The sequence below is a fragment of the Bacillus sp. G402 genome (assembly GCF_051172515.1).
In the GTDB taxonomy this organism is placed as follows: Bacteria; Bacillota; Bacilli; order Bacillales; family Bacillaceae; genus Bacillus; species Bacillus altitudinis.
This window is the reverse complement of record NZ_JBPIZC010000001.1, coordinates 858,068-915,738: the sequence shown is the minus strand read 5'-3', so window position 1 is coordinate 915,738 and position 57,671 is coordinate 858,068. Positions and strand designations below refer to the sequence as shown.

At 41.8% G+C, this 57,671-nt stretch carries 56 protein-coding genes (3 of these 56 only partly in view); all 56 read left to right on the top strand.

From position 1 onward, the window contains the following. Positions 1-4: the 3' portion of a flagellar motor switch protein FliM gene (gene fliM / locus ACSBQP_RS04820; protein ID WP_008354483.1), read on the top strand. It extends 995 nt beyond the left edge of the window; the window shows 4 of its 999 coding nt (coding positions 996-999); its start codon lies beyond the left edge, outside the window; its stop codon occupies positions 2-4. Continuing rightward, on the top strand, positions 1-1,115 hold the 3' portion of the coding sequence (gene fliY / locus ACSBQP_RS04815; RefSeq protein WP_035700748.1) for a flagellar motor switch phosphatase FliY. The gene continues 7 nt to the left of window position 1, outside the view; the window shows 1,115 of its 1,122 coding nt (coding positions 8-1,122); its start codon lies off the left edge, out of view; the stop codon is at positions 1,113-1,115. The genes fliM and fliY overlap by 11 nt, the downstream gene beginning before the upstream one ends. Positions 1,116-1,142: 27 nt before the next feature. Further along, complete coding sequence (locus tag ACSBQP_RS04810) at positions 1,143-1,505, top strand: response regulator (RefSeq protein WP_007499584.1); 363 nt, start codon at positions 1,143-1,145, stop codon at positions 1,503-1,505. An 18-nt stretch (positions 1,506-1,523) separates the two neighbouring features. After that, entirely contained in the window at positions 1,524-2,183 is a 660-nt protein-coding gene (gene fliZ / locus ACSBQP_RS04805) for a flagella biosynthesis regulatory protein FliZ (RefSeq protein ID WP_065460341.1), read from the top strand. Next, complete coding sequence (fliP, locus tag ACSBQP_RS04800; protein ID WP_007499580.1) at positions 2,176-2,841, top strand: flagellar type III secretion system pore protein FliP; 666 nt, start codon at positions 2,176-2,178, stop codon at positions 2,839-2,841. The genes fliZ and fliP overlap by 8 nt, the downstream gene beginning before the upstream one ends. A 16-nt stretch (positions 2,842-2,857) precedes the next feature. Continuing rightward, positions 2,858-3,127, top strand: coding sequence for a flagellar biosynthesis protein FliQ (gene fliQ / locus ACSBQP_RS04795; protein WP_003211206.1), 270 nt, complete (start codon positions 2,858-2,860; stop codon positions 3,125-3,127). 6 nt (positions 3,128-3,133) lie between these two features. Beyond that, on the top strand, positions 3,134-3,913 hold the full coding sequence (gene fliR, locus ACSBQP_RS04790; RefSeq protein WP_007499578.1) for a flagellar biosynthetic protein FliR: 780 nt from the start codon (positions 3,134-3,136) through the stop codon (positions 3,911-3,913). Next, entirely contained in the window at positions 3,910-4,998 is a 1,089-nt protein-coding gene (flhB, locus tag ACSBQP_RS04785) for a flagellar biosynthesis protein FlhB (protein ID WP_007499576.1), read from the top strand. The genes fliR and flhB overlap by 4 nt, the downstream gene beginning before the upstream one ends. Before the next feature lie 29 nt (positions 4,999-5,027). Beyond that, entirely contained in the window at positions 5,028-7,061 is a 2,034-nt protein-coding gene (flhA, locus tag ACSBQP_RS04780; RefSeq protein ID WP_007499573.1) for a flagellar biosynthesis protein FlhA, read from the top strand. Then, a complete protein-coding gene (flhF, locus tag ACSBQP_RS04775) occupies positions 7,061-8,179 on the top strand; it encodes a flagellar biosynthesis protein FlhF (protein WP_017359083.1) in 1,119 nt (372 codons plus the stop codon). Before flhA ends, flhF begins: the two co-directional genes overlap by 1 nt. After that, on the top strand, positions 8,176-9,081 hold the full coding sequence (locus ACSBQP_RS04770; protein WP_017359082.1) for a MinD/ParA family protein: 906 nt from the start codon (positions 8,176-8,178) through the stop codon (positions 9,079-9,081). Before flhF ends, ACSBQP_RS04770 begins: the two co-directional genes overlap by 4 nt. After that, positions 9,078-10,160 (top strand): protein-glutamate methylesterase/protein-glutamine glutaminase, encoded by a 1,083-nt coding sequence (locus ACSBQP_RS04765; RefSeq protein WP_017359081.1) that lies wholly within the window; start codon positions 9,078-9,080, stop codon positions 10,158-10,160. Before ACSBQP_RS04770 ends, ACSBQP_RS04765 begins: the two co-directional genes overlap by 4 nt. A 5-nt stretch (positions 10,161-10,165) precedes the next feature. Further along, positions 10,166-12,193: a chemotaxis protein CheA gene (locus ACSBQP_RS04760; RefSeq protein WP_017359080.1), complete on the top strand. Its 2,028-nt coding sequence runs from the start codon at positions 10,166-10,168 to the stop codon at positions 12,191-12,193. Positions 12,194-12,217: 24 nt separating this feature from the next. Further along, positions 12,218-12,679, top strand: a complete 462-nt coding sequence (locus ACSBQP_RS04755; protein WP_008344771.1) for a chemotaxis protein CheW — start codon at positions 12,218-12,220, stop codon at positions 12,677-12,679. Between the two features lie 12 nt (positions 12,680-12,691). Next, a complete protein-coding gene (locus ACSBQP_RS04750) occupies positions 12,692-13,318 on the top strand; it encodes a chemotaxis protein CheC (protein ID WP_017367253.1) in 627 nt (208 codons plus the stop codon). Further along, complete coding sequence (locus ACSBQP_RS04745) at positions 13,318-13,818, top strand: chemotaxis protein CheD (protein WP_236810450.1); 501 nt, start codon at positions 13,318-13,320, stop codon at positions 13,816-13,818. The genes ACSBQP_RS04750 and ACSBQP_RS04745 overlap by 1 nt, the downstream gene beginning before the upstream one ends. 24 nt (positions 13,819-13,842) lie before the next feature. Beyond that, on the top strand, positions 13,843-14,610 hold the full coding sequence (locus tag ACSBQP_RS04740) for a FliA/WhiG family RNA polymerase sigma factor (RefSeq protein WP_007499565.1): 768 nt from the start codon (positions 13,843-13,845) through the stop codon (positions 14,608-14,610). A 21-nt stretch (positions 14,611-14,631) separates the two neighbouring features. Then, positions 14,632-15,171 (top strand): hypothetical protein, encoded by a 540-nt coding sequence (locus ACSBQP_RS04735; protein WP_048001563.1) that lies wholly within the window; start codon positions 14,632-14,634, stop codon positions 15,169-15,171. A 155-nt stretch (positions 15,172-15,326) separates the two neighbouring features. After that, a complete protein-coding gene (gene rpsB / locus ACSBQP_RS04730) occupies positions 15,327-16,061 on the top strand; it encodes a 30S ribosomal protein S2 (protein WP_025207335.1) in 735 nt (244 codons plus the stop codon). 91 nt (positions 16,062-16,152) lie between these two features. Then, positions 16,153-17,034, top strand: a complete 882-nt coding sequence (gene tsf / locus ACSBQP_RS04725) for a translation elongation factor Ts (protein WP_007499558.1) — start codon at positions 16,153-16,155, stop codon at positions 17,032-17,034. A gap of 134 nt (positions 17,035-17,168) precedes the next feature. Beyond that, positions 17,169-17,891, top strand: a complete 723-nt coding sequence (pyrH, locus tag ACSBQP_RS04720) for a UMP kinase (RefSeq protein WP_003210919.1) — start codon at positions 17,169-17,171, stop codon at positions 17,889-17,891. Between the two features lies 1 nt (position 17,892). Continuing rightward, positions 17,893-18,450, top strand: a complete 558-nt coding sequence (gene frr, locus ACSBQP_RS04715) for a ribosome recycling factor (protein WP_008344764.1) — start codon at positions 17,893-17,895, stop codon at positions 18,448-18,450. 129 nt (positions 18,451-18,579) lie between these two features. Continuing rightward, positions 18,580-19,362, top strand: a complete 783-nt coding sequence (locus ACSBQP_RS04710) for an isoprenyl transferase (protein ID WP_007499552.1) — start codon at positions 18,580-18,582, stop codon at positions 19,360-19,362. Between the two features lie 12 nt (positions 19,363-19,374). Beyond that, positions 19,375-20,169 carry a phosphatidate cytidylyltransferase gene (locus tag ACSBQP_RS04705; RefSeq protein ID WP_007499550.1) on the top strand — a complete coding sequence of 265 codons (795 nt, stop codon included), beginning with the start codon at positions 19,375-19,377 and terminating at the stop codon, positions 20,167-20,169. A gap of 39 nt (positions 20,170-20,208) precedes the next feature. Continuing rightward, positions 20,209-21,360 (top strand): 1-deoxy-D-xylulose-5-phosphate reductoisomerase, encoded by a 1,152-nt coding sequence (gene dxr / locus ACSBQP_RS04700; RefSeq protein WP_435028228.1) that lies wholly within the window; start codon positions 20,209-20,211, stop codon positions 21,358-21,360. 6 nt (positions 21,361-21,366) lie between these two features. Then, on the top strand, positions 21,367-22,632 hold the full coding sequence (gene rseP / locus ACSBQP_RS04695; RefSeq protein WP_435028227.1) for an RIP metalloprotease RseP: 1,266 nt from the start codon (positions 21,367-21,369) through the stop codon (positions 22,630-22,632). An 80-nt stretch (positions 22,633-22,712) separates the two neighbouring features. Beyond that, on the top strand, positions 22,713-24,410 hold the full coding sequence (locus ACSBQP_RS04690; RefSeq protein WP_056704729.1) for a proline--tRNA ligase: 1,698 nt from the start codon (positions 22,713-22,715) through the stop codon (positions 24,408-24,410). Positions 24,411-24,485: 75 nt separating this feature from the next. Then, a complete protein-coding gene (locus tag ACSBQP_RS04685) occupies positions 24,486-28,799 on the top strand; it encodes a PolC-type DNA polymerase III (protein ID WP_191218849.1) in 4,314 nt (1,437 codons plus the stop codon). 420 nt (positions 28,800-29,219) lie between these two features. Then, on the top strand, positions 29,220-31,070 hold the full coding sequence (locus ACSBQP_RS04680; protein ID WP_048001562.1) for a glycoside hydrolase family 9 protein: 1,851 nt from the start codon (positions 29,220-29,222) through the stop codon (positions 31,068-31,070). A gap of 17 nt (positions 31,071-31,087) precedes the next feature. Continuing rightward, entirely contained in the window at positions 31,088-33,196 is a 2,109-nt protein-coding gene (locus ACSBQP_RS04675) for a glycoside hydrolase family 48 protein (RefSeq protein ID WP_052320339.1), read from the top strand. 79 nt (positions 33,197-33,275) lie between these two features. After that, positions 33,276-34,502: an endo-1,4-beta-xylanase gene (locus ACSBQP_RS04670; RefSeq protein WP_435028226.1), complete on the top strand. Its 1,227-nt coding sequence runs from the start codon at positions 33,276-33,278 to the stop codon at positions 34,500-34,502. Positions 34,503-34,522: 20 nt separating this feature from the next. Next, a complete protein-coding gene (locus tag ACSBQP_RS04665; RefSeq protein ID WP_048002819.1) occupies positions 34,523-35,653 on the top strand; it encodes a glycoside hydrolase 5 family protein in 1,131 nt (376 codons plus the stop codon). A gap of 241 nt (positions 35,654-35,894) precedes the next feature. Beyond that, on the top strand, positions 35,895-36,368 hold the full coding sequence (gene rimP, locus ACSBQP_RS04660; RefSeq protein ID WP_008344744.1) for a ribosome maturation factor RimP: 474 nt from the start codon (positions 35,895-35,897) through the stop codon (positions 36,366-36,368). A gap of 32 nt (positions 36,369-36,400) precedes the next feature. Then, the gene (nusA, locus tag ACSBQP_RS04655; protein WP_048002818.1) at positions 36,401-37,516 is read left to right on the top strand and encodes a transcription termination factor NusA; all 1,116 of its coding nucleotides are present in this window, start codon (positions 36,401-36,403) and stop codon (positions 37,514-37,516) included. Positions 37,517-37,531: 15 nt separating this feature from the next. Next, positions 37,532-37,816: an RNase P modulator RnpM gene (rnpM, locus tag ACSBQP_RS04650; protein WP_008344742.1), complete on the top strand. Its 285-nt coding sequence runs from the start codon at positions 37,532-37,534 to the stop codon at positions 37,814-37,816. Beyond that, positions 37,809-38,111, top strand: coding sequence for a YlxQ family RNA-binding protein (locus tag ACSBQP_RS04645; RefSeq protein WP_007499528.1), 303 nt, complete (start codon positions 37,809-37,811; stop codon positions 38,109-38,111). Before rnpM ends, ACSBQP_RS04645 begins: the two co-directional genes overlap by 8 nt. Positions 38,112-38,130: 19 nt before the next feature. After that, the gene (infB, locus tag ACSBQP_RS04640) at positions 38,131-40,251 is read left to right on the top strand and encodes a translation initiation factor IF-2 (protein WP_007499526.1); all 2,121 of its coding nucleotides are present in this window, start codon (positions 38,131-38,133) and stop codon (positions 40,249-40,251) included. After that, positions 40,248-40,526 carry a DUF503 domain-containing protein gene (locus tag ACSBQP_RS04635; protein WP_017359071.1) on the top strand — a complete coding sequence of 93 codons (279 nt, stop codon included), beginning with the start codon at positions 40,248-40,250 and terminating at the stop codon, positions 40,524-40,526. The genes infB and ACSBQP_RS04635 overlap by 4 nt, the downstream gene beginning before the upstream one ends. Positions 40,527-40,543: 17 nt before the next feature. Further along, positions 40,544-40,894: a 30S ribosome-binding factor RbfA gene (gene rbfA, locus ACSBQP_RS04630; RefSeq protein WP_007499525.1), complete on the top strand. Its 351-nt coding sequence runs from the start codon at positions 40,544-40,546 to the stop codon at positions 40,892-40,894. 68 nt (positions 40,895-40,962) lie between these two features. After that, on the top strand, positions 40,963-41,892 hold the full coding sequence (gene truB, locus ACSBQP_RS04625; protein ID WP_017367262.1) for a tRNA pseudouridine(55) synthase TruB: 930 nt from the start codon (positions 40,963-40,965) through the stop codon (positions 41,890-41,892). Between the two features lie 18 nt (positions 41,893-41,910). Next, a complete protein-coding gene (gene ribF, locus ACSBQP_RS04620) occupies positions 41,911-42,861 on the top strand; it encodes a bifunctional riboflavin kinase/FAD synthetase (RefSeq protein ID WP_048001557.1) in 951 nt (316 codons plus the stop codon). A 155-nt stretch (positions 42,862-43,016) separates the two neighbouring features. Then, complete coding sequence (gene rpsO / locus ACSBQP_RS04615; protein ID WP_008354438.1) at positions 43,017-43,286, top strand: 30S ribosomal protein S15; 270 nt, start codon at positions 43,017-43,019, stop codon at positions 43,284-43,286. A gap of 183 nt (positions 43,287-43,469) precedes the next feature. After that, a complete protein-coding gene (gene pnp / locus ACSBQP_RS04610) occupies positions 43,470-45,587 on the top strand; it encodes a polyribonucleotide nucleotidyltransferase (protein ID WP_007499522.1) in 2,118 nt (705 codons plus the stop codon). 125 nt (positions 45,588-45,712) lie between these two features. After that, positions 45,713-46,666 carry a polysaccharide deacetylase family protein gene (locus tag ACSBQP_RS04605; protein ID WP_017359068.1) on the top strand — a complete coding sequence of 318 codons (954 nt, stop codon included), beginning with the start codon at positions 45,713-45,715 and terminating at the stop codon, positions 46,664-46,666. 33 nt (positions 46,667-46,699) lie between these two features. Next, positions 46,700-47,929 (top strand): M16 family metallopeptidase, encoded by a 1,230-nt coding sequence (locus ACSBQP_RS04600; RefSeq protein ID WP_435028225.1) that lies wholly within the window; start codon positions 46,700-46,702, stop codon positions 47,927-47,929. A 73-nt stretch (positions 47,930-48,002) separates the two neighbouring features. Further along, the gene (locus ACSBQP_RS04595) at positions 48,003-48,926 is read left to right on the top strand and encodes an aminoglycoside phosphotransferase family protein (RefSeq protein ID WP_435028224.1); all 924 of its coding nucleotides are present in this window, start codon (positions 48,003-48,005) and stop codon (positions 48,924-48,926) included. A 69-nt stretch (positions 48,927-48,995) separates the two neighbouring features. Beyond that, positions 48,996-49,268 carry a YlmC/YmxH family sporulation protein gene (locus ACSBQP_RS04590; protein WP_008344726.1) on the top strand — a complete coding sequence of 91 codons (273 nt, stop codon included), beginning with the start codon at positions 48,996-48,998 and terminating at the stop codon, positions 49,266-49,268. 123 nt (positions 49,269-49,391) lie between these two features. Next, a complete protein-coding gene (gene dpaA / locus ACSBQP_RS04585; protein ID WP_217815763.1) occupies positions 49,392-50,294 on the top strand; it encodes a dipicolinic acid synthetase subunit A in 903 nt (300 codons plus the stop codon). Beyond that, positions 50,291-50,884 (top strand): dipicolinate synthase subunit B, encoded by a 594-nt coding sequence (gene dpaB, locus ACSBQP_RS04580; RefSeq protein ID WP_217815764.1) that lies wholly within the window; start codon positions 50,291-50,293, stop codon positions 50,882-50,884. The genes dpaA and dpaB overlap by 4 nt, the downstream gene beginning before the upstream one ends. A gap of 139 nt (positions 50,885-51,023) precedes the next feature. Next, positions 51,024-52,043, top strand: coding sequence for an aspartate-semialdehyde dehydrogenase (gene asd, locus ACSBQP_RS04575; protein WP_017359063.1), 1,020 nt, complete (start codon positions 51,024-51,026; stop codon positions 52,041-52,043). 92 nt (positions 52,044-52,135) lie between these two features. After that, positions 52,136-53,350 (top strand): aspartate kinase, encoded by a 1,215-nt coding sequence (gene dapG, locus ACSBQP_RS04570; RefSeq protein ID WP_019744173.1) that lies wholly within the window; start codon positions 52,136-52,138, stop codon positions 53,348-53,350. A 30-nt stretch (positions 53,351-53,380) separates the two neighbouring features. Beyond that, entirely contained in the window at positions 53,381-54,247 is an 867-nt protein-coding gene (dapA, locus tag ACSBQP_RS04565) for a 4-hydroxy-tetrahydrodipicolinate synthase (RefSeq protein WP_008344717.1), read from the top strand. 171 nt (positions 54,248-54,418) lie between these two features. Continuing rightward, positions 54,419-56,086 carry a ribonuclease J2 gene (gene rnjB, locus ACSBQP_RS04560; RefSeq protein ID WP_008344715.1) on the top strand — a complete coding sequence of 556 codons (1,668 nt, stop codon included), beginning with the start codon at positions 54,419-54,421 and terminating at the stop codon, positions 56,084-56,086. A 121-nt stretch (positions 56,087-56,207) separates the two neighbouring features. After that, positions 56,208-56,936 carry a ClpP family protease gene (locus ACSBQP_RS04555; protein ID WP_008344713.1) on the top strand — a complete coding sequence of 243 codons (729 nt, stop codon included), beginning with the start codon at positions 56,208-56,210 and terminating at the stop codon, positions 56,934-56,936. Next, on the top strand, positions 56,933-57,169 hold the full coding sequence (locus ACSBQP_RS04550; RefSeq protein WP_008344712.1) for a YlzJ-like family protein: 237 nt from the start codon (positions 56,933-56,935) through the stop codon (positions 57,167-57,169). Before ACSBQP_RS04555 ends, ACSBQP_RS04550 begins: the two co-directional genes overlap by 4 nt. Before the next feature lie 110 nt (positions 57,170-57,279). Next, positions 57,280-57,671: the start of an FtsK/SpoIIIE family DNA translocase gene (locus tag ACSBQP_RS04545; RefSeq protein ID WP_017359059.1), read on the top strand. Its footprint extends 1,984 nt past the window's final position; the window shows 392 of its 2,376 coding nt (coding positions 1-392); the start codon lies at positions 57,280-57,282; its stop codon lies off the right edge, out of view.

The following is a 57,671-nucleotide window of genomic DNA, read 5'->3' as shown; positions in this document are numbered from 1 at the left end:
ATAACGGAAGTAAATTATCACAAGATGAAATCGATGCGCTCCTTAAAGGAGGCAGCAATGACGATATAGAGCCTGATACACTCCTTTCTGCAATGGAACAAGATGCCATTGGGGAAATCGGAAATATATCATTTGGAAGCTCTGCAACAGCACTTTCAACCCTATTAAGTCAAAAAGTGGAGATTACAACTCCAACTGTCACAGTGATTCAAAAAAGCAAGCTGAATGAGGAATTTCCTCATCCGTATGTCGCGATTGAAGTGAATTATACGGAAGGCTTCAGCGCTAGTAACCTGCTTGTCATCCAACAAACCGATGCGGCAGTCATTGCGGATTTAATGATGGGCGGAGATGGAACAAATGCTGACCCGTCGTTAAGTGAAATTCACTTAAGTGCAGTACAAGAAGCGATGAACCAAATGATGGGTTCAGCCGCGACGTCCATGTCAACAGTCTTTAATAAAAAGATTGATATTTCTCCGCCTCGCGTTGAGCTGCTTGATGTGAAAGAAGGAGAAGGCACAGACCGCATTCCAGCTGAAGAGATGCTTGTTAAAGTGTCCTTTAGATTAACGATAGGTGAACTCATAGATTCAAATATTATGCAGCTTTACCCTATTACGTTTGCGAAAGATTTGATTGCAGAATTAACAGACCCAGCGGAAGAAGAGCCGGTTCAAGAAGCACCTCAGAGTGCACTTGAACCACAGCAGGCTGCTCCGCAAGCACAATCTGCTCCTATGCAGCAATCGGCACCGCCGAAAAGACAGGCGAAGCCAAAGCCGGCAGAACCTGTCAATGTGGCGCCAGTTGAATTTGAGGCATTCAGTGAGCCTCAGCATACAACAAGTCAGCTCGGTAATCTTGATATGCTGATGGATATTCCACTTTCCATTACAGTGGAGCTTGGAAGAACGCAGCGCAGTGTGAAAGAAGTACTTGAACTTTCCGCTGGAAGTATCATTGAACTGGACAAACTTGCAGGTGAGCCAGTCGACATTCTGGTCAACAAACGAATCGTCGCCAAAGGAGAAGTTGTTGTCATTGATGAGAACTTTGGTGTACGTGTGACTGACATTTTAAGTCAGTCTGAAAGACTTTCTAATTTAAAATAAACAAACATATAGGGAGAGAATAAGTAAATGGCTACTAAGGTATTAATCGTAGATGATGCAGCATTCATGAGAATGATGATTAAGGATATTCTTGTAAAAAATGGATTTGATGTAGTAGGAGAAGCAGAAAACGGCGCACAAGCTGTTGAAAAATATAAAGAAACATCTCCTGATCTAGTCACAATGGATATCACAATGCCAGAAATGGACGGGATCACAGCATTAAAAGAAATTAAACAAATCGATGCTTCGGCAAAAATCATTATGTGCTCAGCGATGGGACAACAATCAATGGTTATTGATGCCATTCAAGCAGGTGCAAAAGACTTTATCGTGAAGCCATTCCAGGCAGACCGTGTACTTGAAGCAATTAATAAAACGTTAGGCTAAAAAAGGGTGTAAGACTTGTTGAAAAAACGTTTGATATGTATAGCAATGATCAGTTTTATGCTTTTCTTGACAGCGCAGCCCGCCTCACTGTTTGCTGAAACAAAAGATCCTGAAAATGGCACAGTGAATGACTGGCTCAAAGATGAGAAAGAAAGCAAAAAGGATACAGAAAAGAAAACCACTGACAATCAAACGAATCCGGCAGAAGAAGTTCCCTCTTCTTCTGTCTCCATTATGGATTTTGTCAAAATGATTGGTGCCTTACTTTTTGTCATCCTGCTCATTTACGGATTGGTGAGATTTGTTGGAAAGCAAAACCGCTTACTCAAGCCATTTCGCTATGTTGAAAATATTGGCGGAACGACGGTTGGTCAAAATCGTTCAGTTCAGCTGATCAAAGTGGGCAAACGAGTGTTAGTTGTTGGTGTAGCAGACTCAATCCATCTGCTAAAAGAAATCGATGATGAACAAGAATGCGAAGCGATTGTGAAACAATACGAAGAAGCGATGGAAAGTAAGACTGACTTACCGAAAATGATGCAAAAATTGACATCGCAAGTGAAGAAACACGATCAGCCGACCACTTCTTCTTTTTCAGCCAATTTAAAGGCGCAGCTAGCCGAATTGAAAAAGACCCAATCAGAAGTCAGAAAGAAAGGCCCGAAACAAAATGAATGAGTTTATCGATTTATTTAATTCCAGTGGCGCAGGGAATATTAGCACATCTGTCCGTCTTCTTTTATTGTTAACTGTATTTTCAGTTGCACCAGGCATTCTGATTTTAATGACCTGTTTTACACGGATTGTGATTGTTCTTTCGTTCGTTAGAACATCACTTGCAACCAACTCAATGCCGCCAAACCAAGTGCTTGTAGGACTTGCTTTGTTTCTCACATTTTTTATTATGGCACCCACGTTCTCAGAGATTAATAAAGAGGCACTCACGCCGCTGTTAAATGATGATATTACGTTAAATCAGGCCTATGAAAAAGCCGAAGTGCCAATTAAAGAGTTTATGAGTAAACATACGAGACAGAAAGATTTGGCTTTATTTCTTAGTTACGCAAAAATGGATACCCCTGAATCGATTAAAGATATTCCCTTAACGGCGATGGTACCAGCATTTGCAATTTCAGAATTAAAGACGGCATTTCAAATTGGTTTTATGATTTTTATTCCATTTTTAATTATTGACATGGTGGTCGCAAGTGTCCTGATGTCGATGGGGATGATGATGCTTCCGCCAGTTATGATATCGCTCCCTTTCAAAATATTGTTATTTGTATTAGTTGATGGATGGTATTTGATTGTTAAATCTTTGCTGCAAAGCTTTTAGAGTAGGTGCTTAAAACATGAGTTCAGAATTTGTCATTACGATGGCTGAAAGATCAGTGTATGTTGTATTACTTGTCAGCGGGCCGCTTCTAGCGCTCGCACTAATCGTGGGACTAATTGTCAGTGTGTTTCAGGCGACAACCCAAATCCAAGAACAGACGCTTGCGTTCATTCCAAAAATTGTTGCAGTGCTCATTGGACTTGTTGTGTTTGGTCCGTGGATGCTTTCAACAATTGTGTCATTTACTACAGAGCTGTTCTCGAATTTAGATCGATTTGCAGGTTAATCAGAGATGTCAATCATAGAATTATTTCCTGCCTTTCTTCTCGTTTTCATTCGGATCACCGCTTTTTTTGTGACAGTGCCGCTATTAGCGCATCGAACGATACCAGCAGTTCACAGAGTTGGTTTTTCACTGTTTTTGGCTGTCATTAGTTTTAGCACCATTAAAGAACCGCCAGCACTCGATATCGACGGTCTTTACATGATGCTTGCCGTGAAAGAAGCAATGGTCGGACTTCTTCTTGGACTGATTGCATATATCATGGTGTCCGCTGTTCAAATTGCCGGCTCATTCATCGATTTTCAAATGGGTTTTGCGATCGCCAATATTATTGATCCACAAACAGGGGCGCAAACGCCACTGATGGGGCAGTTTTTTTATACGGTGACCTTGCTGCTGATGCTGGCAACAAATGCACATCATTTGCTGCTTGATGGAATCTATTACAGTTTTCAATATATTCAAGTTGATCAGTATGCGCTGAACTTCGGTAGTGAATCCTTTGCTTACTTTATTGCAAAGAGCTTCAACCAAATGTTCATCATAGCCTTTCAAATCTCAGCACCTGTTGTGGCTAGTTTGTTTTTAGTCGATTTGGCATTAGGAATTGTGGCACGTACAGTTCCGCAAATGAACGTATTTGTCGTTGGACTTCCCATTAAAATGGGCGTGAGTTTTATTATGATCATCATTTGTATGGGTGTCATCTTCGGGGTCGTCCAAAATACATTTGAAACGATTGTGCTCACCATGAGGAATTTCTTAGCATTGGTCGGTGGTTCGTCATGACGACAAGACTTAGACTCGACTTGCAATTTTTCGCAGGTGAAAAAACAGAAAAAGCAACACCGAAAAAAAGACGTGATTCACGTAAAAAAGGGCAGGTTGCCAAAAGTACCGACGTCAATACAGCCATCTCATTTCTACTAATCTTTTTATCATTCTTTTTTATTGGGCCTTTTATGAAAGAGCGTATTATTGCGCTCATTGAACGTTTTTATTCAACAACGATGCTAATGAAGGTTAGCACATCTAATATTCACCAGTTATTCTTGGAATTGCTTCAAGAGACAGGTCTCCTCCTCATGCCAATTCTTGGTGTTGGGATGCTGGCAGGGATCATCAGTAACTATTTACAAGTTGGATTTCTCTTTTCAACTGAAGTGATCAAGCCCAAATTAGAAAAGCTTGATCCAATCAAAGGGTTTAAACGAATATACAGTATTCGAGCACTCGTTGAGCTATTAAAATCCATTTTAAAAATTGGTTTTGTTGGTTTTGCGACATTTATCGCTCTATGGATGCACTTTGACGAAATTTTGCGGCTCCCTCTACTCACTGCAGAGGAAACCCTTCATTTCGTGGCGAATATGACCTTGATTATGGGGCTATATGCAGCAGGTGCTCTTCTGATTTTAGCCGGGCTTGACTACATGTATCAGAAATTTGATTATGAAAAAAACTTACGGATGTCTAAACAAGACATCAAAGATGAGTATAAAAAATCAGAGGGTGACCCGCTCATAAAATCAAAAATTAAACAGCGGCAAAGGGAAATGGCCATGAGACGGATGATGCAGGAAGTCCCAAAAGCGGACGTCATCATTACAAACCCGACCCACTACGCAATTGCCTTGAAATATGACGAAGAAAAGATGGACGCGCCGTTTGTTGTGGCAAAGGGAACAGATATTTTGGCTTTGAAAATTAGAACAATTGCGAAAGAACACGATGTCATGACTGTAGAGAACCGGCCGCTCGCCCGTGCCCTCTACGATCAAGTGGATATCAACCAAGCGGTGCCGGAAGAATATTTTAAGGCGATCGCAGAAATTTTGGCTTACGTATATAAAACGAAACAAAAGATTTTATGAATTTTTGGTTTTAAAAGGAGAGAACAGGCATGTCAGCAAGAGATTTATCTGTTTTATTCAGTGTTATTTTAATCGTGGCGATGCTGGTCATACCGTTTCCGCCCGTCCTATTAAGTATTTTAATTATTATTAATATTTCTCTTGCGCTTATCGTGCTTCTCACCACAATGAACATGCAAGAACCACTGCAATTTTCCATTTTTCCATCGTTACTTTTGCTCTTAACACTGTTTCGTTTAGGGCTTAACATCTCTACAACCCGTTCTATTTTATCAACTGGAGATGCTGGTAAGGTTGTAGAAACGTTTGGATCATTTGTTGTTGGGGGCAATATACTCGTTGGTCTGGTTGTCTTCCTTATCCTGATCATCATTCAGTTTGTTGTCATCACCAAAGGGGCAGAGCGTGTATCAGAGGTTGCGGCCAGATTTACACTCGACGCGATGCCAGGTAAACAGATGAGTATTGACGCAGATTTGAATGCAGGAATGCTGACAGAAAGTGAAGCTAGAAACCGCCGTGAAAAAGTAGCCAGAGAAGCAGACTTTTATGGTGCGATGGATGGTGCAAGTAAGTTCGTTAAAGGGGATGCCATCGCAGGTATTATCATCGTCATTATCAATATTATTTTTGGCATCATTATTGGGATGATTCAGCAAGGAATGTCAATTCAAGAATCAGCTTCCCACTTTACTCTTTTAACAGTGGGGGACGGAATTGTGTCGCAAATCCCTGCACTTCTTATTTCAACAGCGACAGGGATTGTAGTCACGAGAGCGGCTTCTAACGGAAACCTTGGTTCAGACATTACGGGTCAGCTCTTTGCCTTCCCTGCCATGCTTTACGTCACAGCAGGCACGATCTTCCTGCTTGGATTGTTTACGCCAATTGGCGTACTTTTGACAGGGCCGATTGCAGGTTTACTTGCACTCGGTGCGTACATGATGTCGAAAAACAAACAGGATCAAGAAGAGATTGAAGAAGTACTGGAAGAACAGGCAGAGGTAGAAGAGATGAAAAGTCCAGAAAGCGTCATTCATCTCCTGCAAATGGATGCCATTGAATTTGAATTTGGCTACGGGTTGATCCCGCTTGCAGATGCCAATCAAGGCGGAGACCTGCTAGACCGAATTGTCATGATCAGAAGGCAGCTTGCTCTTGAACTAGGTCTTGTCATTCCAGTTGTCCGTATTCGAGACAACATTGCGCTGAACCCGAATGAATACAGGCTCAAAATAAAAGGGAACGAAGTGGCAAAAGGAGAGCTGCTGCTCGATCATTACTTAGCGATGTCTCCAACGCCTGATGATGATCCGATTGAAGGAATTGAAACAATCGAACCATCCTTTGGTCTGCCGGCAAAATGGATATCAGAAGCAGAAAAAGATCAGGCTGAAATGCTTGGCTATACAGTGGTCGATCCAGCATCTGTTGTGTCTACCCACATCACAGAGAAGATTAGACAAAACACCCATGAACTGCTTGGACGCCAAGAAACGAAGCAATTAATCGATCATCTGAAAGAAAGTTATCCAGTTCTAGTAGATGAGGTAACACCGAATCCACTAGCGGTCGGGGATATCCAAAAAGTACTTGCAAAGCTTCTGAAAGAAAAGGTCTCCATTCGAAACCTTGTGACCATTTTTGAGACACTTGCAGACTACGGAAAATTAACGACTGATACTGACTTGCTAACAGAGTATGTTAGACAGGCACTTGCAAGACAGATTACTGCACAGTATGCAAGAGAAAATGAATCACTGAAAGTCGTGACATGCTCAGGCCGAGTCGAAAAGGTGATTGCAGACAGCGTGCAGCAAACAGAGCATGGGAACTACTTATCGTTAGATCCAGAATCCTCTGAAAGTGTGATTCAATCAGTGGCGAGAGAAATTGAACAGCTTTCGCTTCGTCAGGAAACGCCGGTTCTATTATGCTCACCTCCTATAAGAATGTACGTCAAACAGTTGTTAGAAAGATATTTCCCAGATTTACCGGTACTATCTTATAACGAACTAGAAGCAAATGTGGAAGTACAGAGCATCGGAGTGGTGGATATCTAATGAAAATGAAAAAAATCACAGCGAATTCTATGCAGGAGGCAACGATTCAAATCAGGCAGCAGCTTGGGAAAGATGCCGTCATATTAAATTCGAAAACCGTTGTCAAACGAAAGCTGTTCGGTTTAAAGAAACAGCAAATGGTCGAAGTGATTGCAGTGCTGGATCAAGATTTTGAAGAAAGAGCTGGTAAAGGATTACAACCAGCAGCTGCGCCTATCCCGGTGTTACCGAAAAAGGAGCAGACTCAACACCTTACACAAGAGCTGCCGGCTGCTGCTCAAGCAGTCAAAGCAGCGCCTTCTCATTCTCAGCCTATAGAATATGCAAGAAACGAACGCCATGCCGGGATTTTGCCGGATTCTCTCATGAAAATGGATCAAAAGCTAAAGGATCAAGGTCTTGATGATGAGATTCGAGATGAGTGCTTAAAGGGTCTTTTAACAAAAGGTGCTGTGAAAGAAGAGCAGATTGAAAAAGAGCTTGAAAAACTACTCACAGGGATGCTGCCGGCTCACACTTCTGATGAGCCGATGATTCGTTCGAAATACATTGTGCTGTTTGGTTCAACTGGTGCTGGTAAAACGACAACGATTGCAAAGCTTGCTGCGAAAACGGCTATTCAGCAGCAAAAGAAAATTGCTTTTATCACAACAGATACGTACCGGATTGCCGCGATTGAACAACTAAAAACATATGCTGAACTGCTGAATGCACCTCTTGAAGTTTGTTATTCAAGAGAGGACTTTGTGAAAGCACAGCAGACCTTTAAAGACTATGATCATATTTTCATCGATACAGCAGGCCGTAACTTTAAAGAAGAGGCGTACATCAAAGAGCTGACAGATATCATTCCATTTGATGAAAGCATTCAAAGTTTTCTCGTCATGAGTGCGACATCGAAATATCAAGATATGAAAGCCATGGTCAAACGTTTTGAACACGTTCCAATCGATCAATTTATTTTTACAAAAGTTGATGAAACAGACACGATGGGAACGATCTTTCAAATCATTGCAGAATCTCAAATCGGGCTCGGGTTTTTAACAAATGGCCAAAATGTGCCTGAGGATATTCTTGAGAGTTCCCCCCTTGATTTGACAAGGATGGTCTTACAATGATGAAGCCTGACCAAGCCGAAGGTTTAAGAAAGCTTGTTCAGCAGAACCAACTGATTGTACCGAACTCTCTTCGTGCGAATGGACAAGCGAAAACCATTGCTGTCATGAGCGGTAAAGGCGGAGTAGGTAAATCGAATTTGACGCTGAATATGGCACTGTCTATCGCAAGTACGGGCAAGCAAGTGCTCATCATCGACCTCGACTTTGGCATGGGGAATATTGATATTTTACTAGGGAAAACATCGACCAGCTCTATATTAGACGTGCTTGTTAGAAAAAAATCCTTCCAAGCGGCTATGACAAAAGGAACGGACAATCTGTATTACATTTCTGGCGGAAGCGGGCTTGAACAGCTGTTTTCTTTAGACAAAGATCAATGGTCGTTCTTTTTAGAAGAGATGGAGAAAATATTGAATGACTTTGATTGTATATTCTTTGATATGGGTGCAGGCTTGTCAAAAGATCAACTCCCATTTGTTTTATCGGCAGGAGAAGTGGTCGTTGTGACAACGCCAGAACCAACATCCATCATGGATGCCTACAGCGCAATTAAGCACTTAGCCATTCATCAGTTTGAACAGTCTGTTCAAATCATTGTCAACCGGTGTAAAACCCCTTCGGAAGGATCTGAAACGTACCGGAAATTAGCGGGAGTGGTGACGTCATTTCTACACCGAAAGCTTGTGTTTGCTGGTGCGGTACCTGATGATCCTGCTGTTCCTAAAGCAGTCACTGAACAAATACCATTTTATATGAAGCAGCCTCATTCAAGGCTAAGTAAAACCATTAAAATGCTGGCTGAAACACTTTATCATCAGCAGATAAGAGAGGCACAGAGAGAGCAGCATACGTTTATAGATAAGTTGTCCTCTTTTTTTAAAAGGAGGAAAGTGGACTCATGATTAGAGTGCTTGTAGTAGATGACTCGGCTTTTATGAGAAAACTCATCAGTGATTTCCTAAGTGCCGAGCAAGAAATTGAAGTCGTCGGAACGGCGAGAAATGGAGAAGATGCCTTAAAACGGATTAAGGAATTGAATCCAGATGTTGTCACACTTGATGTGGAAATGCCTGTTCTAAATGGAACAGAAGCATTAAAACAAATTCTGGCTGAACACGACCTTGCTGTGATTATGGTGTCAAGCCAGACGAAGCAAGGGAAGGAATTAACCATCCATTGCTTAGAACTCGGTGCTTTTGACTTTGTGACAAAGCCTTCAGGAAGTATTTCGCTCGATTTACACAAAGTAAGAGGTCAAATTGTAGAGCGGGTACTTGCGGCAGGCCTGTCTAGAAAACGTACTGAGAAACAAGTTTCTCCTAAGCCGTTCATGAAGCCGCCAAGTCCAATTCCAGCGGCCGCTCCTCGTCTGCAAGAAGTAAGAAGCGGCTCATCACTCCGAAAGATTATTTCAATCGGAACTTCTACGGGAGGGCCTAGGGCGCTTCAACGAGTCGTCACGAAGCTGCCAAAAGACATAGAGGCGCCGATTTTGATTGTGCAGCATATGCCGGCAGGATTTACGGCATCGCTGGCTACTAGATTAGATCATTTATCACAAATTACGATCAAAGAAGCTCAAGATGGAGACATCGCTAAAAATGGAGTGGCTTACATAGCTCCTGGTGGATTGAATATGTCACTTCATGAACAAGGGGCAGCTTTAGTGATCAGGCTGTCCACAGAAGACACTGACAGCCGTCACAAACCTTCTGTTAACTATTTATTTGAATCCATCAGCAACATAAAAGGTTACGAGAAAATCGCTGTCATTATGACAGGAATGGGTAGTGACGGCACAGAAGGTGTCAAAAAAATGGTCGCAAGTGGTCATACAAAAGTCATTGCAGAAAAAGAAGAATCATGTGTTGTTTTCGGAATGCCTAAATCAGTCATTAAAGCAGGCCTTGCACATGAAACAAGGCATGTGGATGACATCGCACATGCAATTATAAGCTCCATGAAAAAAGAGAGGGCGTGAACACGTTGGATGTAAACCAATACTTAGATATCTTTTTAGATGAAAGCAGAGAACACTTACAAACTTGTAATGAAAAACTTCTTGAATTAGAAAAGAACCCAACAGACTTGCAGCTAGTGAATGATATATTCAGAGCCGCTCATACACTGAAAGGCATGAGTGCAACGATGGGCTATGATGATATGGCTCAATTAACACATCATTTAGAAAACATGTTTGATGCCATCAGAAACGAACAAATGATTGTCACTCCTGAATCAATGGATACGATGTTTGAAGCACTCGATCACCTTGAAGCAATGGTTCAATCGATTGCAGAGGGCGGGGATGGAAAACGTGATGTCACGGAGATTAGTAAAAAACTAGATGTGACAGGAAGCCATGCAGAAACAGCATCTGCCGTTGAGACAGCTGAAGCATCATCAGCTGCAAGCGACCTAAATTATAACGAATTTGAGCGTACAGTTCTTGATGAAGCAAGAGAACAAGGCTTTAAATGTTATGAGCTGACCGTGACATTAAGCGACGCATGCTTATTAAAAGCCGTTCGTGTCTATATGATTTTTGAAAGACTGAACGAAGCAGGAGAAGTTGTCAAAACGGTTCCGAATGCAGAACTTTTAGAATCAGAAGATTTTGAATCTGAATTCAGCATTTCTTACTTATCGAAACAGCCGATGGAAGAAGTGAAAAAAATCGTGACAGCGATCTCAGAGGTTGAACAAGTGGAGATTTCTGAAGTCTCTGCCTTTGAAGAAGCGGCTCCGGCTGAAACAAAAGCAGCGAAACCTGAGCAGAAAAATGAAGAAGCCACAGTTCCTGCCACTAAAGCGCCAGCAAACGATGCGCCAAAAGCAAATGGCAATAACGGTGCAGCTGCCGGCGGAACGAAAACGATCCGTGTCAACATCGATCGTCTAGATTCACTTATGAACCTGTTTGAAGAGCTTGTCATTGATAGAGGACGTTTAGAACAGATTGCCAAAGAACTTGAAAACAACGAACTCACGGATACAGTGGAAAGAATGTCCCGTATTTCTGGCGACCTGCAATCGATCATCTTAAACATGAGAATGGTGCCTGTAGAAACGGTGTTTAACAGATTCCCACGTATGATTCGTCAATTGACGAAAGAGCTCAATAAGAAAATTGAACTGATCATTGAAGGTGCTGAGACAGAGCTTGATCGAACAGTGATCGATGAAATTGGCGATCCGCTCTTACACTTACTTAGAAACAGTCTCGATCACGGGATTGAATCACCAGAAGAACGTGTGAAAAAAGGCAAACCAGAAAAAGGAACTGTTCTTTTAAAAGCATATCATAGCGGAAACCATGTCTTCATTGAAGTCGAAGATGATGGCGGCGGAATTAACCGTAAAAAGGTCCTTGAAAAAGCATTAGAGCGCGGAGTTATTACAGAAAGAGAAGCGGAAACGCTTGAAGATCACCAAATTGATTCATTGATCTTTGCAGCAGGGTTCTCTACAGCTGATACGATTTCTGATATCTCGGGCCGAGGTGTAGGTCTTGACGTTGTGAAAAACAAGCTCGAATCATTAGGTGGTTCTGTGAGTATTAACTCAACAGAAGGTCAAGGCTCACTGTTCTCAATTCAGCTTCCACTCACATTATCGATCATTTCCGTACTTCTTGTGAAACTAGAGGAAGAAACATTTGCTATTCCGATTTCTTCTATTATAGAAACGGCTGTCATTAAGAAGAGTGACATCCTTCAAACGCATGATCGTGAAGTCATTGATTTCCGTGGATTTATCGTACCGGTTGTGTACTTGAAGAAACAGTTCAACGTACCAAATGCGAATGATTTAGAAGAAGAACTGCACATTATTGTTGTCCGTAAAGGAGACAAGCTAACAGCATTTGTGGTCGATTCGTTTATCGGTCAGCAAGAGGTTGTATTGAAATCACTTGGAGATTACCTACCAAACGTATTTGCGATATCAGGCGCAACAATCTTAGGTGACGGTCAGGTTGCACTCATCGTTGACTGTAATGCACTGATTAAGTAAAAAACAATAGAGGAGCGGTCTGAAATGAGTACAGATATCAAAACTGGCGAAAAGATGATTGTGTTTATCGTAAACAAAAAAGAATACGCCATTTCAGTATCAGAAGTAAAGTCCATTGAAAAATGGCAGCAGCCGACAAGAGTTCCTGGCGTTGCCCCTTATATATGCGGTGTCATTAATCTACGCGGTGTCGTGACACCTGTCATTGACCTTAGAGTGAGACTTGGATCAACTGACAACGAGATTACAGACGAAACAAGAATGATTATTGTACAAGTTGGTGACATTGAAGTCGGCTGGATTGTTGATGAAGCAAATGATGTCATTACTGTCCATCAGGAAGAGGTAGAATCTTCTACTGATTCAGCTGAAAAAGAAGGACTGTCATGGGTGACAGGAATTATTAAGCATGATCAGCGTCTATTCAATATCATTCATGCTGGTGCGGTCCTCGACAAGAGCGTGCAAGATGCACCTGTTCATTAAGGGGGATGTGAAATGAGCATTTTCAATGAAATTAAAGATGAACAGCTAGATATATTAAGTGAGGTTGGGAATATCGGAGCAGGCCATGCAGCGTCTGCTCTTGCCAGCCTATTGAATCGCAAAATTGATATGGCTGTTCCTTTTGTCAAAGTTCTCTCGTTTGAAGATTTAATGGATTTCTTTGGTGGAGCAGACCTTCCAGTTGCCAGTATCTTTTTGCGAATGGAGGGTGATCTTACCGGTTCAATCTTTTTCATTATGCCGTTTGAACAAGCTGAACAATTTGTAAGGGAGCTTGTTCAGGACCCAGCATTTGATATTGATACGATTCATGAACACATGCTAGGAACATCAGCGCTTCATGAGCTAGGAAATATTTTAGCAGGTTCTTATTTATCAGCACTTGCCGATTTAACAAAACTGCAGCTTCACCCAAGTGTTCCAGATGTCACGCTCGATATGTTCGGGGCTGTCATTAGTGAAGGGTTAATGCAGTTTAGTCCTCTCGGCGATCAGGCAATTGTGATTGATACATCGATTTTTGATGATCAAAATAAGCAAGAGCTGAAAGGAAATATGTTTCTATTACCAGACTTTGAATCGTTTGAAAAACTGTTCAAAGCATTAGGTAACCTATAATGAACGTGCAGATTCCGGCAGTTGTAAAGGTTGGTATAGCGGATGTTCAGCTTGTGAAAACACCGGACCGTATTCGGACATCCGGTCTTGGTTCTTGCGTAGGACTTGTCCTTTTTGACCAAGAAAAAAAACTGGCAGGACTTGTCCATGTCATGCTTCCAGACTCCTCTCTTTCAAAAGGAGCGGTAGAGAACTTGGCTAAGTATGCAGATACAGGTGTCAAGCATACAATTGATCTGCTCTTAAAAGAAGGAGCGCGCAAACATGCGCTAAAAGCGAAGCTTGCTGGCGGCGCAGAAATGTTTAAATTTAAGTCAACCAATGATCTGATGAGAATTGGACCTAGAAATGTATCAGCTGTGAAAGAACATCTGTCTCTTCATCATATCCCGATCATTAGTGAGGACACGGGCGGAAGCAATGGACGCACGATTGAATTCGATCCGCTTACAACAGAACTTGAGATCCGCACTGTGAAACAAGGCATTATGAAGATATAACTAAGGAAGTATAGGGGGAGAAAGATGCAATCCTTAAATTACGAAGATCAGGCGCTATGGGCTAGATGGAAAGAGTGGAAGGACCCAGCTGCTGGAGATGATCTTATGCGCCGCTATATGCCGCTCGTCACATATCATGTTGGAAGAATTTCCATCGGTCTCCCGAAGTCAGTGCACAAAGAAGACTTGATCAGTCTAGGGATGCTCGGTTTATATGATGCCCTTGAAAAATTTGACCCCGGAAGAGATCTGAAGTTTGATACATATGCATCCTTCAGAATTCGCGGGGCCATCATCGACGGTCTTCGTAAAGAGGACTGGCTGCCTCGTACATCAAGAGAAAAAACAAAAAAAGTAGAAGCGGCAATTGAAAAGCTTGAACAGCGATATTTGCGAAATGTGACACCAACAGAGGTTGCTGAAGAACTCGGCATGAGTGAACAAGATGTGGTCACAACGATGAATGAAGGGTTCTTTGCGAATTTGCTCTCGATTGATGAGAAGCTGCATGATCAAGAAGACGGAGAAAACGTTCAAGTCATGATTCGCGACGAAAAGACTGTGACACCTGAAGAAAAAATGCTGAAAGATGAATTAATTGAACAGCTTGCCGAAAAAATGACAGAGCTTTCGGAAAAAGAAAAACTCGTGATTAGTCTTTTCTATAAAGAGGAATTGACGTTAACGGAAATTGGTCAAGTGCTTAATTTATCGACCTCCCGCATTTCGCAAATTCATTCAAAGGCATTGTTCAAGCTTAAGCATCTGCTTGATAAAGCCATTCAATCTTAAAGAGTTAGTGAGTGAAAAAATATGCTATGGCTGATTAGCTTTATGCTCCATGCTGCACTTATTTATTTTGTGATCATTTTATACACGAGAATGAATTCGCTGAAGGCAACAGAACAAAAGCAGCGAGAGCTTTTAGAAGAAACGGAAAATACCCTGGCTGCATTTTTGATGGAAGTCAAAGAAGAGAATGAAAAACTATCAAAAGCTGCAGCCACTTCCCCTGATTTTTCTGCTGAAGAGCTGAAATCGGATCTTCAGACACCAAAGCAGCCACAACCACCAATTGAATCCCTGCAATCGGTAGAAAGTGAAGATCCAGTTCCAGAGCACCTGTCGGCTCTCCTTAGCGAAGTTGAGGTGCAGGAAGAGAAGGTAAACGAACCCGTTTCAAGTCTCGAAACAGAAGCTTCTGCGCCTTCTGAAAGTGAAATAGAAGAAACATTTGAGGATCAAGTAAAGGCCTTATATGATCAAGGGCTATCATTAGAAGAAATAGCGAAAGAATTAAAAACGGGCAAGACAGAAATCGAGCTTTTATTAAAATTTAGCGGAAAGCTGTAAAGGATTCTTGATTGTCAGTCCATCATGTGTTATATTATTTCTTGGTGTTAAATACACACGCTTAATGATTCGTATGAAGGTGCTGCCGTGGCGCAGTTTTATGTGAACATGACTTAAGCGGAGGAAAAAAAACCATTATATTAGGAGGCAACAACATGTCAGTTATTTCTATGAAACAATTGCTAGAAGCTGGTGTTCACTTCGGTCACCAAACACGCCGTTGGAACCCAAAAATGAAGCGTTACATCTTTACAGAGCGTAACGGTATCTACATCATCGATCTTCAAAAAACGGTGAAAAAAGTAGAGGAAGCTTACAACTTCACGAAAAACCTTGCTGCTGACGGAGGAAAAATCCTTTTCGTTGGTACGAAAAAGCAAGCACAAGATTCAGTGAAAGAAGAAGCAATCCGTTCTGGTATGTACTATGTAAACCAACGCTGGCTTGGTGGAACGTTAACAAACTTTGAAACAATCCAAAAACGTATCAAACGTTTAAAAGATATCGAAAAAATGCAAGAAAACGGTACGTTCGAAGTTCTTCCTAAGAAAGAAGTCGTTCAACTGAAAAAAGAATTAGAACGTCTTGAAAAATTCCTAGGCGGAATCAAAGACATGAAGGGTCTTCCAGATGCACTTTTCATTATCGACCCTCGTAAAGAGCGTATTGCAGTTGCAGAAGCTCGTAAATTGAATATCCCAATTATCGGTATCGTTGACACAAACTGTGATCCAGACGAAATTGATGTTGTGATCCCTGCAAACGATGATGCAATCCGTGCTGTAAAACTTCTAACTGCTAAAATGGCAGATGCGATTCTTGAGTCTAAACAAGGCGAAGAAGAAGCTGTTGTAGAAGAAACGACAGAAACTGAAACAACAACTGCGTAACCTATTCAAAAGGTGATAAGAGGGAACTGCCTTTTATCACCTTTTTTTCACCTAGTAATCCGTGTTTTAACATAGAAGGAGGAAATGTAAAATGGCAATTACTGCTCAATTAGTAAAAGAACTGCGTCAAAAAACTGGTGCAGGTATGATGGACTGTAAAAAAGCGTTAACAGAAACTGATGGTGACATCGACAAAGCAATCGATCTTCTAAGAGAAAAAGGGATCGCAAAAGCTGCGAAAAAAGCAGACCGTATTGCGGCAGAAGGATTAACTCTTATTAAAACTGACGGCAACACTGGTGTTATCCTAGAAGTGAACTCTGAGACTGATTTCGTTGCGAAAAACGAAGGATTCCAAAATCTTCTTAACGAACTTGCTGATCATTTACTTGCTGCGAAACCTGCAACAATTGAAGAAGCACATGCTTCTAAAATGGAAAATGGTTCAACAGTTGAAGAACATATTACTTCTGCAATTGCGAAAATCGGAGAAAAAATTACGCTGCGCCGTTTCTCAGTCATCACAAAAGAAGATAACGCTGCATTCGGTTCTTACTTACACATGGGCGGACGCATCGGTGTATTAGCGGTTCTTAACGGAACAACTGATGAAGAGCTTGCGAGAGACATCGCAATGCACGTTGCTGCTGTAAACCCTAAATACATTTCTCGTGACCAAGTGTCTGAAGAAGAAGCAAACCGTGAGCGTGAAGTATTAACACAACAAGCGCTTCAAGAAGGAAAGCCTGAAAATATCGTTGCTAAAATGGTAGAAGGCCGTCTAAACAAATTCTTCGAAGAAATTTGCTTACTTGACCAAGCATTCGTTAAAAACCCAGATGAAAAAGTGAAACAAGTTGTAGGTGCGAAAAATGCAACTGTTCAAACTTATGTTCGCTATGAAGTGGGCGAAGGTATCGAAAAGCGTCAAGACAACTTTGCTGAAGAAGTTATGAGCCAAGTGAAAAAATAATGTTTGAAAAGCTCTCTGGGGCTTTTTTAGGGAGCACAAGCACTGTGTTCCCTATTTTTTAGAGGATATTGATTTACAAAAGGCGGTTTCTTACGCATAATAAGAGACGGTATAGTTTACACTTGGAGGTTATCATGAGCAAACCGAAATATAATCGCATTGTACTGAAGCTAAGTGGAGAAGCACTAGCTGGTGATGCTGGAAATGGAATTAACCCAACTGTCATTCATTCAATTGCAAAGCAAGTAAAAGAAATTGCAGAGCTTGATGTTGAAGTTGCAGTCGTTGTAGGCGGAGGAAACCTTTGGCGTGGTAAGACAGGCAGTGACTTAGGAATGGACCGGGCAACAGCAGACTATATGGGAATGCTTGCAACAGTGATGAATTCATTGGCATTACAAGACAGCCTAGAAACGCTTGGCATTCAGTCTAGAGTACAAACCTCTATCGAAATGAGACAGGTTGCAGAGCCATACATAAGAAGAAAAGCGATCCGTCACCTTGAGAAGAAACGTGTCGTGATTTTTGCTGCAGGTACTGGTAACCCTTATTTCTCTACTGATACAACAGCAGCACTTCGTGCAGCTGAAATTGAAGCAGATGTCATTTTAATGGCGAAAAACAATGTAGACGGTGTCTACAGTGCTGATCCTCGTACAGATGCGGATGCAGTAAAATATGATAAGCTTTCATATCTTGATGTACTAAAAGAAGGGCTTGCTGTAATGGATTCTACTGCGTCCTCATTATGTATGGACAATGACATTCCATTAATCGTCTTCTCTATTATGGAAGAAGGAAATATTAAACGTGCCGTCAATGGCGAATCAATCGGAACGATTGTGAGGGGGAAATAACGTGTCAAAAGAAGTGTTGAACCAAACAAAAGAAAAAATGGAAAAAGCCGTTCAAGCATACGGACGTGAACTAGCAACTGTCCGTGCGGGCAGAGCTAATGCTTCCCTTTTAGACAAAGTAACAGTGGATTATTATGGTGCGCAAACACCACTAAACCAAATTGCGTCAATTACAGTGCCAGAAGCACGTATGCTGATTATCACACCTTACGATAAAACAGCGATCGGTGATATCGAAAAGGCGATCCAAAAGTCTGATCTTGGTATCACACCAACAAGTGACGGAAACGTGATCCGTATTGCGATCCCAGCACTAACAGAAGAAAGACGTAAAGAACTTGTAAAAGTTGTGAGAAAATACTCAGAAGAAGCAAAAGTAGCTGTTCGTAACGTTCGTCGTGATGCAAACGATGAATTGAAAAAACTAGAGAAAAATGGGGAGATCACTGAAGATGAATTAAGATCATCTACAGAGGATGTTCAAAAATTGACAGATGAATATGTCGCTAAAATTGATGAAGTGACAAAAGATAAAGAAAAAGAAATCATGGAAGTTTAAGAAAAAACTATGTACAATAGATAATAGTGAAAAGACCCTCTTCATGTTTACAGGGGGTTTTTTTGTTAATACTGTTGAGGACTATATTATTAGCGGGAACGCAACCTTTTTGGGTGATGGAGGAATCTCATGCTCAATATACTCAAAAATTGGAAGAATCAGCAAACAGCAGCTTCCAACTTAGAAAGCCTGACAAAAGAAGACATATTAAATGGAGAAATTCCTGAACATATCGCCATTATCATGGATGGGAATGGAAGATGGGCGAAGAAACGTGCGCTTCCACGGGTAGCAGGACATCATGAAGGAATGAAAGTTGTCAAGCGCATGACCAAGCTTGCAAATGAGCTGAATGTCAAAGTGCTGACTTTGTATGCTTTCTCTACAGAAAATTGGAAACGTCCAAAACTAGAAGTAGACTTTTTAATGAAGCTTCCTGAAGAGTTTCTAAACATCTATCTGCCTGAACTCATCGAGGAAAATGTCCGTGTACGTTTAACAGGTGATCCAGACGGCCTCCCGCAGCATACGAAAAAAGCGGTAGAGAACGCAGTGAAGAGTACGGCGAATAATGACGGACTCATTTTAAATTTTGCGCTCAATTATGGAGGACGGACAGAAATTATTTCTGCATGCAGACAAATTTCTGAAAAAGTCAAAGAAGGCAAGCTTCGAGCAGAAGACATCACAGAAGAGATGTTTTCAGCTTATTTAATGACAGAATCTCTTCAAGATCCGGATTTGCTTATTCGTACGAGTGGAGAAATTAGATTAAGCAACTTTATGCTTTGGCAAATTGCATACAGCGAGTTTGTCTTTACGGATGTGCTTTGGCCTGACTTTTCTGATGAGCATCTCATAGGCGCTATCGGAGAGTACCAGCGCCGCGGCCGGAGGTTCGGTGGAATTTAGAGGGTGGTGCAGATGAAACAAAGAATTTTGACGGGTGTTCTGGCAGCTGCAGTGTTTTTACTTGCAGTGATTTATGGACAAATGCCATTTACCCTGCTGATTTATTTAATGGGAAGTGTCGCTCTCTTTGAGCTTCTTAGAATGAAAAAGATTTCGATTTTCAGCTTTCCTGGCATTGTCAGCTTAATATTGCTTTGGCTTTTAATGGGCGGAGAAAATAGCTTCTTCCCGAACGTAGACGCATCAAAAATGCAGATTGCTTTATTTGCAGTCTTAATCCTTTTAACTTATACAGTTCTGAGTAAAAACTCTTTCACATTCGATGAGGTTGCTTTTGTTATATTAGCCACATTATATATTGGCGTTAGTTTCTATTATTTTATTCAAATTAGAGGCTTGTATGGCATGAGTGCGATCTTCTTCGCAGCGGTGATTATTTGGTCCACTGACTCAGGTGCCTATTTTATTGGGAAATCTATGGGGAAACGAAAGCTTTGGCCAGAGATCAGCCCAAACAAAACAGTAGAAGGATTTATCGGCGGAATCGTCACAGCGGTCGTGCTGTCACTTGTGTTCCAGGCGGTTACAGGATTTTTGCCATCATATCTGCTTGTTATGTTTATTACTCTTTTGCTCAGTATTTTTGGACAGCTTGGCGACCTTGTGGAATCTGCTTTAAAGCGTCATTACCATGTGAAGGATTCAGGGACAATACTCCCAGGTCATGGCGGAATTTTGGACAGGTTTGACAGCTTTTTATTCGTTCTGCCGTTTTTATATTTATTGCTGGCCACGTTTGCTAGCTAACCTCATAGAAACTAATTGAACGAGAGAAGGAGTGGCAATTTGAAATATATTTCGCTATTAGGCGCAACAGGATCAATTGGAGAACAAACATTAGATGTGATCAGGCAGCATCCAGACAAATTCAAGTTGAAAGCGATGACGTTTGGCAGAAATATAGACAAGGCCATCCCTATCATTGAACAATTTCAGCCTGAATTTGTTGGATGTGTAGACGAAGCGACCTATCGCACGTTAAAAGGTCATTCATTTCAATACGATGTCAAAATGGCTGCGGGTGATGAAGCGAACATCGAAGCAGCGACCTATGATGCAGTGGATGTTGTGGTCAATGCACTGGTAGGAAGTGTCGGACTTGTGCCGACATTAAAAGCCATTGAACAAAAAAAGACGATCGCACTTGCAAATAAGGAAACACTTGTGACAGCTGGTCATATAGTAAAAGAGTACGCCAAAAAGTATGACGTGCCTTTACTTCCTGTCGATAGTGAACACTCCGCTATTTTTCAATCCCTGCAAGGTGAACAAGCTAAAAACATTGAACGCTTAATCGTCACAGCTTCAGGCGGCAGTTTCCGAGATAAAAAACGCACGGAGCTTGAAGGTGTCACGGTTGAAGAAGCGCTGAATCATCCAAACTGGTCCATGGGCGCAAAAATCACGATTGATTCAGCGACCATGATGAATAAGGGGCTTGAGGTGATTGAGGCGCATTGGCTGTTTGATACCCCATACGATCAAATTGATGTGCTGTTACATAAAGAGAGCATCATCCATTCCATGGTGGAATTCCATGACAAAAGTGTCATGGCTCAGTTAGGTACACCTGACATGAGGGTTCCGATTCAATACGCGCTCACTTACCCTGATAGAGCGCCATTAAAAGAAGCGAAATCATTAAACCTTTGGGAGATTGGACAATTAAATTTCCAAAAAGCGGATTTTGACAGGTATCGCTGCTTACATTTTGCTTATGAATCAGGTAAAATAGGAGGGACAATGCCTACTGTGCTTAATGCAGCTAATGAAATAGCTGTTGATGCATTTTTAAAAGGCAAAGTAACGTTCCTGCAAATTGAAGAATTGATTGAAAAGGCACTGAACAGACATCATGTGATTTCAACGCCTAGTTTGCAAGATATCCATGAAGTGGACAAAGATACACGAGACTTTGTTCAATCAATCCTCGCATAAGGTGGTATGTTCGTGAATACAGTGATTGCGTTTATTATTATTTTTGGAACGCTCGTTTTTTTCCACGAGCTTGGCCATTTAATTATGGCGCAGCGCGCAGGCATTTTATGCCGCGAGTTCGCAATTGGTTTTGGACCGAAGATTTTCTCCTTTAAACGAAAAGAAACCGTCTATACCATCAGACTTCTGCCAATCGGCGGATTTGTTAAAATGGCTGGAGAAGACCCTGAAGTCATTGAAATTAAACCAGGTCATACAGTGGGGCTCTTATTCAATGAGCAAAATGAAGTAGAAAAAATCATTTTAAATGATAAAGAGAAATATCCTGATGCACTTGTCATTGAAGTTGAACAAATTGATTTAGATCATGCGATGAGAATTTCAGGATATGAGGCTGGAAATGAAGACATTCTCACTGGCTACAATGTAAGCCAAACAAGCTTCTATATTGCAGATGGTGAAGAAATTCAAATTGCGCCATACAACCGTCAGTTTGGTTCAAAAACAGTATGGCAGCGTATTAAAGCCATTGCAGCTGGACCGATTATGAACTTTATCCTGGCATATTTGATTCTAGTGGCTCTAGGATTTATTCAAGGTGTAACTGTGGATGATCCTGTACTTGGTAAGCTGACAAAAGACGGCCGGGCAGCGCAAGCTGGGCTTATGCAGGGAGATCATATCGTTTCAATTAACGGGGATAAAATGAATTCTTGGACAGATGTTGTTCAAACGGTTCAAAAGAACCCAGATAAAAAAATGAATGTCGTCATTGATCGAGATGGCAAAGAAAGCACCATTCAAGTTGTACCGGAAGCTGTGAAGGCAGAAGGAAAAACCATTGGCCGTTTTGGCTCTTATCCGCCAACGGAAAATGGCTTTCTCAAAGTCATTTCATCCTCAGGCACTACAGTGATATCTACAGCAGGTCTCATCTTAACGAACTTGCAAAAGATTGTCACAGGACAATTTTCATTAGATATGCTTGCAGGTCCTGTTGGAATATATGACATGACAGGAGAAGTAGCGAAACAAGGTGTGTTAACATTAATGCAGTTTGCTGCGTTTCTTAGTATCAACTTAGGGATCGTGAATTTATTACCGATTCCTGCATTAGACGGAGGAAGATTACTTTTCCTATTCGTTGAAGCCATTCGCGGCAAACCAATTAATCGTGAGAAAGAGGCACTTGTTGTCTTCATTGGTGTTGCGTTCCTCATGCTATTAATGCTAGTAGTGACATGGAATGACATCCAGCGATTATTTTTATAAAAACCATTGTCTCTTGTTTCTCATTATGGGAAACAAGAGTTTTTGTGAGAAGTCCTATTTCTTAAATGAGGTGTAACGACATGAGACAATCCCTGACTTTCATTCCAACTCTTCGAGAGGTGCCGGCAGATGCTGAGGCAAAAAGTCATCAGCTATTAGTAAGAGCTGGATTTATTAGACAAAACACGAGCGGTATCTATCATTATTTGCCGCTAGCACATAAAGTGATTCAGCACATTCAAGCCATTGTTCGCAAGGAAATGGAAAAGGCGGGAGCAGCTGAGCTGTTAATGCCAGTGCTGCAGCAAGCAGAAATGTGGCAAGAGTCAGGAAGATGGTATACATACGGTCCAGAACTCATGCGTATGAAAGATCGCCACGGCCGCGAGTTTGCACTTGGCCCAACACACGAAGAAGTGATCACATCACTCGTACGCAGTGAAGTCAAATCGTATAAAAAGCTTCCTTTGACACTGTATCAAATCCAATCTAAATTCCGTGATGAACAAAGACCTCGCTTTGGGTTATTGCGCGGACGTGAATTTATTATGAAGGACGCCTATTCATTCCACTCTTCACCAGAGAGCCTTGATGACACATACAACAAGATGTTTACAGCTTACTCGAATGTCTTTTCAAAAGTAGGTCTTAACTTTAGACCCGTCATTGCCGATTCTGGGGCAATGGGAGGAAAAGATACACATGAGTTTATGGCACTTTCAGAAGTAGGAGAAGATACAATCGCATACTCTGACACATCTTCCTACGCTGCGAACATTGAAATGGCTGAGGCTGTGTATCACGGAGAAGAAGCAAACCCTGCGGACTTCAAAGAACTCAAGAAAGTACACACGCCGCAGGTGAAGACAATACAAGATGTTGCGTCATTCTTAGAAGTGGCTCCTTCTACATGTATCAAATCTGTCTTGTTTAAAGCGGACGATGCGTATGTACTTGTCCTGACAAGAGGCGATCATGAAGTAAATGATGTGAAAGTGAAAAACTTAGTTGGAGCACAGCTTGTAGAGCTTGCTTCACGTGAGGAAGTACTAGACGTGATTGGAACAGAACCAGGATTTGTTGGACCAGTGAAGCTTGAAGCGGAAGTAACGATTTATGCAGACCACGCTGTAAAAGGAATGACAAATGCAGTTGCAGGTGCAAATGAATCGGATTATCACTATGTCAATGTTAATCCTGCTCGTGATCTGTCAGTGAAGGAATATACAGATCTTCGCTTGATTCAAGAAGGGGACGTTTCTCCAGATGGAGAAGGCATTATCCAGTTCGCAAAAGGAATTGAAGTAGGACAAGTCTTTAAGCTAGGCACGCGTTATTCAGAGGCAATGGATGCAACATACCTCGATGAAAATGGACGTGCGCAGCCAATGATCATGGGCTGCTATGGCATCGGAATTTCTAGAACCCTTTCTGCGATTGTTGAACAACATCATGATGACAAGGGGATTATTTGGCCAGAAACAGTTGCGCCATATGATCTTCATCTACTTGCCTTAAATATGAAAAACGATGCACAAAAGGAACTGGCTGAAACGCTGTATGAGCGTTTACAGGAAGAGGGCTATGAAGTCCTTTTCGATGACCGCCAAGAGCGTGCAGGCGTCAAATTTGCCGACAGTGACTTAATTGGACTGCCAATTCGCATTAGCTGCGGGAAACGTTCAGAAGAAGGTATTGTCGAAGTGAAATTCAGAAAATCAGGTGAATCACACGAAGTATCTGTTGATGAACTGATTTCATTTATACGCCAAGCATAAAAAACGAACAAAAAAATGAAGGTACCTCCTGCAAAAAAGAGGTACCTTTCTGATTTGCAAAAGGAGGGTCCTGTCTTGGATGAACAATTACCGATTACCCGGCGGCAATTTCATATATTACTCAATCAGATTCAAATGACAGATGATGACCTCAGCCGTTACTTTGAAGAAGGCGAGATCGTCAAATTGACGGTGCATAAGGCGGCAAAAACGTGGCATTTCCATTTTAAATTTAAGGCGCTTTTGCCTTACCAAGTATATGCAATGTTTTTAAGCAGGCTGACAAATGCATTTTCTCATATCGCACAAGTCACTTGTACAATTGAAGTCAATGATCCGCACATATCTGAAGAGCTCGTTCAATCGTATTGGTCCCATTGTGTGGAGGAGCTTCAAGGGATTTCTCCCCCAATCATCAGCTTGCTTCAACAGCAAAAACCAGCGCTGTCTGGACATAAGATCATCATCAAAACAAAAAGCGAAACTGAGGCTCTGGCCATCAAGAAGAAATATAGCCCAATGCTTCAGGCTGCATTTAAACAAGTCGGTTTTCCAGAACTTCAATTTGATACAGAAATTTTTGTATCAGATCAAGAGATTCAGAAGTTCAGAGAACAAAAACTTGCTGAAGATCAAGAAAGAGCCATGCAAGCCCTTGTTGAGATGGAGAAGAAGGAAAGTGAGGATCAAGAGGAAGCCCCTTCTGGCCCTCTGATGATTGGCTATCAAATCAAAGACAATGAAGAAATACGTACGCTTGATAGTATTATGGACGAAGAAAGACGAATCACCGTCCAAGGATACGTGTTTGATGCAGAAACGCGCGAACTAAAAAGCGGCAGAACCCTTTGTATCTTTAAAATTACCGATTATACGAATAGTATTTTGATCAAAATGTTTGCGAGAGAAAAAGAAGATGCTCAGCTCATGAAATCCTTGAAAAAAGGGATGTGGGTCAAAGCAAGAGGAAGCATTCAAAACGATACGTTTGTGAGAGATCTTGTCATGATCGCAAATGACGTCAATGAAATGAAACCTCAGCTGAAAGAAGATACTGCACCTGAGGGAGAAAAGCGTGTTGAGCTTCATTTGCATTCGCCAATGAGCCAGATGGATGCTGTCACTGGCATCGGTAAACTTGTTGAACAAGCAAAAAAATGGGGGCATGAGGCCATTGCCCTGACAGATCACGCCGTTGTACAATCCTTTCCAGATGCGTATGCAGCAAGTAAAAAGCATGGCATCAAAATGATGTACGGGGTGGAAATCAATTTAGTCGATGACGGGGTACCGATTGCGTATAATCCAGAGCACCGCTTGTTAGAAGATGCGACGTTTGTCGTATTTGATGTTGAGACAACAGGACTCTCTGCTGTGTATGATACGATCATTGAGCTTGCAGCCGTGAAAATCAAAGACGGGGAAATCATTGACCGCTTTGAGGCATTTGCAAACCCTCATCATCCGTTATCAGCGACAACCATTGAACTAACCGGTATCACGGATGACATGGTGAGAGATGCACCAGATGTGGTCGATGTTGTTCGGGATTTCAAAGAGTGGATTGGACAAGATATCCTTGTTGCTCACAATGCGAGCTTTGATATGGGCTTTTTAAATGCAGCATATAAGCGACTGTTAAAAACAGATAAAGCGTCAAACCCTGTCATTGATACACTAGAACTTGGCCGATTCCTTTATCCAGAATTTAAAAATCACCGGCTGAACACGCTGTGTAAAAAGTTCGATATTGAACTCACGCAGCATCACCGGGCGATTTATGATGCAGAAGCAACTGGTTACCTCATGCTGAAGATGCTTAAAGATGCGGCTGAAAAAGAGATTGCTTACCACGATCAATTAAATGAAAACATGGGGCAGTCCAATGCGTATCAGCGCTCACGTCCTTACCATGCAACCGTGATTGCACAAAATGAGACGGGTCTAAAGAATTTATTTAAGCTTGTTTCACTTTCCCATATTCATTATTTCTACCGCGTGCCGCGTATCCCGCGCTCACAGCTTGAGAAATATCGAGAAGGATTAATTGTTGGGTCTGCTTGTGATAAGGGTGAAGTGTTTGAAGGGATGATGCAGAAGTCACCTGATGAGGTAGAAGACATTGCCGCATTTTACGACTATTTAGAAGTTCATCCGCCAGAAGTGTATCAGCATTTACTCCAGCTGGAGCTTGTTCGGGATGAACGTGCATTAAAAGAGATCATCACAAACATTGTAAAACTTGGTGAAAAACTGAATAAACCAGTCGTGGCGACTGGAAATGTGCACTACCTGCATCCAGAAGACAAAATTTATCGCAAAATCTTAATTTCATCACAAGGCGGGGCGAATCCACTCAATCGTCATGAACTGCCAAAAGTTCACTTTAGAACAACTGATGAAATGCTAGAAGCCTTCTCTTTTCTTGGAGACGAGAAGGCGAAAGAGATTGTCGTGACGAATACGCAAAAAGTATCTGAGATGGTTGAAAGTATTAAACCAATCAAAGACGATCTTTATACACCAAAAATCGAAGGTGCAGATGAAGAAATTCGGGAAATGAGCTATAACATGGCTCGCAGCATCTACGGTGACGATTTACCGAAAATTGTAGAAGACCGGATCGAGAAAGAATTAAAGAGTATTATTGGTCACGGTTTCGCTGTTATTTATTTAATTTCTCATAAGCTTGTTAAGAAATCACTTGATGATGGATATCTAGTTGGTTCAAGGGGATCAGTTGGTTCATCTCTCGTTGCGACATTAACAGAGATTACAGAAGTGAACCCGCTTGCGCCGCACTATGTATGTCCAAGTTGCAAGCACTCTGAGTTCTTTAATGATGGATCGGTTGGCTCAGGATTTGACCTTCCTGATAAAGACTGTCCTGAATGCGGGACGCCTTATAAAAAAGACGGACACGATATTCCGTTTGAAACGTTCTTAGGTTTTAAAGGAGATAAAGTGCCCGATATCGACTTGAACTTCTCAGGAGAATATCAGCCGATTGCCCATAACTATACGAAAGAGCTGTTTGGTGAAGAGTATGTATACCGCGCAGGTACAATCGGTACCGTTGCAGAAAAAACGGCATATGGTTATGTGAAAGGCTACGCAGGAGATCATAACCTTCATATGAGAGGTGCTGAAATTGACCGGCTCGTACAGGGCTGTACGGGGGTCAAACGGACAACGGGTCAACATCCAGGCGGTATTATCGTCGTGCCGGATTATATGGACATTTACGATTTCTCACCAATTCAATATCCAGCAGATGCGACAGGTTCTGATTGGAAAACGACGCATTTTGATTTCCATTCAATCCATGATAACTTGCTGAAACTAGATATTCTTGGACACGATGATCCAACGGTCATTCGGATGCTACAGGACTTGAGCGGAATTGACCCAAAAACGATTCCGACAGATGATCCTGAGGTCATGAAAATCTTCCAAGGAACGGAACCTCTCGGTGTCACAGAAGAACAAATTGGATGTAAAACGGGAACACTTGGGATTCCAGAGTTTGGCACAAGGTTTGTTCGTCAGATGCTTGAAGATACAAAACCGACCACCTTCTCGGAGCTTGTTCAAATCTCTGGTCTATCTCACGGTACAGATGTATGGCTCGGCAACGCCCAAGAGCTGATTCATAATAAAACGTGTGAACTAAGCGAAGTGATTGGATGTCGTGATGATATTATGGTCTATCTGATTTATCAAGGGTTAGAGCCGTCACTTGCCTTTAAAATTATGGAATCTGTTCGTAAAGGGAAGGGACTTCCTCCTGAATGGGAAGAGGAGATGAAGAATAATAACGTACCGAACTGGTACATTGATTCTTGTAAAAAGATTAAATACATGTTCCCTAAAGCCCATGCGGCTGCTTATGTATTAATGGCTGTTCGGATTGCTTATTTCAAGGTGCACCATGCACTTCTGTACTATGCGGCTTATTTTACCGTTCGTGCTGATGATTTTGATATCGAAACGATGACAAAAGGATCGAATGCGATTCGAGCGGTCATGGACGATATTAACTCAAAAGGTCTTGATGCATCACCGAAAGAGAAGAACCTATTAACTGTACTAGAGCTTGCACTTGAAATGTGTGAAAGAGGCTATCACTTTAAAAAAGTAGACCTATACCGATCAAGTGCCACTGAGTTTATCATTGATGGAGACGGGCTAATCCCGCCATTCAACTCCATCCCTGGACTCGGAACAAACGTTGCGTTAAATATTGTACGCGCACGCCAAGATGGCGAATTCCTTTCAAAAGAAGATTTACAAAAACGAGGAAAAGTGTCTAAGACCATCCTTGAGTATTTGGATCGTCAAGGCTGCTTAGAAGCACTTCCTGATCAAAACCAGCTTTCTTTGTTCTAATGTGAAAAATGAAGAGCGCCCTTAAAGGGCGTTCTTTTTAAATATACAATAAAATTATTATGTAAACTAAAATATTTTAACTGGAATTATTTTCTTGTTGGTTCATATATCTTGATTTAACGTCGTGTTTTGAGAGAAGAGATTGTATGTCATTCTTTCTACCCAAATAGAGCAAAAAAGAGAATTTAGCCGTCTGAAATGTTCTCATACGACATATGATCATTTTGGGTACAGTCACATGAAGAATCAGGAGAAAACCCTCGGTGAGCGTCAAGCTGATGGCTGTTTACTATGCACATTTTTGAAACACGCTTGATTCTTTTCAACACTGTACAAAACACGTACGGAATGACAAGGAGGTGGTCATTTTTTGTTCAATGTTTCACGTTTAAGAAACAAGAAGGGGTGAGAGGTAGGTACATGTCAGATTACAACTATGTAGAGGTGCTTCAAAAATCCATTTTGTTTTACGAAGCCCAGCGTTCCGGAAAGCTTCCTGAAAGCAATCGTCTTAATTGGCGAGGGGATTCTGGACTAGAGGATGGGAAAGATGTTGGTCATGATTTAACAGGCGGCTGGTACGATGCTGGTGATCATGTGAAGTTCGGGCTTCCGATGGCTTACTCTGCAGCCGTGCTTGCATGGACAGTCTATGAGTACCGAGAAGCTTACGAAGAGGCAGAGCTGCTTGATGATATGTTAGATCAAATCAAGTGGGCAACCGATTATTTTTTGAAAGCCCATACAGGTCCAAATGAATTTTGGGCACAAGTAGGCGATGGGAATGCGGATCATGGCTGGTGGGGTCCAGCAGAAGTGATGCCGATGAACCGGCCGGCATTTAAAATTGATGAACATTGTCCAGGAACAGAAGTAGCCGCCCAAACCGCAGCCGCTTTAGCAGCAGGTTCAATTATTTTTAAAGAAACAGACGCGCCATATGCAGCAAAACTTCTCACCCATGCAAAGCAGCTTTATGCATTTGCTGACCAATATCGCGGTGAGTATACAGATTGTGTCACCAATGCGCAGCCATTTTATAACTCCTGGAGCGGCTATATTGATGAGCTCATTTGGGGTGGAATATGGCTGTACTTGGCGACACATGACCAGACCTATTTAAACAAAGCACTAAAAGCAGTAGAAGAATGGCCGAAGGATTGGGACTATACGTTTACGATGTCGTGGGACAATACCTTTTTTGCTTCGCAAATTTTACTTGCGAGAATCACAAAGGAGAAAAGGTTTATCGAATCGACAGAGCGTAACCTCGATTACTGGTCGACGGGTTTTGTTCAAAATGGAAAAGTAGAAAGAATCACTTATACGCCTGGCGGACTAGCGTGGTTAGATCAATGGGGGTCACTTCGTTATACAGCAAATGCTGCATTTTTAGCGTTTGTGTACGCAGATTGGGTCTCTGATCAAGAAAAAAAGAATCGATACCAAACGTTTGCGATCAGGCAAACACACTATATGTTAGGGGATAATCCGCAAAATAGAAGCTATGTCGTTGGGTTTGGCAAAAATCCGCCGATGCATCCACACCATCGAACTGCACATGGCTCATGGTCTAATCAGCTGACAACTCCTTCTTCTCATCGGCACACGCTTTATGGAGCGCTTGTTGGGGGGCCTAATGCGCAGGATCAGTATACCGATGACATCTCTGACTATGTATCAAACGAGGTAGCAACAGACTATAATGCCGCCTTTACTGGAAATGTAGCCAAAATGGTGCAGCTGTTTGGTCAGGGGCAGTCAAAGCTGCCGAATTTTCCGCCTAAAGAAAAAGTGGAAGATGAGTTTTTTGTAGAGGCAGCTGTCATGAGTAACGATACAACATTTACTCAGATCAAAGCCATTCTATACAATCGATCAGGCTGGCCGGCAAGAAGTAGTCAATCACTTTCTTTTAGATATTATGTCAATCTAAGCGAGATATTTGCGAAGGGATTCACTGATAAAGATATTCAAGTGACAGCTGTCTACAATGAAGGCGCTTCCTTATCTCCGTTAACGGTGTATGACGCATCATCCCATATCTATTTTACAGAAATCGATTTTACTGGCATAGCTATTTTTCCAGGAGGCGAATCGCTTCATAAGAAGGAAATACAGTTCCGGTTATCTGCGCCAAATGGTGCGAATATATGGGATGCCTCAAATGATTATTCCTTTCAAGGATTAACATCCAATATGCAGAAAACAGCGAGAATTCCTGTTTTTGATCAAGGTGATTTAGTATTTGGTACGCTTCCGAATAAATAAATATAAAGGGTGAGGACATGACAAATAAAGAACGGTTTTTAACACTTTATCATCAAATGAAAAACGATGCGAATGGATATTTTTCAAAAGAAGGCATTCCGTATCATTCCGTTGAGACACTCATTTGTGAGGCACCTGATTACGGGCATATGACCACTTCAGAAGCTTACAGCTATTGGTTATGGCTTGAAGCATTGTATGGTCACTACACAGGCGATTGGAGCAAACTAGAAGCGGCTTGGGATAATATGGAGAAGTTTATCATTCCAGTAAACGAAGATGGACATGACGAACAGCCGCATATGAGCTCTTACAATCCATCTAGCCCAGCCACATACGCTTCAGAAAAACCATATCCAGATCAATATCCGAGCCAGTTGACGGGTGCTCGTCCTGCTGGTCAAGATCCAATTGATCATGAACTGAGGTCAACTTACGGAACGAATGAAACGTATTTAATGCACTGGCTTCTTGATGTAGACAACTGGTATGAATATGGGAATTTGCTCAACCCATCACATACAGCCGCATATGTAAACACATTCCAGCGGGGTCCGCAAGAATCCGTATGGGAGGCCATCCCTCATCCATCACAAGATGATAAAACGGCCGGAAAGCCCAATGAAGGTTTCATGAGCTTGTTCACAAAAGAAAATCAAGCGCCAGCCGCCCAGTGGCGCTACACAAATGCGACGGACGCTGATGCACGTGCGATACAGGCAATGTATTGGGCAAAGGAACTTGGCTATAACGGGTCAGCCTATCTTGATAAAGCGAAAAAGATGGGGGATTTCCTTCGTTACGGAATGTACGATAAATATTTTCAAACAATTGGAAGCGGCAAGCAAGGTAATCCGTATCCTGGAAATGGAAAAAGTGCATGTCATCACTTAATGGCATGGTATACCTCTTGGGGCGGGGGACTTGGAGAATATGCGAATTGGTCATGGCGTATCGGAGCGAGCCATTGTCATCAAGGGTATCAAAACCCAGTCGCTGCCTACGCTTTATCCTCAGATAAGGGAGGCTTAAAGCCATCGTCACCGACTGGTGCAAGTGATTGGGAAAAGACGTTAAAGAGACAGCTTGAATTTTACGTCTGGCTTCAATCAAAAGAGGGAGCGATTGCAGGAGGTGCTACCAACAGCTGGAATGGAGACTATAGCGCTTATCCAGCAGGAAGAAGCACATTTTATGATATGGCTTATGAAGATGCGCCTGTTTACCATGATCCTCCGTCCAATAACTGGTTTGGAATGCAAGCATGGCCGATTGAGCGTGTAGCAGAGCTTTATTATATCTTTGCAAAAGATGGCGACAAAACATCCGAAAATTTCCAAATGGCCAAATCTGTCATCACAAAATGGGTCAACTATTCACTAGATTATATTTTTATTGGCACTCGTCCTGTGTCGGATCAAGATGGATATTTTTTAGATGGTCAGGGTCAAAGAATTCTAGGGGGGACAAATGTTGCTGTTGCTACGACGAGTGCACCTGGAGAGTTTTGGATTCCTGGGAATATAGAATGGAGCGGCCAGCCTGACACTTGGAGCGGGTTCCAATCTGCAACAGGTAATCCAAATTTAACGGCAGTTACAAAAGATCCTACTCAAGATACTGGTGTACTGGGCAGTCTCATCAAAGCACTCACATTCTTTGCTGCTGCAACACAGAAAGAGACAGGAAACTACACAGCGCTTGGCATAAGAGCAAAAGAGACAGCGGCACAGCTCCTTGAGGTTGCTTGGAATTACAATGATGGTGTAGGGATTGTGACAGAGGAAGACAGAGAAGACTACCACCGTTTCTTTAAAAAAGAAGTGTACTTCCCTAATGGCTGGAACGGAACATTTGGTCAAGGAAATCAGATCCCTGGTTCCAGCACCACTCCTTCTGACCCGCAGCGAGGAGGTAACGGAGTGTATACGAGCTTTGCAGATCTTCGTCCGAAAATCAAGCAAGACCCAGCTTGGTCAGCACTGGAGAGTAAATATCAAGCATCTTTTAATGAAGCAACAGGCAAATGGGAAAACGGAGCGCCAAGTTTCACCTATCACCGTTTCTGGTCGCAAGTTGATATGGCTACGGCTTATGCAGAATACCATCGTCTCATAAACGAATAGAACTTAGTGCAGCTGCCGGCTTCTTTAGTCGGCGGTCTCCTCATAAGATAAATGAAGTGAAAGCAAAGGTGATGTCATTATGGTTAAAAAGAAAGAATTTATGAATCATTCATCGAATGACGGATCACAGGAACAAGAAAATCAAAGCTGGAGAAAAGAAGCAAATGATCGAATCTTACAACATAGACAAAGAGAGCTTGTCATAAACGTCATCGATAAAGAAAAAAAACCCTTAGCCGGAATAGAGGTTGAAATAAAACAAATCAGACATGAATTTGCATTTGGTTCAGCAATGAATGACCAAGTACTATTCAATCAAACGTATGCTGATTTTTTTGTTCAACATTTTAATTGGGCTGTGTTTGAAAATGAGGCAAAATGGTATGCAAATGAGCCTGAACGAGGGAAAATAACCTACGAAAAAGCAGATGCCATGCTGAATTTTGCCAATAGACACCAAATTCCAGTGAGGGGGCACGCCTTATTTTGGGAGGTAGAGGATGCCAATCCAAACTGGCTGAAATCATTAACGAATCATGAAGTATATGAAGCCATGAAAAGGCGGCTTGAGCATGCAGGCAATCATTTCAAAGGGAAATTCCGTCATTGGGATGTAAACAACGAAATGATGCATGGTTCATTTTTTAAAGACCGGTTTGGGAAACAGATTTGGAAATGGATGTATGAAGAAACGAAAAAAATTGACCCTCAAGCCTTGCTGTTTGTCAATGATTATAATGTAATCTCATACGGCGAACATCATGCATATAAAGCACATATCAATGAACTTCGTCAGTTGGGGGCACCAGTTGAGGCTATTGGAGTTCAAGGTCACTTTGCAGATCGAGTGGATCCAGTCGTTGTAAAACAAAGACTAGATGCGCTTGCTGAGCTTGGTCTACCGATATGGGTGACAGAGTATGACTCTGTTCATCCGGATGCCAATAGACGAGCGGATAACTTAGAAGCTTTATATCGGGTAGCCTTTAGTCATCCAGCTGTAAAAGGTGTGCTGATGTGGGGATTTTGGGCGGGTGCTCATTGGAGAGGTGAGCACGCAGCCATCGTGAATCATGATTGGTCGTTAAATGAAGCAGGCAGGCGTTATGAAAAGCTACTACAGGAATGGACGACACAAAGAGTGGAAAAAACAGATGGGAATGGCCAAGTGACATGTCCAGCGTTTCACGGGACGTATGAGGTTCGAATTGGTGAAGTAAGTAAAATGTTGCAGCAGCAGACGATTGAACTTGATTCAACTAAACAAACACCGCTTCAACTAGATATCATCGTACCAGTAGAATAAGAGATTGTGAGGAGAATGGAATGAAAAAATGGGTTCAACGGGTGGCTTGTTTTATGCTGCTGATCACTTTATGGGCGGGTTGGTTCACTCTGACCGTAAAGGCCTCCTCCTATGTGCAAACATCTGGTACACATTTTGTATTGAACAACCACCCATTTTACTTTGCTGGCACAAATAATTATTATTTCCATTACAAATCAAAAAAGATGGTAGATGCTGTTTTTGACGATATGAAGGCAATGGATTTAAAGGTTATTCGTATTTGGGGATTTCACGATGGTACCCCTCAAGAAAACTCAGTCTTACAATCTCGTCCAGGTGTTTATGAAGAATCCGGTTTTCAAAAACTAGACTATGCGATTTATAAAGCAGGGCAGGAAGGAATCAAGCTGGTCATCCCACTCGTGAACAATTGGGATGACTTTGGCGGGATGAATCAATATGTGAAGTGGTTTCAGGCAGGATCACATGATCACTTTTATACAGATCCTCGGATTAAAACAGCTTACAAAAACTATGTGCGCTATGTATTAGAGAGAACCAATACGTACTCAGGTGTTCAATATAAAGATGATCCTGCTATTATGACATGGGAGCTCGCCAATGAGCCGCGCGCTCAGTCAGACCCTTCGGGAGATATACTAGTAAACTGGGCAGATGAAATGAGTGCATGGATCAAATCAATCGACTCGAATCACCTTGTTGCTGTAGGAGACGAAGGGTTCTTTCGCATGACAGGTCATGATGATTGGTTTTACAGTGGAGGAGAAGGTGTTGATTGGGATCGTTTGACTGCTCTCCCTCATATTGATTATGGAACCTATCATTTATACCCAGATCACTGGAATAAGTCTGCTGCATGGGGAGTGAAATGGATCAAAGATCATATCACCCGAGGAAACGCAATCGGAAAACCTGTTGTATTAGAAGAGTTTGGCTATCAAAATCAAGCAGCCCGTCCTGATGTATATGATAGCTGGCTGAAGACAATTGAACAGCTCGGAGGCGCAGGTAGCCAATTTTGGATTTTAACAAGCATTCAAGACGATGATTCCCTCTACCCGGATTATGACGGTTTTCGAGTTTTAAAGGAGAGCCGGGAGGCAGAAATCATTCGTGAACACGCCAAAAGAATGAATGAAAAGAACTGATGAAGAATGCCTGTTTATAAGGAACTTCATTTGCATAAAAAAATTGGATATGGTATAGTTTTTATGGAAATGCTAACGATTACCGAGACAAGAGTGGGGAAACCCGCTCTTTTGTATTGAACAGGCAATTTTTGTCTCGACATTATTCATCCGTTTTCTGCTCCCCCTGCTCACAATAAAGCAGGGTTTTTATGCAGAATGATTGATAAGAGCGTTTATCGAAAGCACAAGGAGGAAGAGAATGAGCAAAAAAGTAGTGGATATCGTAAGCGACATGGTGCAGCCAATTTTAGATGGCTTACAGCTTGAACTCGTTGATGTTGAATTTGTCAAAGAGGGTCAAAACTGGTTCCTTCGCGTATTTATTGACTCTGACAAAGGCGTCGATATCGAGGAGTGTGCCAAAGTGAGCGAAGCCTTGAGCGAAAAGCTTGATGAGGCAGATCCAATTAGCCAAAACTACTTTCTTGAAGTGTCCTCTCCTGGAGCGGAGCGCCCATTAAAGAAAAAAGCTGATTTTGAAAAAGCACTTGGAAAAAATGTTTTCATGAAAACATACGAACCAATTGATGGTGAAAAGGCATTTGAAGGTGAGCTTACAAGCTTTGATGGTGAGATTGCAACAGTGACAGTGAAGATCAAGACAAGAAAGAAAGAGATCAATATTCCATACGAAAAAATTGCTAACGCAAGATTAGCAGTTTCGTTCAATTAACCTTTTCATTGATATAAGGGGGAACCATAAAAATGAGTAGTGAGTTGTTAGATGCCCTGACTGTTCTTGAGAAAGAGAAGGGCATTAGTAAAGAAATTATTATTGAAGCGATAGAAGCTGCACTCATTTCTGCATACAAGCGTAATTTTAACCAAGCACAAAATGTGCGTGTTGATTTAAACCGTGAAACGGGAACGATTCGCGTATTCGCAAGAAAAGATGTTGTAGATGAAGTGTATGATTCTCGCCTTGAAATCTCTGTAGATGATGCAGCAAATATGAACCCGAATTACATGGTTGGTGACGTGGTTGAAATTGAAGTCACACCAAAAGATTTCGGACGCATTGCAGCTCAGACAGCGAAACAAGTCGTGACGCAGCGAGTGAGAGAAGCAGAGCGAGGTGTGATTTACACTGAGTTTATCGATCGTGAGGAAGATATCATGACGGGAATCGTTCAGCGAATTGACAGTAAATTCATTTACGTGTCACTTGGCAAAATCGAAGCCCTTCTTCCGGTCAATGAACAAATGCCAAATGAGGTCTACAAACCACATGACCGCATTAAAGTGTTCATTACGAAAGTAGAAAAAACAACAAAAGGACCACAAATTTATGTATCAAGAACACACCCAGGTCTTTTAAAGCGTTTATTTGAAATCGAAGTGCCAGAAATTTATGATGGTACTGTAGAGCTTAAATCTGTCGCTAGAGAAGCTGGGGACCGTTCTAAAATATCTGTTCGTACAGATGATCCTGATGTTGATCCAGTTGGCTCTTGTGTTGGACCTAAAGGTCAGCGTGTACAAGCAATTGTCAATGAGCTGAAAGGCGAAAAAATTGACATTGTTCATTGGTCGAATGACCCTGTTGAATTTGTTGCCAATGCGTTAAGTCCATCAAAAGTTCTTGATGTCATTGTAAATGAAGAAGATAAGGCGACAACTGTCATTGTCCCTGATTATCAGCTGTCATTAGCCATTGGTAAAAGAGGTCAAAATGCGCGTCTAGCAGCGAAATTAACGAGCTGGAAGATTGACATTAAAAGCGAAACAGATGCAAGAGAACTCGGTATTTTCCCAAGAACTGAAGACTCTGAATCTCTTTTCTTAGAGGCTGAACCAGTAGCTGAGGAATCTGACGAATAAGAGGTGATATAAAAGGTGAAAAGCCGAAAAAAAATCCCGCTTAGAAAATGCGTCGTGACGGGAGAAATGAAACCAAAGAAAGAACTGATTCGCGTTGTTCGTTCAAAAGAAGGGGAAGTGTCTGTTGACGCAACCGGAAAAATGAACGGGCGCGGCGCTTACCTTTCTCTCGATAAAGAAACCATTCTTGCGGCGAAGAACAAACGTAGTTTACAGCAGCAATTTCAGACACAGATTGACGAACACATTTTTGAAGAATTACTAGAACTAGCTGAAAAGGTGAAAAAACCGAATGACTGAATCTGAATGGTATCCTTTGCTTGGTCTAGCAAATCGAGCTCGTAAAGTCGTGTCAGGAGAAGATCTGGTGATCAAAGAAATTAGACATGCGCGTGCTAAGCTGGTTCTTCTTGCAGCAGATGCCTCATCCAACACAGAGAAAAAGGTATCTGACAAATGCAAATTTTACAATGTTCCGGTTAGAAAAGTTGAAGACCGTTCCGTTCTCGGACGTTCTATAGGGAAGGAAGCTCGCGTAGTTGTCGCTGTCACTGACCAAGGCTTCGCTAAGAAGCTCATAAGCTTGCTCGATTAATTTATTTGGGGGTGAACGAATGGCTAAAGTGAGAGTATATGAATACGCAAAAGCCATAGATGTTTCAAGTAAAGATATTATAGCAGCGCTTAAGGATATGAACGTGGAAGTGAACAACCACATGGCGACGCTTGAAGACGACACTGTGAAAAAGCTAGACGCTATCTATAAAAAAGCCAAAGCAAAAGAGACAGCTAACGAGAAACCCGCAGAACAAAAAAAACAATCATCTAACAAAAACAATGATAGAAAGAAGAATGACGTGCAGAATAATCAATTTAATAAAAACAAAAAAAACAACAACCAAAACAAAAACAAAAATAAACGCGGCGGCAACAACAAGGCGCAGCATCAGCAAGCAAGACCTGTGAAGCCGAAAAAAGAGCTTCCTGAAAAAATTGAATTTACAAATTCAATGACAGTCGGTCAGCTTGCTGACGAGCTTGGCAAAGAAACTGCTGAAATCATCAAAAAACTGATGATGCTTGGTGTTATGGCTACGATCAACCAAGAGCTCGACAAAGATACAGTCGAATTAATTGCTTCTGAATACGGTGTTCCAGTAGAAGAAGTCATCATTTTAGAAGAAACTGAACTTGAAAAGTATGAAGTTGAAGATAAAGAAGAAGATATGCAAGTACGCCCTCCAGTCGTAACGATCATGGGACACGTTGACCACGGGAAAACAACGCTTCTTGACAGCATTCGTAAAACGAAAGTTGTTGAAGGCGAAGCGGGTGGAATTACGCAGCATATTGGTGCATACCAAATTGAAGAAAACGGTAAGAAAATCACGTTCCTTGATACACCAGGACACGCAGCTTTCACTACGATGCGAGCACGCGGTGCTGAAGTAACAGATACGACGATCTTGGTCGTTGCAGCAGATGACGGTGTCATGCCGCAAACGATTGAAGCGATCAACCACGCAAAAGCGGCAGAGGTGCCAATCATTGTGGCTGTCAATAAAATTGACAAACCAACAGCGAACCCTGACCGCGTGATGCAGGAATTAACTGAGCATGGTCTTGTACCTGAGGCTTGGGGCGGCGAAACCATTTTCGTTCCTTTATCTGCAAAAACAGGTGAAGGCATTGACGAATTGATCGAAATGATCCTTCTTGTCAGCGAAGTAGCAGAACTAAAAGCCAACCCAAATCGTGCGGCAAAAGGAACTGTGATCGAGGCTGAGCTTGATAAAGGAAGAGGTTCTGTTGCAACCCTTCTCGTTCAAACTGGTACACTTCAAGTAGGTGACCCAATCGTTGTCGGTAATACATTTGGCCGTGTACGTGCTATGGTCAATGACATCGGACGCCGCGTGAAAACAGCAGGACCATCTACACCTGTTGAAATCACTGGTTTAAATGATGTACCGCATGCAGGGGATCAGTTCCTCGTATTCAAAGATGAAAAAACAGCTCGTCAAGTCGGTGAGGCGCGTGCATCTAAACAACTTGATGAACAGCGTTCAGACAAAGCGAAATTATCTCTCGATGACCTATTTGAGCAAATCAAACAAGGTGATGTGAAAGATATCAACTTAATCGTAAAAGCAGACGTACAAGGTTCTGCTGAAGCACTGACGGCAGCTCTTCAAAAAATTGAAGTAGAAGGCGTCAAAGTGAAAATCATCCATACGGGTGTTGGAGCGATTACAGAATCTGATATCATTTTAGCAAGTGCTTCTAATGCGATCGTGATCGGATTTAACGTACGTCCTGATGGCAATGCGAAGAGCACAGCTGAAACAGAAAACGTAGATATCCGCTTACACCGCATCATCTACAAAGTTATCGATGAAATTGAAGCTGCGATGAAAGGGATGCTTGACCCTGAATATGAAGAAAAAGTCATCGGTCAAGTTGAAGTTCGTCAAACGTTCAAAGTATCAAAAATCGGTACAATTGCTGGTGGCTATGTCACTGAAGGTACCATTACTAGAGACAGTGGTATCCGCTTAATTCGTGATGGCGTCGTCATCTTTGAAGGTGAAGTCGACGTATTAAAACGATTCAAAGACGATGTGAAAGAAGTTTCACAAGGCTATGAATGTGGTATTACCATTAAGAAATACAATGATATCCGTGAAGGTGATGTCATGGAATCATTCGTTATGCAAGAAATCGAAAGAAAATGATCGGTTATACCGAGTGTGAGTGTATGATCTATGATGCATCCTCACTGAAGGAAAAACGTGCGGTTCTGCAGCGTATCATGACAAGAACGCGCCATAAATTCAATGTGACCATTGCTGAAATGGACTATCAGGATACATGGCAGCGTACTTCGATCGGAATCGCCGTCATTTCCTCCTCCCGGGTTCAAGTGGAAAAGGAACTTCAGCGTGTGTTAAGCTTTATTGATTCTTTTCCGGAAATTGAACGAACGATCACGAAAACTGAGTGGTTTTAATTAGAGGTGATAAGATCATGAGTATGAGAGCAACCCGTGTGGGTGAGCAAATGAAAAAAGAATTAGGCGACATCCTTGGCAGAAAGCTAAAAGATCCAAGAATCGGCTTTTTGACTGTAACGGATGTTGAAGTATCCGGTGATTTGCAAATTGCTAAAGTCTATATTTCTGTTCTTGGCGACGAGAAGAAAAGAGAGGAAACCTTAAAAGGCCTTGCAAAGGCGAAAGGGTATATCCGCTCTGAAATTGGCAATCGAATCAGACTTCGCAAAACACCAGAACTTCACTTTGAATTCGATGAGTCTGTAGATTACGGTAACCGAATTGAAAGCCTGATTGCTGAACTAAACACAAAAGATCACGAATAAGACGTTGAAATAAGGATAGGCGATGATCGTCTGTCCTTTTTCATCGTTTATGAAAGGAGAGAACGCAGGTGCAAAACGGTGTTCTTTTATTACATAAAGAAAGAGGCATGACCTCTCACGACTGTGTGTTTAAAGTGAGAAAGATTTTACACACAAAAAAAGTGGGACATACAGGGACACTCGATCCAGAGGTTTCAGGTGTTCTGCCTATTTGTATTGGACGAGCTACAAAAATTGTGGAGTACTTAACAGATAAATCGAAAACGTATGATGCGGAAATCACCATTGGATTTTCTACAACGACAGAAGACCAAACAGGTGAAGTAGTAGAAGAAAAAAAGGTGCCGGTACCGATGTCAGAAGATGACATTGATGCTGCGTTGAAACAATTTGAAGGAACCATTGAACAGATCCCTCCGATGTTTTCTGCTGTCAAAATTGGCGGAAAAAAGCTCTATGAATATGCAAGGCAAGGCATTGAAATTGAACGTCCAAGCCGTGAAATTACCATTCATCGCATCGAGCGGACAACACCTGTCACATTTGAAAATGGAAAGGTATCCTTTAGATTCACCGTACTGTGTTCAAAAGGCACATATGTGAGAACGTTAGCCGTCGATATCGGAAAAAAACTTGGGTTTCCAGCCCACATGTCTCACCTCATTCGCATAGGATCTGGTGACTTTACGTTAGATGAATGTATCACTCTTGATGAGCTGCAGGAGATCAGCGAGAAAGGAACGGTTGAGGAACATCTTGTGCCGATCGAGCGTGCGCTCAATCATTTGCCGAAATGGGAGATAAATGATACATTAGCAAGTAAAGTGGAAAACGGTGCAGTCCTACCTATGCCTGATGAATTTGCTCATTTTGCAGAGGAAGATCGTGTCGCTGTCTTTGCTCCTTCAGGCCGTTGTATGGCGATTTATATGAAGCACCCGACCAAACAGAACCTGATGAAGCCGGCGAAGATTTTATCACAGGACAAGCAATCTTAAAGAAAAGGTGACCATCTCGTGAAGACTATACATATTTCACACCCACATACATTGAATCAAAAGGATCAAGTCCCGTCTGTGATGGCTTTAGGGTATTTTGACGGTGTTCACCTCGGACACCAAAAAGTGATTGATGCAGCGAAAAACATTGCGGAAAAAGAGGGTTTAGCTCTAGCAGTCATGACTTTTCATCCGCACCCATCACATGTTCTGCAAAAAGCACGTGAACCAAAAGACTTAATCACACCGCTTGAGGATAAGATTGATTTTATCGAACAATTAGGTGCTGACTACTTATACATTGTGCAATTCAGCGAAAGCTTTGCAGCACTGTCTCCTCAAGAGTTTGTCGATCAATATTTGGACGAACTGAATGTGAAGCATGCAGTCGCTGGTTTCGATTTTACATTCGGCCGGTTTGGCGCAGGCACAATGGAAACGTTTGACGAATACGGGAAAGGGCGGATTTCTGCGACCATTGTACCTAAGCTTTCCAACCAAGACCGGAAAGTCAGCTCGACCCTTATACGTTCCGCATTGAAAAATGGAGACGTTGAATATGTGAGTGAGCTTTTAGGGAAACCGTATCAGCTGCGCGGCATTGTGATTCATGGAGATAAACGAGGACGCACGATTGGCTTTCCAACCGCCAATGTTGGTTTGTCTGCTGAATACATCATCCCGCCAACAGGCGTATATGCAGTGAGAGCGGAAGTGAAAGGCAAGGTGTATGACGGTGTTTGTAACGTTGGCTACAAACCAACATTTTACGAAAAACGTCCTGACCAGCCTGCGATTGAAGTGAACCTTTTTGATTTTAACGAAGAAATTTATGGTGAACCGATTAAATTACAGTGGTACAAACGGATTCGCAGTGAACAAAAATTTAACGGTATCCAAGAATTAACGGCTCAAATTAGTCAAGATAAAGAAGAAGCGATTCAGTTTTTTCAAGATCATCTTCATTAAACAAAAAAATCGCAGAAAAACCGCTCTATCATTTGCAAAATCGGCATATTTTTAGTATGATAATTCCTGTAGCTTTAAAACCACTTACTTGGCAGGCCGACTTCACCGACGGTTGCGAGGTAGATGGGGCTAACATGATTTGGAGGTGAAACAGGATGGCTATTACTCAAGAGCGTAAAACTCAATTAATTAATGAGTTCAAAACACACGAATCTGATACTGGATCTCCAGAAGTTCAGATCGCTGTCCTAACAGAATCAATTAACAACTTGAACGAGCATTTACGTACTCATAAGAAAGATCACCACTCACGTCGCGGTCTTTTGAAAATGGTAGGTAGACGTCGTAATCTTCTTACGTATCTACGTAATAAAGACGTAACTCGTTACCGTGAGTTAATTAACAAACTAGGCTTACGTCGATAATCGTAAAAAGCGGGAGGATTCCCGCTTTTTTATCGTATAATCACTAATATTTTATGGTTAAAATGTTGAAAGAATGGCAAAAACCCTTCTACATACAGCTTTCACATTGATATGTGAAAATCATTTTGTTCATAATAAGAAATAACCTAAAAACTTTACGACAAGAGAGGAGTTTATCTCAGAATGGGACAAGAGAAACAAGTCTTCACCATAGACTGGGCTGGACGTCAACTGACAGTTGAAACTGGCCAGCTTGCAAAGCAAGCAAACGGAGCGGTTCTCGTACGCTACGGAGATACGGCTGTGCTTAGCTCAGCAACAGCTTCTAAAGAACCAAAACCACTTGATTTTTTCCCGCTCACTGTAAACTACGAAGAAAGATTATATGCAGTTGGTAAAATTCCTGGTGGTTTCATTAAAAGAGAAGGCCGCCCAAGTGAAAAAGCAATCCTTGCGAGCCGCTTAATTGACAGACCGATCCGTCCACTATTTGCAGACGGATTTAGAAATGAAGTACAAGTCATTAGTATTGTCATGAGTGTGGATCAAGATTGTTCATCTGAAATGGCTGCAATGTTTGGCTCATCTTTAGCTTTATGTGTGTCTGACATTCCATTTGAGGGACCAATCGCTGGCGTGACAGTAGGACGAGTAGATGGAAAGCTCATCATCAACCCAAATGTTGAGCAGCTTGAACAAAGCGATATCAACCTTGTTGTAGCTGGAACAAAAGATGCAATCAACATGGTAGAAGCTGGTGCTGATGAAGTACCAGAAGAAACAATGCTTGAAGCCATCATGTACGGCCATCAAGAGATCAAACGCTTAATCGAATTCCAAGAAGAAATTGTAAAAGCTGTCGGTAAAGAAAAAATCGATATTCCCTTATATGAAGTCGATCAAGCATTAGCAGAGGAAGTAAAACAACTTGCTGAAGCGGATCTACTGAAAGCGATTCAAGTACATGAGAAGCATGCTCGTGAAGATGCCATCAGTGCTGTGAAAAAAGCTGTCGTTCAAAAATTTGAAGAAGAAGAGCGTGACGAAGCAACGATTAAACAAGCGAAGGATGTCTTAAATAAGCTTGTGAAAAACGAAGTTCGCCGCCTTATTACTGAAGAGAAGGTACGTCCAGATGGACGCGGCGTTGATCAAATCCGTCCACTTTCTTCAGAAGTAGGACTTCTTCCAAGAACGCACGGTTCAGGATTGTTTACAAGAGGCCAAACACAGGCACTCAGTATTTGTACATTAGGTGCACTTGGTGATGTACAGATTCTTGATGGTCTTGGTGTTGAAGAGTCTAAGCGATTCATGCACCATTATAACTTCCCACAATTCAGTGTTGGTGAGACCGGCCCAATGCGTGGTCCAGGCCGTCGTGAGATTGGACATGGTGCGCTAGGCGAACGTGCATTAGAGCCAGTCATTCCATCTGAAAAAGATTTCCCTTATACGGTTCGCCTTGTGTCTGAGGTGTTAGAATCAAACGGTTCTACTTCACAAGCAAGTATTTGTGCGAGCACACTTGCGATGATGGATGCAGGTGTTCCAATTAAAGCACCAGTTGCAGGGATTGCAATGGGACTTGTTAAATCTGGTGAATACTACACAGTGCTGACAGACATTCAAGGAATGGAAGATGCACTTGGAGATATGGACTTTAAAGTAGCAGGTACATCTAAAGGTGTAACAGCGCTTCAAATGGACATTAAAATCGATGGTCTATCAAAAGACATTTTAGAAGAAGCACTTCAACAAGCGAAAAAAGGAAGAATGGAAATTTTAGATAGCATGCTGTCAACGATTCCAGCTTCTAGAGGAGAATTGTCACGTTATGCACCAAAAATCTTAACGATGACAATCAATCCAGATAAAATTCGCGATGTCATTGGACCAAGCGGTAAACAAATCAATAAAATCATTGAAGATACCGGTGTGAAAATTGATATTGAACAAGACGGTACAATCTTTATCTCTTCTACTGAAGAAGACATGAACCAAAAAGCGAAGAAAATCATTGAAGATCTTGTCAGAGAAGTTGAAGTTGGCCAACTTTACTTAGGTAAAGTGAAACGAATTGAAAAATTCGGTGCCTTCCTTGAAATCTTCAGCGGCAAAGATGGACTTGTTCATATTTCTGAGCTTGCACTTGAACGTGTTGGCAAAGTAGAAGATGTCGTGAAGATTGGTGACGAACTACTCGTCAAAGTCACTGAGATCGATAAACAAGGCCGTGTAAACCTTTCTCGTAAAGCTGTTTTACGTGAAGAAAAGGAAAAAGAAGAAAAGCAGTCTTAATGAGAACAAATAAAATGTGTTAGAAGCCAGGTATCCGTGCCAGGCTTCTTTCTTTTCTTGCGCGTAACAATAGTTCTAGCTTGTTTCTCCCCATCATAATTTGTGGTAAAGGGGAGGGACAACCATTGAAAAAAACGATACCATTCTTTGTGTTTGTATTTTTACTGCTCGTGTCATATCAAACGATGAAGCAGCCGGCTGCTGTTACATATATGAATTCAATGAAAGAGCACGCCGAGGTAGCATCTGTTTCAAAAGATATTCTATATCAAGAGATCGAATCGAAGTCTTCTGACTATGAAGAGAAGCCGCAAAATGCTAAGATTGATAAAGTGTGGAAAAAGATGCCTGGTTTAAATGGACAGACAGTCGATATCGATGCTTCTTACGAAAAAATGAAAAAACAGGGCTCTTTCGATGAAAAGCTGCTTGTTTTTAAAGAAACAAAACCATCTGTCCATTTGCATGAACTTGGTGCTGAACCTATCTATAAGGGACATCCAGACAAAAAGATGAATGCATTCCTGATCAATGTAGCTTGGGGCGACGAGCATTTAACAAAGATGTTGAATACACTAGAAAAGCATCAAGTGAAGGCAACCTTTTTCTTAGAAGGCAAATGGGTGAAAAACAGTCCAGACCTTGCTAAAAAAATCGTGGCAGATGGTCATGAAATTGGAAATCATTCATACAATCACCCGGATATGCGCACACTGACAAGAGAACGAGCATTAGAGCAGATGATTAAAACAAATCGCCAAATTGAAGAATCCCTTGGGAAAAAACCGATATGGTTTGCGCCTCCAAGCGGCAGCTTTAAAGAAGAAACAGTAAAGCTTGCGAAACAAGAAGGAATGGAAACCATTATGTGGACAGTAGACACGATCGACTGGCAAAAACCATCACCAGCTGTATTACAAAAACGAGTGCTTGGGAAAATTCACAATGGGGCGATGATATTAATGCATCCAACAGACGCAACAGCGAGAAGTCTTGACGCACTTATTACTCAAATCAAAGAAAGAGGATATGAATTAGGAACGGTTTCTGACCTCCTAAGTGAAAAAAGACATCCGTGATGCGATCTGTTTGTTGAATAGGAGGAGCAAAACTTGGTCAAAACGTATACATGCCAAAACGGAGTAAGAATTGTACTTGAAAACAATCCCACTGTAAGGTCTGTCGCAATTGGCGTCTGGATTGGAACAGGTTCTAGACATGAGACACCAGAAGTAAATGGGATCTCACACTTTTTAGAGCATATGTTCTTTAAAGGAACAAAGACGAGATCTGCACGTGATATCGCAGAATCCTTTGACCGCATTGGTGGTCAAGTGAATGCCTTTACGTCAAAAGAATATACTTGCTATTATGCAAAAGTACTTGATTCACATGCTGGGTATGCCCTCGATGTGTTGGGTGACATGTTTTTCAACTCTGCTTTTGACGAAGAAGAGCTGAAGAAAGAAAAAAATGTGGTCTATGAAGAAATTAAAATGTATGAAGATACTCCTGATGACATCGTTCATGATTTGTTAAGTAAAGCCATTTACGGTGATCATTCATTAGGTTATCCGATTTTAGGGACAGAGGAAACACTCTCTACTTTTAACGGTGATTCCCTTCGAAAATATATGGATGAATTCTATACGCCAGATCGCGTCGTCATCTCTGTTGCAGGGAACGTCGATGACACCTTCATTCGTGAGGTCGAAACATTATTTGGCTCGTATGAAGGAAAGGGGAAAAAGCAGCCTGTCGAAGCCCCGCAATTCCACTATGACAAACTGACACGCAAAAAGGAAACAGAACAAGCGCACCTTTGCATGGGCTTTAACGGACTTCCTGCTGGAGATCAGGGCATCTATGACTTAATCGTCTTAAATAATGTTCTAGGCGGTAGCATGAGCAGCCGGTTGTTCCAAGACGTAAGAGAAGATAAAGGACTTGCGTATTCTGTATTCAGCTATCATAGTTCATTTGCAGATAACGGAATGCTGACGATCTATGGTGGAACTGGAGCGAAGCAGCTGAACCTGCTATCTGAAACCATCTTACAAACATTAGACGTCTTAAAACGTGAGGGAATTACGCAGAAAGAACTTGAAAACTCTAAGGAGCAAATGAAAGGCAACCTCATGCTTAGTCTTGAAAGCACAAACAGCAAGATGAGCCGAAATGGTAAAAATGAATTACTCCTTGGCAAACATCGTACGCTTGATGAAATTATTGATGAAATCAATCGCGTCTCATTAGAAGGCGTGAACAATTTATCGAAAAGAATCTTTACAGAAGATTATGCTCTCTCGCTTATTAGTCCAACGGGTGATCAGCCATCATAATGTAAACAACACGGCAGACTTCTCAAGAGGTCTGCCGTTTATTGTATACCAAGAAGAAAGGGGCTCTGCGTTCATGAAACACGAAAAACTGAAACAGCTATCTCCGCTTCTTAAACAAGCCATCTCTTTCCGGCCGATGACATCTGGATTTTCGGGAGACCGCACCTTTTTGGTCACAACGCCTAGTGAAAAGCTAGTACTCAAGCTATCAGACATTCAGAAATATTCCAGTTTGAAAAAGAAAGCGTCCATTCAGCAGAAGTTAAAAAATCGAGGCGTTATTTGTTCTGAAGTGATGGAGGTCGGAGTGAGTGCTGAACAAAACTGTACCTTTCGTATTTTTCCATTTATCGAAGGAGAGATTGCTAGAGCATCTATTCATCTGCTCACAGAAGAAGAGCAGTATGAAATCGGAAGGCGGGCAGGCAGAGACTTGAGTATCATGCATACATGCGATGCCCCTTTTTATGCAGCCCCCTGGGATAAGAAGGTATTAGCGAAACATGAACGGTATGTACATGCCTATCAATCAAGCGGAGTGACCTTTTCCCATGATCAGTTCGTATTAGATTTTATTCAGTCACATGCTGATGCGGTAAAAGGGAGGCCAAACCAGTTCCAGCATGATGATTTTCATTTAGGGAATATCATTATACAGCGTCATCAATATGCTGGGGCGATCGACTTTGATCAATCCGAATGGGGTGATCCGATTCATGACTTTTATAAACTGTCTTTATTTAGTCGAGAAAGCAGCATTCCATTTTCAGCCGGGCAATTGGATGCCTATTTAAGCACCACGCAGGTAACACGTAATTTTTGGCTTCTTTTTTCCATGTATACAGCTATGAGTTGCTTTTCTTCTATTGTTTGGACGTTATCCCATGATCCGGGACATGTAAAAGATATGGTGAATCGAGTGGAGAGAATACTGTCAGACCATAATCGTTTTACTCAACTTATACCAGTTTGGTATGTAGATAGGCTTCATTCGTGACCTATAGAATGGCCCGGTCTATTCCCCCTCAGTGCTGCATATATGATATGGAAGGGGAGTGATGCGATTTTGAGGCTGAGTGAGCTGTCAGGAAAAGAGATCGTCGATATTAAAAGAGCGGAGCGGCTTGGCGTGCTTGGACAAACCGACCTTGAAATAAATGAACAGGACGGTCAAATTACAGCACTCATCATACCTTCCGTCAAATGGTTTGGCTTTCGAAAACAAGGAAATGACATCCGCGTTCCGTGGAATCACATTCAAAAAATAGGATCAGATATGATCATTCTCGATGTGCCTGAAGAACTTCAGCCGCACGGAGAAAAAGAGCACCCATCATAAATGGGTGCTCTTTTTCTTTTCTCTCCCCGATTTGTTCACAGGCTGAATCCTCTCCTCATATGCTGAAAGGGAGATTCGGAAAATATTACAGACTTTTTTAAATAAAGAAGGTGAACGGTCAGTATGTTGAGCGGTTTAACGGTTGCGGTGATCGGGGGAGATGCTAGGCAGCTTGAAATCATTCGCAAGCTGTCACAGCAGCATGCCAAAGTGTTTTTGGTCGGATTTGATCAGCTGGATCATGGATTTATTGGTGCTGAAAAGCTGAAAATGTCAGAGCTTCCATTTGAACAAGTGGATAGTATGATCCTTCCGGTATCAGGTGCTACAGACGAAGGGGTCGTAGCCACCGTTTTTTCAAATGAGAAGGTCGTGCTAGAAGCTAAATATTTAAAAAGAACCCCTGCACATTGTACCTTGTACTCAGGTATTTCTAATATGTACTTAGACAATATGGCAAAGCAGGTGAACCGGAAGCTTGTGAAGCTGTTTGAGCGAGATGATATTGCCATATATAACTCTATTCCAACAGTTGAAGGGATTATCATGATGGCTATTCAGCAAACGGACTATACGATTCATGGGTCAAATGTCGCTGTTCTCGGGCTTGGTCGAACAGGGCTCACCATTGCCCGCACATTTCGGGCGCTAGGTGCGGAAGTGAAAGTTGGTGCTGCGGATACAGCCCATTTAGCGCGAGCCTTTGAGATGGGACTTGATCCATTTTCAATGGACCGTTTAAAAGATGAAGTAACGGATGTCGACATCATCATCAATACGATTCCAAGCTTAGTATTAGATTCATCTGTCATCGTCAGCATGACACCAAAGACACTTATTTTGGATATCGCCTCCCGCCCAGGTGGAACAGACTTTGACTTTGCACAAAAGCATGGAGTGAAGGCGCTTCTTGCACCAGGGCTTCCAGGGATTGTGGCACCAAAGACAGCCGGGCAGATCATTGCAAAAGTGCTATCTGGGCTCTTAAGTGAACTTGCGGAGGAAAAAAGGGGGATGGAATCATGACTACACTAAAGGGGAAAAGAATCGGCTTTGGTTTAACAGGTTCTCACTGCACGTACGAAGCCGTTTTTCCGCAAATCGAATCACTCGTGAAAGAAGGGGCAGAAGTGCGTCCTGTCGTGTCATATACGGTGCAAAATACGAATACGAGATTCGGAGAAGGAGCGGACTGGATTGAGCGAATTGAGAAGCTGACAGGATTTAAAGCGATTGACTCAATCGTCAAAGCAGAGCCGCTTGGACCAAAACTTCCACTTGATTGTATGGTCATTGCGCCTTTAACAGGCAATTCAATGGCGAAATTTGCAAATGCACTGACAGACAGTCCAGTCTTAATGGCTGCTAAGGCGACTATTCGTAATCATCGCCCTGTCGTTTTAGGCATTTCCACCAATGATGCATTAGGTTTAAATGGTACAAATCTCATGAGACTCATGTCGACAAAGAACATTTTCTTTATTCCATTCGGCCAAGATGATCCATTCAAAAAACCGACTTCCATGGTAGCGCATATGGATCTACTGACGAAAACAGTAGAAGAGGCGCTCGAGCATAGACAAATTCAGCCCATTTTAATTGGATCAAACGAATAATAGATTCACTAGAAAATCATGAAAGATTCAAAAAAGGTACTTCAAGCCTTGCTTTTCTATGGTAAAATAAAATGTAAAAAGTCATAGGATGGCCATCCGAAAGAAAAGAATCATGGATGGGTCGGAAGGAGTTTTACTGATGGGAAGAGGATTGCATGTAGCTGTAGTTGGAGCGACTGGAGCTGTCGGTCAACAAATGTTAAAAACACTAGCTGACAGAGATTTTGAAATGGATACACTTACTCTACTATCCTCAAAACGTTCTGCTGGAACAAAAGTGACATTCAGAGGTCAAGAGTATACCGTTCAAGAAGCAACACCTGAAAGCTTTGAAGGGGTCAATATTGCACTATTCAGTGCGGGAGGAAATGTTTCCAAAGCGCTAGCTCCTGAAGCAGTCAAACGAGGTGCAATTGTTGTCGATAATACAAGTGCTTTTCGTATGGACGAAAATACCCCTCTTGTCGTACCAGAGGTAAACGAAAAAGATTTGCATGACCATCAAGGGATCATTGCAAACCCTAACTGTTCAACGATTCAAATGGTAGCGGCGCTAGAACCGCTTCGTCAAGCGTATGGCATGAAAAAAGTCATTGTGTCTACTTACCAAGCAGTATCAGGTGCAGGACATGAAGCCATTGATGAACTGTACAGCCAGTCGCAAGCCATTTTAAATAAAGAAGATGTGAAACCAGAAGTCATGCCTTATCAAATTGCCTTTAATGCGATTCCGCAAATTGATAAATTCCAAGACAATGGCTATACATTTGAAGAAATGAAAATGATCAATGAAACGAAAAAAATCATGCACTTGCCAGAGCTGGAAGTAGCGGCAACATGTGTGAGACTACCAATTGAAACGGGTCATTCAGAATCGGTTTACGTTGAACTTGAATCAAATGACGCAACGGTTGATGACGTCAAGTCCATCCTAAAAGATGCACCAGGCATCACATTACAAGATGATCCGTCTCAGCAAATTTATCCAATGCCTGCAGATGCTGTTGGTAAAAACGACGTATTTGTCGGCCGCATTCGGAAGGATTTGGATCGTCCAAATGGCTTCCATATGTGGATTGTATCTGATAACCTGCTAAAAGGCGCTGCATGGAACTCCGTTCAAATTGCAGAAAGCTTACGAGCATTAAAATTAGTTTAACATTCAATGGATGATGAGGACGAATAGAAGAGAGTTAGGCATCTTTCGCCTGCTCTCTTCTGTTACGTCAGAATGAACTTGGAGTGAAAACAGTGAAAATAATTGTCCAAAAATTTGGCGGTACATCTGTCAAAGATGATCAAGGGAGAAAAAGGGCACTTGCACATATCCTATCTGCAAAAGAGAAAGGCTATAAATCGGTCGTTGTCGTGTCTGCGATGGGACGAAAAGGCGATCCTTATGCGACAGATACGTTGCTTGGTCTGCTTTACGGCAATGCGCAGCATATGACAAACCGAGAAAAAGATTTACTCGTGTCTTGCGGAGAAAATATTTCAGCTGTTGTTTTTTCAAGTATGCTGAATGAAAACGGGCTAAAGGCTGTAGCGATGACTGGATCACAGGCAGGCTTTGTGACAGATAAAGAACATACAAATGCGAAAATTATTGACATGAAGTGTGAACGTCTTGAGGCGGCACTTTCAGAGCATGACGTGGTTGTCGTTGCTGGATTCCAAGGCGCTGCAAAAAATGGAGACGTGACAACAATCGGACGAGGCGGCAGTGATACGTCAGCTGCTGCGTTAGGCGCTGCATTGCAGGCAGATTTCATCGATATTTTTACAGATGTAGAAGGGGTCATGACAGCAGATCCCCGTATCGTAGAAAATGCAAAACCACTGAGAGTCGTGACATACACAGAAATTTGTAACCTCGCATACCAAGGGGCAAAAGTCATTCACCCTAGAGCTGTTGAAATTGCCATGCAAGCAAAAGTACCAATGAGGGTCCGTTCAACATACTCTGATGATGAGGGCACCCTCGTGACATCACACTACTCAGATAAAATGAGTCATGATGTGTACGACCGCCTGATTACGGGTATTGCACATGTCAATGATGTCACACAAATCAAAGTCCCAGCTAAAGAGGGACAGTACAGCGTACAAACAGAAGTCTTTAAAGCAATGGCAAATGCCCAAATCAGTGTCGATTTCTTCAACATTACACCGAGCGAAATCGTCTATACGGTGACAGGTGCAATGACTGAAAAAGCAACGGCGATCCTAAAAGATCTGGGCTATACGCCGATTGTCACGACAAACTGTGCAAAGGTATCAGCTGTTGGAGCAGGCATTATGGGTGTACCAGGTGTCACATCTAAAATTGTATCTGCACTATCTGAGCAAAATATTCCGATCTTACAGTCCGCTGACAGTCATACGACGATTTGGGTGTTAGTGAACGAAGAAAACATGAGAGCGGCTGTCAATGCCCTTCATGAAGTGTTTGAACTTTCAAGATAAATGTGATTGAATCATGATGAGGTGAAAAAAATGAATTTCGGAAATATCGCAACAGCTATGATTACACCTTTTGATAAAAAGGGCAACATTGATTTCCAAAAGCTATCAATTCTCATTGATTACTTGTTAAAAAACGGCAGTGACTCTTTAGTCGTTGCAGGGACAACAGGCGAATCGCCAACTTTATCGACTGAAGAAAAAGTCGCTCTTTTTCAGCAATCGGTGAAATTAGCAAATGGTCGTTGTAAAATCATTGCAGGAACAGGCAGTAATAACACAAATGCGTCTATTAAACTAACGAAAAAAGCAGAAGAAGCGGGCGTTGATGCAGTGATGCTTGTCGTACCTTACTACAACAAGCCATCACAGGAAGGCATGTATGCACACTTTAAAGCAATTGCCGAGTCTACATCTCTTCCTGTCATGCTTTACAATGTACCAGGAAGAACGGTTGCTTCATTAGCACCAGAAACAACGATTAAGCTTGCGCAAATACCGAACATTGTCGCAATCAAAGAAGCAAGCGGTGATCTAGATGCCATGACAAAAATCATTGCAGAGACACCAGAAGATTTTGACGTTTATTCTGGTGACGATAGCCTAACGCTTCCTGCGGTTGCGGTTGGTGCAAAAGGAGTCGTCTCAGTGGCTTCTCATATTGTAGGCCTTGATATGCAGCAAATGCTAAAAAGCTACGCTTCAGGACAAACAGCGAATGCGGCATTGATTCATCAAAAGCTGGTGCCGATTATGAACCAGCTGTTCTCAGCGCCAAATCCAACGCCTGTCAAAACAGCTCTTCAGCTGAAAGGATTAGATGTCGGATCCGTTCGACTCCCGCTTTTACCTTTATCAGAAGAAGAGAGACTGAATTTAAGCAGCGTATTAAACAGCTGATCAAAACAAAAAAATTCGTAAGCGGTCATTCTCAGATGTCCCTGAGTATGACCGTTTTTTATACATAAACACTTTCTTAAAATGTGACTTCATCTTGTTTTCTAAAATTAGATTCAGTTATAATAGCATTAAGCGATGATGGACGGGCTTGAGACTAGGAGGATAAGAATTTTGAAAAAGAAAAATACAGAGAACGTAAGAATTATTGCACTGGGAGGCGTTGGAGAAATCGGGAAAAACTTATATGTCATTGAGATTGATTCCGACATATATGTTGTAGATGCAGGACTCATGCATCCAGAAAACGAAATGCTAGGCATTGACGTGGTCATTCCTGATATCTCTTATTTAACAGAACGAGCTGATCGGGTGAAAGCAATTTTTCTTACCCACGGACATGATGAAGCAATCGGAGGCGTATTCCATTGCTTAAGCAAATTGTCTGTACCAGTTTACGGCACGAAGCTGACCCTTGCGTTACTTCGAGAAAAGTTAAAGCAATACGGCTTCAATCAAAAAGCTGATTTGCGAGAGGTTCATGCAAAGTCAGTCATTACATTTGAAACAACAAAGGTATCGTTCTTTAGAACGAATCACAGTATTCCTGATTCAGTCGGAATCAGCTTCAAAACATCTCTTGGTTCAATCGTATGCACAGGTGATTTTAAATTTGATCAAACCCCAGCGCTTAACCAAGCCTGTGACATCGGAGAGATTGCGAAAATTGGAAACAATGGCGTTTTAGCACTTCTTTCAGACAGTGCAAATGCTGAAAAACCAGGCTATACACCTTCTGAGGCGCTCGTCCAAGACGAAATCTCAAATGCGATGTACAATGCTGAAAACCGTGTGATTGTGGCTGTATCTTCATCAAATATTAATCGTGTACAGCAAATCATTAATGCCACAAACCAAAATGGCCGTAAGCTTGCAGTAGCAGGGAAAAATATGATGACAACTCTTCAGCTTGCGATCAAACTTGGTTATGTGACAGCAGACGAAGAATTATTTGTTCCAGTCCAAGAAGTGAAAAAAATGGCGAAAAACAGTGTGGTCATTCTCACAGCAGGAAGCCACGGTGAGCCTCTCGCTGCTTTAACAAAAATGGCGAAACAAAATCACAAACAGCTTCATATTGAAAAAGATGACACGGTTGTGATTGCGTCTACACCTCTTCCGGGACAAGAACTCACCTATTCAAAAACAGTGGATTTCCTTACAAGAAGCGGAGCACAAGTGATTTTTGCTCAAAAACGTGTGCATGTATCTGGACATGGCTGTCAAGAAGAGTTAAAGCTCATGCTGAACTTACTGAAGCCAAAGTATTTAATTCCAGTAAACGGCGAATATCGCATGCAAAAAGCACATTCTCGTATTGCTGAAGAAGTGGGCATGAAACGAAGCGACATTTTCTTAATTGATAAAGGGGATGTTGTGGAATTTAGAGGTCAAAACGTCAAAATCGGTGAAAAAGTACATCAAGGGAACATTTTGATCGACGGTCTTGGTGTTGGTGATATTGGGAATATTGTCTTACGTGATAGACGCCTATTGTCTCAAGATGGCATCTTAATTGTGGTCATTACGCTCGATAAACAAAAGAAACAATTAATTTCTGGACCTGAGATCATCACAAGAGGATTTGTGTATGTAAGAGAATCCGAAGAGCTGATTGTGAAAGCAACAGAAATGGTCAAAGGGATTGTGAAAGAGCAAACGGAAAACTCAATTGTTGAATGGTCAACACTGAAACAATCCATGCGCGATGTACTAAATCAATTCCTATATGAAAAAACAAAACGTAAGCCAATGATCATTCCAATTATTATGGAAGTGTGATGAGAAAAGTCCAAAGAGCACAAGTTCTTTGGGCTTTTTTGATGTGACATGATGAATGCGGATGGAATGTGACGATCTTGTTCATAATAGGAGGAGAGTTTTTAGGAAAGGATGGAGACAAATGGACGAACAGAATGAACAGCAGCCTGAGCGAAAACCAGAAGAAAAAGATAGCATTATGAGCAAAATACAACAGCTTGGTGAAACAGCCGTCCCGCAGTTGTCACAAGATACAAACATACATTGCCTGACTATTATTGGACAAATTGAAGGGCACATGCAGCTGCCGCCACAAAATAAAACAACCAAATACGAACATGTCATTCCACAAATCGTAGCAGTTGAACAAAACCCAAAAATTGAAGGACTTCTAATCATTTTAAATACAGTGGGCGGCGATGTAGAAGCAGGACTAGCCATTGCGGAAATGCTCGCTTCTTTATCCAAACCGACTGTATCCATTGTGCTTGGCGGCGGCCACTCTATTGGGGTCCCAATCGCCGTATCGTGTGATTATTCATACATTGCCGAAACAGCAACGATGACCATTCACCCTGTACGCTTAACCGGTCTAGTCATCGGTGTTCCGCAAACCTTTGAATACTTAGATAAAATGCAGGAAAGAGTCATTAATTTTGTCACGAGTCACTCAAACATTACAGAAGAGAAATTTAAAGAGCTTATGTTCTCTAAAGGCAATCTAACAAGAGACATCGGGACAAATGTCGTTGGCCATGAGGCGGCTGAATACGGACTGATGCATGAAGTCGGCGGCGTTGGACAAGCGATTAAAAAGCTGAACGAGCTTATTGGCGAACGGGCTGCACAAAACGAGGGGCTGATCCAATGATTTTATATACACCTATGCCTTATGAAGCCATTTACGCTGAGGAACAAGGAGAACGCAAACTTCAGCAGGTAAACATTCAGGGTGTGCCAGTGATGGTTGAAATGAAAGAAGATGAAGCGGAAATCGTTCAAGTAATGAGTACGAATCCAATGGACTTTTTGAATCAGGAGCTTGCACCAGGTAAGCGATTGAAGTTACATTTAGGCACCAATCAAACCGACTCATATGAATGATTCTATGCTATAATAAAGGGAAAACTTACAACAAGATGCAGCCAAAATCAGGCTGCTTTCTTTCTGATCTTTTCGTAGGTTATATTTTCTTTTGTAGTAAGGTGATGAGTATGGCGAAAAAGAGAAAACGTAAAACAAGAAAAAAACAAAATAAACAGCTAAAACTGAAATATGAACTAAATGGGTTAGTCTGTATTGCCATAGCGATCATTGCCATTTTACAGCTAGGTGTAGTTGGACAAACCTTTGTACATCTATTCCGATTCTTTGCAGGTGAATGGTTTATTCTCTGCCTTATCGGATTATTTCTTTTTGGTGTGACGATCTTTTGGAAAAAACAAATTCCTGATTTACTGACAAGAAGAAAAGCAGGTTTATACTGCATCATTGCGAGTATCTTGCTTTTGTCCCATGTGAAGCTTTTTCAGCATCTTTCAGCTGCAGGCGTGATAGGTTCTCAAAGTGTAATCAGAAATACGTTTGAGTTATTCTTAATGGATAT

Excerpts from the sequence above, each read along its gene's own strand:
- ACSBQP_RS04810 (WP_007499584.1), top strand. The coding sequence starts at position 1,143 with ATGGCTACTAAGGTATTAATCGTAGATGATGCAGCATTCATGAGAATG.
- fliP (WP_007499580.1), top strand. The coding sequence starts at position 2,176 with ATGAATGAGTTTATCGATTTATTTAATTCCAGTGGCGCAGGGAATATT.
- fliQ (WP_003211206.1), top strand. The coding sequence starts at position 2,858 with ATGAGTTCAGAATTTGTCATTACGATGGCTGAAAGATCAGTGTATGTT.
- fliR (WP_007499578.1), top strand. The coding sequence starts at position 3,134 with ATGTCAATCATAGAATTATTTCCTGCCTTTCTTCTCGTTTTCATTCGG.
- flhB (WP_007499576.1), top strand. The coding sequence starts at position 3,910 with ATGACGACAAGACTTAGACTCGACTTGCAATTTTTCGCAGGTGAAAAA.
- flhA (WP_007499573.1), top strand. The coding sequence starts at position 5,028 with ATGTCAGCAAGAGATTTATCTGTTTTATTCAGTGTTATTTTAATCGTG.
- flhF (WP_017359083.1), top strand. The coding sequence starts at position 7,061 with ATGAAAATGAAAAAAATCACAGCGAATTCTATGCAGGAGGCAACGATT.
- ACSBQP_RS04770 (WP_017359082.1), top strand. The coding sequence starts at position 8,176 with ATGATGAAGCCTGACCAAGCCGAAGGTTTAAGAAAGCTTGTTCAGCAG.
- ACSBQP_RS04765 (WP_017359081.1), top strand. The coding sequence starts at position 9,078 with ATGATTAGAGTGCTTGTAGTAGATGACTCGGCTTTTATGAGAAAACTC.
- ACSBQP_RS04755 (WP_008344771.1), top strand. The coding sequence starts at position 12,218 with ATGAGTACAGATATCAAAACTGGCGAAAAGATGATTGTGTTTATCGTA.
- ACSBQP_RS04750 (WP_017367253.1), top strand. The coding sequence starts at position 12,692 with ATGAGCATTTTCAATGAAATTAAAGATGAACAGCTAGATATATTAAGT.
- ACSBQP_RS04745 (WP_236810450.1), top strand. The coding sequence starts at position 13,318 with ATGAACGTGCAGATTCCGGCAGTTGTAAAGGTTGGTATAGCGGATGTT.
- ACSBQP_RS04740 (WP_007499565.1), top strand. The coding sequence starts at position 13,843 with ATGCAATCCTTAAATTACGAAGATCAGGCGCTATGGGCTAGATGGAAA.
- ACSBQP_RS04735 (WP_048001563.1), top strand. The coding sequence starts at position 14,632 with ATGCTATGGCTGATTAGCTTTATGCTCCATGCTGCACTTATTTATTTT.
- rpsB (WP_025207335.1), top strand. The coding sequence starts at position 15,327 with ATGTCAGTTATTTCTATGAAACAATTGCTAGAAGCTGGTGTTCACTTC.
- tsf (WP_007499558.1), top strand. The coding sequence starts at position 16,153 with ATGGCAATTACTGCTCAATTAGTAAAAGAACTGCGTCAAAAAACTGGT.
- pyrH (WP_003210919.1), top strand. The coding sequence starts at position 17,169 with ATGAGCAAACCGAAATATAATCGCATTGTACTGAAGCTAAGTGGAGAA.
- ACSBQP_RS04710 (WP_007499552.1), top strand. The coding sequence starts at position 18,580 with ATGCTCAATATACTCAAAAATTGGAAGAATCAGCAAACAGCAGCTTCC.
- ACSBQP_RS04705 (WP_007499550.1), top strand. The coding sequence starts at position 19,375 with ATGAAACAAAGAATTTTGACGGGTGTTCTGGCAGCTGCAGTGTTTTTA.
- rseP (WP_435028227.1), top strand. The coding sequence starts at position 21,367 with ATGTTCGTGAATACAGTGATTGCGTTTATTATTATTTTTGGAACGCTC.
- ACSBQP_RS04690 (WP_056704729.1), top strand. The coding sequence starts at position 22,713 with ATGAGACAATCCCTGACTTTCATTCCAACTCTTCGAGAGGTGCCGGCA.
- ACSBQP_RS04680 (WP_048001562.1), top strand. The coding sequence starts at position 29,220 with ATGTCAGATTACAACTATGTAGAGGTGCTTCAAAAATCCATTTTGTTT.
- ACSBQP_RS04675 (WP_052320339.1), top strand. The coding sequence starts at position 31,088 with ATGACAAATAAAGAACGGTTTTTAACACTTTATCATCAAATGAAAAAC.
- ACSBQP_RS04670 (WP_435028226.1), top strand. The coding sequence starts at position 33,276 with ATGGTTAAAAAGAAAGAATTTATGAATCATTCATCGAATGACGGATCA.
- ACSBQP_RS04665 (WP_048002819.1), top strand. The coding sequence starts at position 34,523 with ATGAAAAAATGGGTTCAACGGGTGGCTTGTTTTATGCTGCTGATCACT.
- rimP (WP_008344744.1), top strand. The coding sequence starts at position 35,895 with ATGAGCAAAAAAGTAGTGGATATCGTAAGCGACATGGTGCAGCCAATT.
- nusA (WP_048002818.1), top strand. The coding sequence starts at position 36,401 with ATGAGTAGTGAGTTGTTAGATGCCCTGACTGTTCTTGAGAAAGAGAAG.
- ACSBQP_RS04645 (WP_007499528.1), top strand. The coding sequence starts at position 37,809 with ATGACTGAATCTGAATGGTATCCTTTGCTTGGTCTAGCAAATCGAGCT.
- infB (WP_007499526.1), top strand. The coding sequence starts at position 38,131 with ATGGCTAAAGTGAGAGTATATGAATACGCAAAAGCCATAGATGTTTCA.
- ACSBQP_RS04635 (WP_017359071.1), top strand. The coding sequence starts at position 40,248 with ATGATCGGTTATACCGAGTGTGAGTGTATGATCTATGATGCATCCTCA.
- rbfA (WP_007499525.1), top strand. The coding sequence starts at position 40,544 with ATGAGTATGAGAGCAACCCGTGTGGGTGAGCAAATGAAAAAAGAATTA.
- rpsO (WP_008354438.1), top strand. The coding sequence starts at position 43,017 with ATGGCTATTACTCAAGAGCGTAAAACTCAATTAATTAATGAGTTCAAA.
- pnp (WP_007499522.1), top strand. The coding sequence starts at position 43,470 with ATGGGACAAGAGAAACAAGTCTTCACCATAGACTGGGCTGGACGTCAA.
- ACSBQP_RS04595 (WP_435028224.1), top strand. The coding sequence starts at position 48,003 with ATGAAACACGAAAAACTGAAACAGCTATCTCCGCTTCTTAAACAAGCC.
- dpaA (WP_217815763.1), top strand. The coding sequence starts at position 49,392 with ATGTTGAGCGGTTTAACGGTTGCGGTGATCGGGGGAGATGCTAGGCAG.
- dpaB (WP_217815764.1), top strand. The coding sequence starts at position 50,291 with ATGACTACACTAAAGGGGAAAAGAATCGGCTTTGGTTTAACAGGTTCT.
- asd (WP_017359063.1), top strand. The coding sequence starts at position 51,024 with ATGGGAAGAGGATTGCATGTAGCTGTAGTTGGAGCGACTGGAGCTGTC.
- dapA (WP_008344717.1), top strand. The coding sequence starts at position 53,381 with ATGAATTTCGGAAATATCGCAACAGCTATGATTACACCTTTTGATAAA.
- ACSBQP_RS04555 (WP_008344713.1), top strand. The coding sequence starts at position 56,208 with ATGGACGAACAGAATGAACAGCAGCCTGAGCGAAAACCAGAAGAAAAA.
- ACSBQP_RS04550 (WP_008344712.1), top strand. The coding sequence starts at position 56,933 with ATGATTTTATATACACCTATGCCTTATGAAGCCATTTACGCTGAGGAA.